Origin of the sequence: Vibrio antiquarius, from assembly GCF_000024825.1 — a bacterium.
Lineage (GTDB): Bacteria > Pseudomonadota > Gammaproteobacteria > Enterobacterales > Vibrionaceae > Vibrio > Vibrio diabolicus.
The window spans coordinates 57,672-115,342 of the sequence record NC_013456.1 but is presented as its reverse complement, the minus strand read 5'-3'; the positions used below and the strand labels follow the sequence as shown (position 1 = coordinate 115,342).

Genomic DNA, 57,671 nt, shown 5'->3' with positions numbered 1-57,671 from the left:
AGGTTTAGAGGTGAGAAAGTCTATTCAGTTTAGACAAAAAAACGGCGCTAATGCGCCGTTTTATTAAATCATAATTGAAAATGGTTTCAATTAAAGAATATCTAGTAGTTCTACTTCGAAAACTAGTGCTGCGAATGGAGGGATAGCTGCACCAGCGCCACGCTCACCGTACGCAAGGTCTTGTGGTACGTATAGTTTCCACTTAGAACCAACAGGCATTAGTTGTAGTGCTTCTACCCAGCCTTTGATTACGCCTGTAACAGGGAATTCAGCTGGTTGACCGCGAGATACTGAGCTATCGAATACAGTACCGTCAGTTAGCTCACCGTGGTAGTGAACGCGAACTGAGCTTTCTGCTGTTGGAACTGCACCAGTACCTTCAGAAATGATTTCGTACTGAAGGCCAGAGTCTAGAACGTTAACTTCAGGGCGTAGTGCGTTGTCTTTTAGGAACGCTTCGCCTTCTGCTGCTGCAATTTTCGCTGCTTCTTGGCGAGCGGTTTCTGCACGAGTGTGAAGTTCTTGTAGTGCTTTGTTGATTTCATCAATTTCGATTGATGGCATGTCACCAGTTAGTGCTGTTGCAATACCCGCTGCGATAGCATCAACGCTAAGACCTTCAAGACCAGAACCTGCAAGTTGCTGACCCATTTGCAGACCAATGCCGTAGCTTGCTTTTTGTTCTGCAGTTTCAAATTTAATTTCAGACATGAATGTCGCTCTTGTTAGGAGTGATAAAGGCAACAGGATATCAGTTTCGAGCTTAGGTTTAAATGATTGCGACTGAATGCTTAATTGAGGCGGCCAGGGTGTGACTTATCTCTTACTCCAAGTGAAATTTCTGCTAATTTAATCCAAATTCCATTTTAGTTTAGTGAAAAACATATACTCTCCGCGTCGGTATTTTTATACTGGCAGTAGAAGTATTAAGGGACTCATTAAAATGAATCGTCGCAGAAAGAAAAAGCAGCAAGTCGACTATGTCGAATTGGTTAAACAAAAATTCGCTGCTATCGACTGGAAGCAGCCGTTCAACAAAGAGCAATGGTTGGAGCGTATACAGCCAGTTAAGCAGTTTTGGCTGCGCCTACCGAAATTCCATCAGCGAGCTTTGATGGTTTTAGTACCATTGATTCTGGTACTCCTTGTTATTCCTTTGCCGAATAAAACTGAACAATCAGTTGAGCAAGCTGAGGTCGATCATCAGCGCGTAGCGATTCAGCTGAACGCACAGAGTTTAAGCCAGCAAAGAACCTCTAAGAATTCCGGGCCGAAATCCGAAGACTGGAAAGAGTACACGGTTAAAAATGGCGACACGTTAGCGCAGGTTTTCAGAAGTAATCAGCTCTCGATGGCGGATCTTAGCGCTCTAGTAAAAATCGAAGGCAGTGATAAGCCGCTGAGCCAAATTAAACAAGGACAATTGATTCGCTTTAAGCTTAGCGATGAAGGCGAGTTGGATATGCTGCAACTAGAAAAAAGCGGCCGGTCCGTCATGTTTTTCCGCTTATCGGATGGGACCTTTGGGCGCAACAAGTAGATGCTTCAAATGAACTAAAGACGCGAAGGTATCGCGTCTTTTTAGTTTATCTATCTTTGAATTAGTTGACCTAGCAATGAAGGCGTCATACCGCTACGGCTTCTTTTCGCATATCCACATGAGGAATACCATCCTCTAGATAGCTATCAGAAATAACTTTGAATCCATGACTCGCATAAAACTGGATGAGATGCTCTTGAGCTCCTATATCAATCGTCTGTCCTGGCCACAATATTTCACACTGTGTTAATGCCTCTTCCAGCAACTTATGTCCCAGACCATTACCACGCGCAGTTTGTTTGGTGACGACTCGACCGATGCTCACATTGTCATACGTCGTGCCAGCGGGTAGCAATCGTGCGCAAGCAACAAGTTCATCACCGTGGTAACCTATTAGATGATAAACACCTTCCAGTGTGTCTTTGCCATCCAGTTCAGGATAAGGGCAGGTTTGTTCAACGACGAATACATCCACACGTAATTTCATCATTGTATACAATTGTGTGGTTGTCAGTTGAGCAAAGGGCAAAGTAATCCAAGTGAGCATGTTGTCATCCGTCATGAGAGTAGAGTGACTGACTTTACTTTGTTTTGTACTCATACTCATTAACAAAGGTTAATTATCACTGGTTTTCCCACCAAATCTGGTGATAATGTGCCCTCTTTTCATCTCACCTGAGGATATTCCCGTGAGCAAACAAACTTTTGATCAAGTCGGGCTAAACCCAGCGTTACTCGCCACACTTGATTCCCTGAACTACACCCACATGACGCCAATTCAAGCTTTGAGTTTGCCTGCAATCCTAAAACATCGTGATGTCATCGGGCAGGGTAAAACGGGCTCAGGTAAAACCGCTGCATTTGGTTTGGGTGTTTTATCGAACCTTAACGTCAAACGCTTTCGTGTCCAGTCATTAGTATTGTGTCCAACTCGTGAGCTTGCGGATCAAGTCGCGAAGGAAATTCGTACTTTAGGTCGTGGCATTCATAATATTAAAGTGCTTACTCTCTGCGGTGGGATGCCAATGGGGCCACAAATTGGTTCTCTGGAGCATGGCGCGCATATCTTAGTCGGCACACCTGGCCGTATTTTGGATCACCTTGAGAAAGGCCGAATTAACCTGAGCGAGCTGAATACCTTGGTGCTGGACGAAGCTGATCGCATGTTGGACATGGGTTTCCAAGACGCATTAGATGCGATTATTGATGCAGCGCCAAAGCAGCGTCAAACTCTACTTTTCAGTGCTACTTTCCCAGAGAAAATTGAGCAAATTGCGCAGCGTATTATGCAGACGCCTGAAGTCATTAAGGTGGAATCGACTCATGATACCTCAAGCATTGCTCAGCATTTCTACAAAGTTGAAGGTTCGGAAGCGCGTGATGAAGCGTTGGCGAACTTGCTACTGACTCACCAACCAGAGTCCGCTGTGGTTTTTTGCAATACCAAAAAAGAAGTGCAAAGTGTCGCAGATGAGTTGCATCGCAAAGGGTTCAGCGTTATCGATATCCATGGGGACTTAGAACAGCGTGAACGCGATCAAGCATTGGTGCAGTTTGCTAACAAGAGTGTTTCTATCCTTGTCGCAACAGACGTCGCGGCGCGTGGTTTGGACGTAGATAACCTTGATGCAGTCTTTAACTTTGAGCTATCGCGCGATCCTGAGGTTCATGTACACCGTATTGGTCGTACAGGTCGTGCGGGTAGTAAAGGTTTAGCGTTCAGCTTTTTTGGTGAGAAAGACGGTTTACGTGTAGCTCGTATTGAAGAATACCTAGAGATGGACGTGGTACCAGCAACATTGCCTGCCAAATCAAATCAGCAGCCATACCAAGCGAAGATGGTGACGATTAACATTGATGGCGGTAAGAAACAGAAAGTACGACCGGGTGATATCTTAGGGTGTCTGACGGGGAAAAATGGTATCCCAGGCTCTCAAGTTGGCAAGATTCACCTGTTCCCGATGCGCGCCTACGTTGCGGTCGAGAAGTCAGCTGCCAAAAAGGCTCTACAAACCATTAGTAATGGCAAGATGAAAGGGCGTCAGTTCCGGGCGCGGCTTCTTAAATAGCTTAAATAACACAGAAAGGCTCTTCGTTTGAAGGGCCTTTTCTTTTTCGAGTTTACTTGGATGTGTGATCTTTAGTTAAGCGCGCTTTAATTCGGCTCAAACTGATAGGCGTGATCCCAAGATAAGCAGCTATTTGGCTATCGGTAATACGTAGCTTTAAGTCTGGGTAGTGGGCGCAAAATAGTTGATATCGTTCCTCTGGTGAGTAGAGCAGCATAAAGCGTTCTTTGTTCTCTTTATTAACCAGTTGGTTTTCGAGTAGCTTTAAGTAAATGGCGTGTTTTTCTGCTCGCCATTGATGCAACGTTTCAATTGGTAAGCAAAATAGCTGACAAGCGCTCAGCGTTTCCAATAAGTAAGGCGAAGGTTGGTTCTTAATTATGCTCTCAAAGCCGATAACCCAGTCTTTTTCCCAATAAAATTCTTTACTGAACTCTTTGCCCTGCTCAGTGAGATAGCTTGCATGGCATAACCCTTCAATAATGAAGTAAAGGTGCGAGCTAAACTCTCCTTGGTGGTTAAGAATGTGGCGCGTAGGCAGTTCGAGTAACTCACCATTTTCGATAAGTTGGTTTGCTTCTGTGTCTAAGAAGCCATGATTGACTAAGTCTGAAAAAAGATCGCTGTGCATGTGATAACTCAGAAACGGTTTTCTTTATTCTAACGGGTTTTATTGATAACAAAAAAGCGGCTCATGAGAGCCGCTTAGCGTTGTTGTCAAATCAGCCTTACTTATTCAGATCGATTTGGTAAATCGCGAAACCAATATCGTCAGTCGCGACACGTTTCATTGGGTATTGACCTTTATCTTTAATGAATTGCGCCGCTTTATCGCTAGGAGATGTTTCGAAGCGAATATCTAGCTTTTTATCGGATTTAATCGGTGCGAAAGACCAGTTGTTGTCAGCGCTTGGTGTCACTTCACCTTTTTCTTCACTCACGCGAGAAATATAAGCGGCGACGACAGAGCGGTTTTCATCTGGTGCGTCAAACGCAATAAAGTCTGGGCCCGTACCAGGGAAGGTATTGCTATAAGCACGGTAGTTATTGGTTGCGATGATGAAGTCTTGTTTTGGTTCAACTGGCTTACCGTTGTAAGTCAGGTTCACGATACGCTGTGAATCTGGATTAATCACTTTGCAACTCGCGTCGTATTTGGGCGGTTGGGTGATATCGATCTGGTAGTTCACCCCATCAATGACATCGAAGTTGTACGTACGGAAATTATCCCAATCAATCAAAGATTGCGGTTCAGGATTGTTGATGTCGATGTGGTTGAATTGACCCGCGCTGCACTCTAGCCATTCGCGAACCTCTTTACCTTTCACTTTCATCGCGACCAAGGTGTTGGGATATAAATAAAGATCGGCAGCATTACGGAAGGTGAGCTGACCGGACTCTACTTCCGTGAAGTTATTCGGATCGTTCTTACGCCCCCCGACTTTAAATGGTGCTGCGGCACTCAATACTGGAATGTCAGCGAGATCTGGGTCGCCTTGAATAAAGCGTTCCACGTAATCTTTCTGAGCAAGGTTAACGATCTGAATGGTTGGGTCGTCCTGCACTAATGCCAAGAAGCTGTACATGACATCATTTGCTTTGCCGATTGGTTGGTTTACAAATTCACGAGTGCCTTTGTGATCTTCTTCTAACGCTTTCACAATATCTTCATCGGCTTTAGCTAATGACTTCTTATTTACTTTATCGAAGATAGGGCGTGCTTCTGCTTGGCCTTCGACGACTTGCCATCTGCCGTCTTCCTCTTTCAGCATCAAATCCATCACACCTACATGACTTCCCCAGCGACCAGGCATCACTGACGTCACACCATTGATGGTCCCTTTCTCGGTATCAACACCAGGTAGGTTTGCAAAGTCTTTCCCTGGGAAGACCGCGTGAGAGTGGCCAAAAGCAATCGCATCAATACCTTCAACTTCTGTGAGGTAGTAAACTGAGTTTTCAGCGCCAAGCTTGTATGGGTCAGTAGAAATGCCCGAGTGTGGAATCGCCACAATCACGTCTGCGCCTTCTTTCTTCATTTGAGGAATCAGTTTTTCTGCCGTTTCCTTAATGTCTTTAGCAAAGACTTTGCCTTCTAAGTTCTTCTTGTCCCACACCATAATTTGTGGTGGTACAAAGCCGATATAACCCACTTTTATTTGATGCGCTTCGCCGTTTGTGTCTTTAAAGGTGTGGGTTTTGATCAGGTAAGGCTTGAAGTAATGCTCACCGGTTTTTTTATCAAATACGTTTGCGTTGATGTAAGGGAAGTTAGCGCCCGCCAACGTCTTTTGTAGAAAGTCTAGGCCATAGTTGAACTCATGATTGCCAATGTTGCCCACATCGTAGTCTAGTTGGTTCATCGCCTTGTAGACTGGGTGCACATCGCCAGCGTTAATCCCTTTCGCCGCCATGTAATCACCCATTGGGCTGCCCTGAATTAAGTCGCCGTTATCAACTAATACACTGTTTTCAGCCTCTGACTTTGCCTGCTTCACTATGGTCGCGGCGCGACTTAAACCGATTTGCTGTGATGGTTGGTCTTTGTAGTAATCGTAATCCATCACGTTGGTGTGAATGTCGGTGGTTTCGATGATACGAAGCTTGATGGTATCGGCCATCGCAGGGCCAGCAAGCGTTAGCATGCCACTTAACACTGCGAGGGAAATAGGGTGAACTGCCACTTTCATTTGGTGCTCCAATTCAATGGGAAGGGGGAATCGTACCGCGTAATGTATCAAACGCTGGTGCAACTTAATGATAAAGATACAGAAAACTGTGAACAGAAATCAGTTTACTGAACCTTATTCATATTAACCGCCGACTTTTTCACTCTTTTGAATGAGACCAAACAAAAACTTCTTAGCAGATTTTTGAATAAAAAATGAAATTTTAGAATTTCAGGTAATATAAACGCCCCGCCATAATGCTTGCATAACGATATCAATGGACGATGAGCAAGCACATGGCAACGAACGATTCAGTCACTTCTTTTCCTAAACCAAAGCCCCGGTTAGTTTCTGACAACCCAGTAGCTGGTGTTACTCGTTTTGCAAAGCAATCGCTACAGCCTGGTGAAGTCGCCTTAGTAGGTGCAGGACCTGGTGATCCTGAACTTCTTACGGTGAAAGCATTGAACTGCTTGCAGCAAGCTGATGTGGTTTTGTACGACTACTTGGTGTCAGAAGAAATCATGGCATTGATTCCAAGCGATACGATTTTGGTGTGCGTTGGGAAGCGAGCTGGGCATCACAGTGTGCCGCAGGAGAAGACGAACCAGCTATTGGTGGACTTTGCCAAACAGGGCTACAAAGTCGTGCGCATTAAAGGTGGTGATCCATTTGTATTCGGTCGTGGCGGTGAAGAGCTGGAAGTGCTTGCTGATGCAGGCGTCCGTTTTCAGGTCGTCCCTGGCATTACCGCGGCAGCTGGCGCAACGGCCTATGCTGGGATTCCACTGACTCATCGCGATTACGCGCAATCGGCCATCTTTGTGACTGGCCACTTGAAAGAAGAAAGCGATGAGATGGATTGGTCCACGTTGGCTCGTGGGAATCAGACTTTAGTGATCTACATGGGGCTGATGAAATCACACTATATTCAGAATCAACTCATTAAGCATGGTCGTTCTGCGTCGACTCCGATTGCCATTATTGAGCGTGGTACGCAGATTCAACAAAAAGTATTTACGGGAGAGCTCTCCCAACTCTCTGATTTATCGAAGGAAGCACAATCGCCATCTTTGATTGTTGTCGGAGAGGTAGTGCGACTGTCTCAAAAGTTAGACTGGTTTTTGTCTAGTACTGAATTCAACAAAAGTGCTATTGCTAACTCCATATAATTTCAGACCAAAGATTAGAGACGTAATGCGCCTTCAAGCTTAAAAAGGAAATACAAAACATGGACCAACAACGTTTAACTCACCTTAAACAACTCGAAGCGGAGAGTATCCATATTATCCGCGAAGTTGCGGCTGAGTTTGATAACCCAGTCATGATGTATTCGATTGGTAAAGACTCATCAGTGATGCTGCATCTAGCGCGTAAAGCGTTTTACCCGGGCAAAATTCCATTTCCACTTTTGCATGTCGATACCGACTGGAAATTCCGCGAGATGATTGAGTTTCGCGATCGCACCGCTGCCAAATACGGCTTTGAGCTTTTGGTACATAAGAACCCAGAAGGTCTAGCAATGGGCTGCAGTCCGTTTGTTCATGGCTCGTCAAAGCATACGGACATCATGAAAACGCAAGGTCTTAAGCAGGCGCTAAACAAATATGGCTTCGATGCTGCTTTTGGTGGCGCTCGTCGTGATGAAGAAAAATCACGCGCAAAAGAGCGCGTGTATTCATTCCGCGATAAGAACCATACATGGGATCCTAAAAACCAACGTCCTGAGCTATGGAAGACGTACAACGGTCAGGTCAATAAAGGGGAGAGCATTCGTGTATTCCCACTTTCGAACTGGACGGAGCTTGATATCTGGCAATACATCTATTTAGAAAACATCGAGATCGTACCGCTTTATCTCGCTGACAAACGCCCAGTTGTTGAACGCGATGGCATGCTGATCATGGTTGATGATGATCGTATGGAGCTTCAACCGGGTGAAGTGATTGAAGAGAAGAGTGTGCGCTTCCGTACTCTTGGTTGTTATCCATTGACTGGGGCTATCGAGTCTGAAGCAAACACTTTAACTGGCATTATCGAAGAGATGCTGGTGGCAACGTCGAGTGAGCGCCAAGGTCGAGCGATCGACCACGATCAGTCAGGATCGATGGAGCTTAAGAAACGTCAAGGTTACTTCTAAAGGATCTAAGGAAAGATAATGAACAGTGCAGTTGAAGCTCAATTAGCCGAGCTTGGTATCGAAGGCTATTTAACACAACACCAGTACAAGTCGTTACTTAGATTCTTGACTTGTGGCTCGGTAGATGACGGTAAAAGTACACTAATCGGTCGCTTACTCCATGACTCAAAACAAATTTATGAAGATCAGCTAGCGGCAGTACACTCAGACAGCCAACGTGTGGGCACCACGGGTGAAAAGCCTGACCTTGCGTTGTTGGTCGATGGCTTACAAGCTGAGCGCGAGCAGGGGATCACGATTGATGTGGCTTACCGCTATTTCTCGACGCAGAAACGTAAGTTCATCATCGCCGATACACCTGGGCACGAGCAGTACACGCGTAATATGGCAACAGGCGCATCGACGTGTGACTTAGCGGTGATCTTAGTTGATGCACGTAAAGGCATTCTTGATCAAACTCGTCGTCACTCTTTTATTTCCAACCTACTGGGTTTGAAACACTTTGTTGTGGCGATCAACAAGATGGATTTAGTGGATTACTCGCAAGAGCGCTTTGAAGAAATCCGCGATGAGTATCTTAAGTTTTCTGAGAACCTGACCGGGGATATTGATATTCAAATCATCCCGATTTCGGCGCTTGAAGGTGACAATGTGGTGGATAAAGGGCAAAACCTAAGCTGGTTTAAAGGCCCGTCATTGCTTGAACTTCTTGAAACGGTCGATGTGGATCAAGAAAAAGGTGCGGGTGAGTTCCGCTTCCCTGTGCAATACGTTAACCGTCCTAACCTCGATTTCCGTGGTTTTGCGGGGACGATTTCTTCAGGTTCGATCAAAGTCGGTGATGCCATCAAAGCATTGCCATCGGGGAAAACGTCAACCGTGGCACGCATTGTTACGTTTGATGGTGATATTGAGGAAGCTCGTGCTGGGTTGGCGGTCACTCTGACGCTAAGCGATGAGATCGATATTAGCCGTGGCGATTTGATTGTCCTAGACAATGCTCAAGTGGAAACCACAAACCACTTGCTTGCCGATGTGGTATGGATGACAGAGCAACCTCTGCAACCGGGTCGTGACTACGACATCAAAATCGCGGGTAAGAAAACTGTGGGCCATGTTGAAGCTATTCGTTACCAATATGATATCAACAACCTATCGACTCATAGTGCGGCAGAGCTGCCATTGAATGGTATTGGCTTGTGTGAATGGTCTCTCAATGAGTCAGTTGCGCTGGACAATTACCAAGATTGTGCTGATACCGGCGGCTTCATCATTATCGATCGTCTGACGAATGTGACGGTTGGTGCAGGCATGGTCAAAGAAAGCCTCGCGGTGGTTGAGCGCGACTTGACGGACATCTCTGCGTTTGAAGTTGAGCTGAATGCACTTGTGCGTAAACACTTCCCACACTGGGAAGCAAAAGACGTCAGCCAATTGCTGAAAAAGTAATTGGCGCGCCCGAGCACGATAAGCTCTGATTCTATCTGTTGTTGTGCTTGGGGCGTCGCTGCCTAACTGAGTTGCGAAATGCAGTTAGGTTATTCTCCTAATACCAGAATGCTTCGGTGAAGCCCAAGAAAACCGAGCATTCTGATGTTCTTTTCGCTTGCGCTGATTTTGGTCTGTTTACTCGTTTGTCTGGTGTCTCACGGATAAATGAGTCGTTGTTGTGCCCTTTGGGCGATTTGGTAAGGAAAGGCTATGTGGGAACAAGGGTTTGTATTAGCGATTTTGCTTGGCATTATCACTTGTTTGCTTGTCACAAAAATTAAGCCTAGTTATGTCTTTGCGGGTGCCGCTTTTATTGCATTTATGGCGGGAATGATGGATTCAGCCACGATCGCATCCAACTTTACCAACTCTTCGTTATTGACTCTGGTTCTGTTGATTCTTGCATCGTGTGCTTTAGAAAAAACGTTACTGATCAGTTGGGTGAGCCGTAGTATTTCTGAAGGCCAGTTAGGTAGTGTGATCGCTAAGCTCGGTGTATCAACGGCCTTGCTCTCTTCATTCACGAATAATACCGCCGTGGTTGTCTCATTGATTGGGGCGATTAAGCGTAATCAGCAGCATGCGCCTTCGAAATTACTCATCCCGCTGTCTTACGCCGCCATTTTTGGTGGCACATTAACTTTGATAGGTACGTCGACTAACTTAATCATCAACAGCTTTGTTGAAGATGCCGGTTTGCCGAGCCTGAGCTTTTTTACACCCACGATGATTGGCTTGGCGGTGTTGGTGGGAGGAATGCTGATTCTTATCCCGCTCAGTTACTTACTGCCGAACTACGATGATCAAAGCCAAGAAGATTTACCGTACTTTCTTGAGTCTCGCGTAGAGCCTGGTTCACCGTTAGTTGGGCGCACGGTCAGCGAGAATAATTTACGTGCGCTGCGCAAACTGTTTCTTGCGGAGGTTGTACGAGATGGCGTGACGGTTTCCTCTGTAGGACCGGATTTCGTACTCAATGCGAAAGACCGATTGTTGTTTTGTGGTGATGTTGAGAGCGTCGCGACCCTGCAAGAAATTCCGGGCCTCAAGCTTTTTGGTCAGCAGCATTTGAATGGGCAAAATTTTATTGAAGTTGTGGTGAGCTCATCCGCGACGTTTTGCTATAAAACACTTAAAGAGAGCCGATTCCGTGACCGCTTTGATGCCGTTGTTGTCGCTATTCGTCGTGGCCATGAGCGCCTAGAGGGCGGTTTGGGTAGCATTACCTTAGCGCCAGGTGACACGTTAGTTCTGGTTCCGGGGAAGCGTTTTGAATCGGAGCGCCGAGCTCATCGTAAAGAGTTTGTTTTAGTGCATGATTTGGACTCTAGCGCTCGGCTTGATACGAATAAATCCTCCATCGTGCTACTGGGTTTTGCTGCCGTAATTGGGTGTGCGCTATTAGAACTAGTACCGATTATTAAAGGCCTTGCCGCGTATCTTATTGCACTTATCGCGTTTGGTATCGTACAGATATCAGAACTGCGCCGCCGTTTTCCGATCGATATCGTCGTGATTGTCGGCTCTGCTTTGTCCATCGCTCAATTGATGATCTCTTCCGGCTTGTCAGAGAGAATGGGAGCGATGTTTATTGAAGCGTTCAATGGCTGGGGCGTGTTTGGAGCCTTGGTCGCAACTTACATCATGACATTAGTTCTTACTGAACTGGTGACGAATAATGCCGCGGCTGCGCTTTCTTTTCCTATTGGCTATAGCATGGCGGTCGGTTATGGCGTTGATCCGATGCCATTCATTATGGCGGTCTTGTTTGGCGCCAGTGCGAGCTTTATTTCTCCCTACGGTTATCAAACCAACTTGCTGGTGTACAGCGTAGGAAATTACAAATTGACCGACTATGTGAGAATTGGTGTGCCGATTTCGATTGTGTACTCTGTATTAGTACTTACTTTGATTCCGGTCTTCTTCCCATTTTAATTCCGATATTTACAAGGATACGTTATGACTGCCGAAACGACGGTAAAAGATGAAAACATTGTTTGGCACCAGCATTCGGTCGATAAACAGTTTCGTGCTGAATTAAAGAAGCAAAAACCTGCTGTATTGTGGTTTACCGGCTTATCTGGAGCGGGTAAATCAACCGTAGCGGGGGCGTTGGAAAATCGCCTTGCAGCATTGGGTTACCACACCTATTTATTGGATGGTGACAATGTGCGACATGGCTTGTGTAGCGATTTGGGCTTTTCTGAACAGGATCGCCGCGAGAATATTCGTCGTATTGGTGAACTGGCTAAACTGATGGCGGATGCAGGCTTAATTGTGTTGTCGGCGTTCATTTCACCGCATCGCGCAGAGCGACAGCTAGTGCGCGACTTATTGCCAGAAGGTGAGTTTATCGAAGTGTTCGTCAATGCATCTCTAGAAGTCTGCGAAGGTCGCGATCCTAAAGGTTTGTACCGCAAAGCACGTGCGGGAGAGATTCCTAATTTCACTGGTATTGATTCGGAATATCAAGCGCCAGAGAACCCTGAAATCGATTTGCCCGCGGGAGAAAAGAGTGTCGATGAGCTGGTGGACTTGTGCTTGGAAGCGCTTAAGTCGCGTGCAGTGATCCGATAAATAAGCATTTGGATCATTGGTGACCTCAAGCTCTTTGAACGGCTTAAGAAGCATTTAGATCATGGGTGGTCAAATGCTTCTCGAACTGCCTACACGGTATGATGAACCGTACTTTTAGCATCACTATGGACACTAAATCTATGATTTAAAAGCGCAAGCATTTGGTCGTAGTAGTCGGCATGTGGTTTGTTACCGAGCAAGGTACAGAGCTCATTGCCTGTTGGCGTGAAGCGGTAATATAAAAGGCGGACGCCTTTGCTGTTCACGTTCAGCGACAAGTTTTTACCTTGGTAGGTGAGGATCAATGGCGTCTCGATACCAATTTCGCCAGATTCAAGCTCGGTACTATGCAGTAACCCTAGTTCAATCAACAGCAACAAACTTGAATAGGGCAGCTGAAAACTTCCCATGTTTAAGCTGTTGGCGATGTCTCGTTTGCCGAAGCTAAATATTCCTCCTTGCGCTTTATAACCAATTAACAGCTTGCGACTGTGATCCCCTCCAAAACTGCACGCCAGAGAGGCGGCTCTTTGCAGAGTTTGCGCTTCTTTTGGTGACATATCTTTGAGGACTTTGAGCGCTTTCATAGACGTCGAGCCTGGGTTTGTCACTTCACGCTTCATCACTTGAGCCCATAACTTTTGCATCGCGCTGTTATGGATGTCTTGAGCCATTTCAAAAAAACGATACAACCAGTCTTGGTCGGGCTCTCCGGCAGTTTCATCTCGGCATGAACTGTGTGCTAGCTTTAAAATCTGCTCTAGGTTTTTTTGTCGCTGTTCTTGGCGTCTCTGTTCACGCAGTTGGGCTCTTTCAAGCGCGGATTTGGCCGGTGGATCGGTTTGCAGTAAGGCATCAAGACCGTGTATTTGGGCAATGGTTTTTACCTTGCTGGCACTGTCTTTGATGTAGCCCTGCTTCTTTTCTTGTTGCGTATTTTTTTGTGCGTTTGACTGATGTTCGATGACAACAGGTTGCTTTGTCGGTTCTGCCATTAATTTTCCTACCAAGAACTGCGCTGTTCGCTTGTTTAAATTTACACCTTATCTAACCAGGCGACCAGATAGGAGTTCTCAGTTTTTGAACGAATAGGGCTATCCAAAATGATAATGAGTTGTTAAAATTGTTATCGTTATTTTGGAGGGACAATGAAGTTCTCAGAAGCAGGTAAATTAAAAAAGCACCTGTCGATAGCGTTTCTTTTGGTTATTTATGTTGGCGTATTAGCGTATTTGTCTCGTTATATCGTGTAACACAGAACTAAAAAAGGCGCCGATGTGACGCCTTAGGTGTACCGATGCATGTCAACGACTTAAACTACATATCGTCGTAGGCTTCTATTTTCGATCCCTCAATAACGTAAGCCGTTTCAGCCAGCTCGTGGCTTATCGTCTCGGTTTTCAACTCCCCAACCACATATATAACATCCCACAGTTCTTGAACGGGTGCGCCTTTGGGAAACTTCACGTAAATGATTTGGTTTGGTGGCGGTGGTGGTACGTGGATACAAGCTCCAAAGTATGGCACCAACAAAAACTCGGTGACGGTATTCGCGTCACCTTCAAGCGGGATGACAAAGCCCGGGATTTTAACTTGGCTTCCATTTAGCTCTGGTCGAACGTTACCAATTTTAGACTGTTGCGCTGCGCCGCCACTGTGATCAGAAGCTGGCATGCCCACACTGTCGAACAGTTTGCGTTCTTTCTCAGGTACAAGATCAATCCAGTCGAGCGTTAATGGCTCCTCGCTTGCGAGTACTGGTGCTATAAATGAGACGATCAGCAAGCAACTTGCGAGTATTTTTCTCCACATTTTATTAAATCCTTATTGTCATTCCGTCACTTAGTGACTGTCGGTAGGCGCGAAAAGCCGGGATGAAACCAATTACAATTCCAGCGCATTGTACGAAACCTAATAACATCCATTCATAGGGCGATAAGAGGCTTAAAGTCAGATGTATTCCATAATGCTGTTGAATGATGGGTTGCACGATGGCGAGAATGGCATACAGCCCTGCCACTCCGGTCACGATTCCGGCAGCAGTAAGTAGACTGGCTTCGCTGATTAACAATGAGAAAACATGACGAGGTCTTGCTCCCATAGCGCGCAAAATCGCCATTTCACGGCGGCGCTCCTGCAAGCTGGTTAATAAGCTGCTTAGCATGCCGAGTAATCCTGCAATCACCACAAAGCCAGACACTGCCATTAAGGCTTGCTCGGCAACAGACATCATTCCCCACAGTTCATGCAACGCAACCCCGGGCATAATCGCGCTAAGCGGTTCTTTGGGATAAGTGTTGATTTGCCTTTGTAGGGCGAAAGTCTGAATACGAGATTTCAAACCGACCAGCATCGCGGTAATTTGCTTGGGCTGAAAGTCTCTGTTTTTGAGGTCTTGTGCTTTGGGTGTTGGGCCTAAACGTGCACCGCTTTCCCATCCGACGTGGATGGCTTCGATGGCTTCTAGCGATACATGAACGGTTTTGTCGACTGGCGTGCCAGTGGGCGCAAGAATCCCGACAACTTTGAATGGCAGGTTGTCATGTCGGCTAAAGCCTACATCACTAATGCCGTGGGCAATGATGATTTCACTACCGACGTGATACCCCAGTTGTTTTGCGACATCAGAACCGAGCACGGTTTCAAATAAACCATTGAATTTTCGGCCTTCTGAAAAGGTTAGTGATTGCTTACTTCCGAATTTATAGTGTTCAAAATAGCTGTGGTTGGTTCCCATGACTCGGAACCCTTTGTGCGAGTCGCCAAGTGAGATTGGAATCGCCCAATCTACTGCTCGATGATTGGCAAACTCTTGGTAGCTCTTCCAGTCAATGTTGTTGGTGGCATTGCCAATGCGAAACACAGAGTAGAGCAGCAAGTTCACTTGTCCAGAACGGCCACCAATGATGAGGTCGGTGCCTGAAATTGTATTGGCGAAGCTATCTTTTGCCTGAGTACGAATGCGTTCTACTCCTAAAAGGAGTATGACAGAAATCGCGACTGTCATGATGGTTAATATTGCCGTCGCCTTACGATTGATTAAGCTCTTCCACGCGAGCTTTGCAACAGCGCTCATGATGCGGCTCCTAGGTTAGATGCTTGGTTAATATCTGGTAGGTTAAGTGTGCGGTCAAATAAGGGCTCAAGCGTTGGATCGTGACTGACGAAGATCAGCGTAGCGTTGGCTTGATTAGTTTGCTCCATCAGGAGTTCAATAAACGCTTTACGGTTATCGTGGTCTAGAGCGGAGGTTGGCTCGTCAGCAATCACTAACCCCGGATACCCAATGAGTGCTCGTGCAGCCGCAACACGTTGTTGTTGGCCAATGCTCAGTTCCGATACCGGACGAGCATGAAGCTCGCTGGGTAGGTGGAGCCTTTCAAGCAGAGCTTGAGCTTGCTCTTCTAACGTTTGAGATGACGTTCTTGAAAGCGCGCGGCCACGTCGTGTTTGACTGAATTGGCAAGGCAGTAGTACGTTTTCAAGTACGTTTAAATAAGGCAATAAATTGAACTGCTGAAAGATATAGCCAATGTGATCGGCGCGAAATTTGTCTCTTTGACTTGCACTTAAACTAACAAGGTCAGTATTCAGTACGGATAGAGAGCCTGATGTTAACGTGTTGATGCCAGTTAGTAGGGCAAGCAGCGTAGATTTACCGCAGCCACTGGGACCTTTGATAAATACGTGCTCACCTTGGGCAATATGTAACTGTGGAATATGAATGGTTGCGTGTGTTGAACCGGGCCAGACAAACTGGGCATTATTTAGCTCAACAACGTTTGACATGATTTCAGTCATACTAAATCACCAAAGCATTGGCGTGTAAGTGTGTACTTACACGCCACTCGTGTTATTTGATTACGATTTGGGAGTTATCTTTGCTCAGTTTGATGGCTGATTGCATGGTGTCAGTGAATATATTGACGTTGATTGACTCAGTCGTTGGAAATTGATTAAACCAGTCGGTTTGAATGTTACTGAGTTGGTTAACTTGGTCACAGCTGAAGCGATATTGCACCGAAAACTCACCATGTCCGCCATTTTCATGCTCCTCATGGTGAGCATCGTGACCGTCATGGTGCTCATGTTCATCATGATGTTCATTGTGGTGATCATGGTGTTCGTGCCCTTCATGATCGTGATTTGCATGGTCATCATGGTCGTGCTCGCTATGATCATGGTCTTCATTAGGGGTGCTGAGGTTATGGTTTACGTAAGCTTCTTCAATATCACAATTGGCTTGCGCGTTAATAGCAAACAGTGTGTTGCTGTCTTCTAGGGTAGCAATTGCTTGTTTAAGTGCTTGCTCTTGCTGTTCATTTTCTGGAGCATGCTCGAAACCGACCACATCGGCTCCGGGAGCAGTAATCTCCACTAACAGATCCTTTCCATCTTGGGCGATATTAAATTCGACATGACCATGCACATGAGCACCGTGCTGGCGGTATTCGTCCGCATTTGCTGCTGTCGATAAAGAGAGACCAATGACAAGCGCTAAAACATGTTTCGATGACATTTTGTGTTTCCTAATTTTGCTGGCACTAACCCGAGCAATACCGGATCAGATTTGTATTTACTAAGGTGCGATTCGTTGACACGTGAGGTGTAGGAATGCGCACAAATTATGTTGAGTGTGGAATAGTTTGGAAATTAAGCAAAATAAGGCGGGGCACGAGCTGCACCACGAATGTCTTCACTATTAACAAGGCGCTGAAAGACATCATGGTATTGGATGCGCGTAAATGTTGGCAACGATAGGGTCGGTTGAGCTTTGGCTATGCCGTGCTGAACCCCAGAAAATAGCTGGCAATGATGGTGTGTGTGGTGTTCGGGAGTCAGATCAACTTGATGAAGGATTACCGCAAAGTTCCAAGCGATCAGCAACGCGACACTGAAAAATAAAACAGTGCGATGCCAATGCTTCCGTATCTTTTGCTGGTGGTGGTACATCTGAGCTCCTCTTACCGACTGTTATAATATAACACCCATAATGAGTAAAAGTTCACTCTTTTGTTGGCTAGTGGGAAAATTTACGTCAACACATGTGATGTCGCCGAATCTGAGACTGTCTCCTTGGTGGAATCACTGAGCGTTAAACTAGGGGCAACAGAAATCTCAAGCTTTAAGTTTGGTCGCAAGGCTCCTTATACTGCGTACTGCGGATATTAAGGAGCCAAGCAACGAGACTAGATATTCTGTTTAATTAGCTCGATCACCTTTGCAATTTCATCTTGCTCAAGTGCGCCTTCTTTTACAAACAGCACTTTGCCTGTTTTGTCTTGAACAATAATGGCAGAGCTTTCTTCTTTAAGATCCCAAGTGTTGGCGACTACGCCATTTTCATCCAGAACCATAGATGACCAAGGAAACTCTTTTTTGCTGTCTTGGGCTGAAGATTTCACGAACGAACCTGTCCCCCAGATTGCATCATCTTGGTTAATGATCGTTGTTGTTTGGTAGCTTTCTTGCGGGAATTGCGCGGCGGTTATTGCTGACATCAAAGGGGCGTTCATTTCTTTTGAACTGCTACGACCTGCGATTGCTTGAATAACACGAACCTTACCCTGCATATGCTGGGTTGCCCATGGTTGGTATGCCACGCCCTCACCCTGCAAAACAATCTCGCCATAAGCCGCGACCTTGGCAGAAGGAACGGTCTCACCGACAGATAGGTTGTGTGCAAACGCAAAGCTTGGCGTTATAGCCAATAGTAGAGGTAGGAGAGTCTTAGTTTTCATATTGTTATATTCCGTACGAGTTGGAAGTTTTCCAGTATATATCCAGATCTAGGAAATTTGTAGAACTGTTGATAACATTTATTTAACGTATGGGGTGGTGTAATATTGCGTTATATTTAGAATTTGCTAAAATGAACCTCGTCGCAGATTGCGCATCAAGATTGCAGAGGATAAATAAGCAATCCGTGTTTTCTCAAAGGAATTGAGGTGAGTTATGCTACGTGAGTTTGCTGTATACCGACCATTACAAGTGGCACGTTTCGTTAAAACGTTGTTCAAAGGTCAATTCTTTATTGCTGGGGTTGGATGTTTTCAGTTCGACAATGGCAAAGTTTTGCTCCCTGACGTCAACGATCAGAAAAGACTCACCATCTTTAAAGAAGTCAACCAAGTGATTGCTTCGTTGTCTGTTTAAGAGCCCGTTGGCTTGAATTTAGTTTTCGATTTCAAAAAAGAGCGACCTATTCGGTCGCTCTTTTTGGTTTCAGTTAGTCCTAGGAACTAACTTTGTAAGCTGGGTGGAAAGCAAACACCTGTGCCACCGATACCGCAGTAACCGTCAGGGTTTTTAGCCAGATATTGCTGGTGGTAAGTTTCGGCAAAATAATACGGGCCCGCTGGCTGTATCTCAGTGGTGATGTTCGCGCGTAGTTCCTCTTGCAGTGCTTGTTGATACAAGAGCTTCGATTTTTCTGCGCTCTCTTGCTGCTTCGCGGAATAAGTGTAAATAGCCGAACGGTATTGTGTGCCCAAATCGTTACCTTGACGCATCCCCTGGGTTGGGTCATGTTTCTCCCAAAAAACGGCCAGTAGTTTTTCTAAGGAAATCACGCGTTCATCGAAGACGACTCGTACTACCTCTGTATGGCCTGTTTTACCCGTACACACCTCTTCATAAGTAGGATTGGGTGTATATCCACCGGCGTAGCCAACCGAAGTGGAGATAACCCCATCCAGTTGCCAAAATACGCGCTCAGCACCCCAAAAGCAGCCCATTCCCAGCAGAATTTGTTGTTGATGCGGCTCCAATGGTGCCTTTAAGTTAGATTTATTTACAAAATGATGATCTTCAACCTGCATCGGTTGATCTCTACCTGGCAAGGCATCTTCTATACTGATCAATGTTTGTTTGTTGAGCATGGTATTTGTCCTTCAATACGTGTCTTAAATTTGCGAACTTTTTCATTTCGTCTGTATCTGATGCTGTGATGACATAGACCGCGTTAAACCTATTAATATTACAGACTTAGACTTTAATTGGCGTTATCATTATTTACGTTTACTTAACCTCATTCAGCCAAAAAAGCATGATAAAAAAAGCTCTCCTCACCATTGTTGGCCTGTTTGCCTTTTCTCATGGTGCCTATGCCGATGTTTCTTTGACTTTAAAAGGCATCGATGGCGCTTTAGAAGAGAATGTCAGTGCGTACCTGTCGTCCATTCCAGCGAAGGACTACTCCACTTCTCTGCGCTTTCAAGCGAGATTAGATCAAAGTATCACTGAAGCTCTTAATGCGCTTGGGTATTATCATGCAAAAATTTCATACTCTATTCCGGAAGGGAATGATGAGTTGATCGTCAGCATCAAGCCGGGTTTACCTGTGAAAGTGAAAGTCATGGATGTGGTGATCACAGGTGAAGCAAAAGACGATGAAGAGTTCGCCAAACTTATTGAACGTTCACCGCTTAAAGTCGGTAAAGTATTGAATCAAGGTGAATACGATAGCCTGAAATCGGGTATTCGTAACTTGGCGTTGCAGCGTGGTTATTTCAATGGTGATTACAAGCTCAGCAAACTTGAAGTGATTCCTGACTTCAATGAAGCGAATGTGCGTTTGCATTATGACAGTGGTATTCGTTATCACTTTGGTCCGATTAACATTACCGGCAGTCAGATTTGGGAAAACCGTGTTGAATCAATGCGACCTTTTGAAATTGGTGAACCTTACTTGGTTTCGCAAGTGGGGGAGTACAACCAAAACCTGTCTAATACCGATTGGTTTTCATCGGTTTTTGTGGAGCCTGATTTAAGTAAATTGGATGAGGGACGCGAATTGCCAATTAAGGTCTCGCTCGCGCCAGCGTCAAAAAACCAAATAGAAACCGGTCTTGGTTACTCGACCGATACTGGTGTGCGTGGCACGTTAAAATGGAAAAAACCATGGGTTAGTTCACGTGGCCACAGCTTTAATACGGCGTTATCACTATCAAAGCCAGAACAGACGATCACGGCAGGCTACAAAATCCCGCTTGATGATGTATTGCGTGAATACTACCAATTGCAATTTGGTTTAAAGCACCTTGATAACCGAGATACGGAGAGTTTGGAATCCAACTTGGCAGTTGAGCGACATTGGCTAACTGATGGCGGTTGGCATAAAACCATTTATGTTCGTCACTTGTATGAAAACTTCTCTCAAGGTCTGCAAGATGATGGGGTGCAATTTGTGTTACCCGGAGCCACTTTTTCACGAACTCGTGTCCGTGGTGGCAACATGCCAATGTGGGGGGATAAGCAAAGTGTAACGATCGAATATGGTGATCCTGCTTTGCTGTCAGAAACGCGAGTATTGCGCCTATTAGGGCGATCATCTTGGATCCGCGGGATCGGTGATAATCATCGTGGTTTGTTCCGTTTAGAAGGTGGTGCGAACATCACTGACGAATTTGAAAAGCTTTCACCTTCTCTGCGTTTCTTCGCTGGTGGTGACAACAACATTCGTGGTTATGGATACGAGTCTATTTCACCTGTGGATGAAAGTGGCGCCTTGACGGGTGGTAAATACATCGTTAGCAGCACATTAGAATATCAATATCGCGTATATGGAAACTGGTGGGCAGCCACCTTCTACGATATTGGTGATGCATTTAACGAAACACCTAAATGGAAATCGGGTGCTGGTGTGGGTATCCGTTGGGCGTCTCCGGTTGGACCGGTTAGCTTTGATTTTGCGTGGGGACTGGATGAAAAACCAGAAAGAGAGTTCCGCATCCACTTCTCATTGGGGCCTGAGTTATGATCAAAATGATGTTTAAGTGGACCAAATGGCTGTCGCTAAGTTTGATTGGTCTATTGCTGTTGCTCATCATTTTTGTTGCGACAGTGCTATTTACTCACCCTGGTCTTAAGCTCGCGTTGTGGGGAGCAGAAAAGGCTTTACCGCAACTACAGATAGAGAAAGTTCAGGGTTCATTATTTCCTCGTTTTGAGCTACAGAACGTCAGTTTTGTCGACGAATCTTTGAACATCGACGCAAAAGTCGATCGTTTAGCGTTAGCGGTTAACTTCCGTTGTTTCTTTGATCCTAAAGTCTGTGTCGATGAGCTAACCCTGCAAGGTGTTAACTTTCAGATGCCAGAGCTCCCTCCGGCAGGCGAAGAGCCAGAGGAGACTCCGCCATTACGTACAGTCAGTACACCAGTCCCTATTTTTGTTAATAAGGTCAGTTTTGATGACATTAACTTAAACATTTTAGGCAACCAAATTGACTGGCAAGATTTCTCTACCGGGCTTTCTATGCAAGGCGACCGTTTAGTGATTGCGCCGACGGCATTAAAAGACATCAATGTTGCATTGGCTCCAAGTGAAGCTGAACCTGAAGCGGCCACAGACGAGCCGAAAGACGCTGACGCTCCGCCGCAAGATATTGTGTTACCCGAGGTGTGGATTCCACTCACTGTGGAAGCACGACGCCTCGATATTCATAACTTCAAGCTTGCAGGTGAGAAGCCGGTGATCGTTCACCACCTTGGTGTTGTAGCGAAAGCGGGGGGCGACCGTGTTGATGTGAAAACATTAGAGCTCGATATGCCTGAAGTGGAAGGTAAGTTAAGCACGCAAGTAACGCTTTCTGCTGACTATCCTCTCAAAGCACAGCTCGATGCGCTGGTGAAGCAAGCGGATGCGAAGGGACAAAAGCTGTCGCTGTCAGCTGCTGGTTCGGTGGGAGACCTTTCTCTCACTGCGACCTTATCTGAACTAGTCGAAGCGGAGATCAAAGGTGAACTTCAGCCCCTGAAAGCGCAGTTCCCCTTTGATGTTGCAATCAAAAATGTGCAAGCGCAATGGCCGTTAATCGGTCAAAGTGATTATCAAGTATCGGTACCAAGTTTATCTGCAAAAGGTTCCCTGGACGGATACACTGTGGCACTAGAAACACAAGCTTCGGGTAAAGATATTCCTGCTGTAGATGTTGCACTAAACGGCAAAGGCACATTAGAGCAAATCGATCTTGAAAGCCTGGTAGTCAAAACATTGGGCGGTGAGCTATCCGGTCAGGTGATGGCGAATTGGGCTGCGCCAATCAACTGGCAAGCTGACCTTAATTTGCAACATATTCAACCAGGGCTTCAATGGGAAGAAGCGGAAGGCGATATCAGTGGTAGCCTCTCGACTTCAGGTTCTTTAACAGAACAAGGCGGTTGGCAAGTCAGTTTACCTAAGTTAGATATCGATGGCATTTTGCGCGGTTATCCGCTGAATGTGGAAGGCCAACTGGAAGCGTCTGATAAGAATGGCAAAGGTGAAGACATTCAGCTTACCACACAAGGTTTAGCGCTTTCTCATGGCCCTAACCAATTGAGTGCCAAGGGTAAGATTGATAAGCAGATATTAATGGATGTTGAGGTTAACTTCCCCGATTTTGCGAAAAGTGTTCCAGATCTAGCGGGTAAGATGCAAGGCAACGTGGCGCTGCGTGGTAGCTTGAAAGAGCCTGACATCAAATTAGACCTAGCGCTAAATCAAGTGAACTGGCAGCAGCAAGCGAACGTCGAAAACATAACTTTGAAGGGGGATGTGACGCCTCTGCCAGCACCGAAAGCGAACTTAAGCCTCATTGCGAACAACATTACCTACGACGACATTAAAGTTGATAGTGCAGACCTTGAAGTTTCTGGGGATGAAAAACTGCACCAACTGACGCTAGATGTGGTGTCTGACATTGTATCAACCAGCTTAGAAATTGAAGGCTCATTCATACAGAAGCCGCAAATGATCTGGGATGGTGCATTGCGTCGTCTTACTTTGAGCACGCCGCAGGGACCTTGGGCGTTGCAGAAATCGACGGCGGTTAAAGTCAACATTGATAAACAAATCGCTGATGTTCAAGCACATTGTTGGCTGCAAGCCAATTCGAGTGTTTGTTTGACCGAAGATATTAGTGTTGGTCAAAGTGGCGAAGCCAAGTTAGCTGTGAACGACTTTGACTTTGAACAAATCAAGCAGTTCCTGCCGCCAGAGACGAAATTACAAGGGTCGGTCAACGCGCAAGCAACAGCAAAATGGGCACCAGAGATGAAGCCGGAAGTCACGGTGAACGTTGATATGCCTAAAGGTCAAGTAGAGCAAGCACTAGAGCAGCCGATAACTCTTGGTTGGGAAAGCTTTAGCTTTAAAGCGGCGCTGGCAAAAGACAAGTTAGATGCTGAGTGGTTATTTGATGTGAGAGACAACGGTGACTTATCAGGTCAGGTTTCTTTGGTCGATGTAACGTCTGAGCAGCCTGAGATTGACGGTAAGGTCTCGCTATCGACATTCCATCTGGATTTCTTAGCGCCGTTGATAGGTGAGTACAGCCTATTCAAAGCGAACATGAATACTGATTTGGCGATATCTGGTGATGTTATGCACCCTAAGGTCAACGGTCAGTTCTTGATTGAGCAAATGAAGCTACAAGGTGAAGTCACGCCGATAGACATTAACTCCGGTCAGGTCGCGATCAACTTTAAAGGTCACCAAGCGGATCTTGATGCGGGTATCATGACGCCAGATGGTGAGTTGGAAGTGACTGGTGAGGCCGATTGGCAGGATCTACAAAATTGGCATACCAAAGCGCGCGTATTTGCGAAAGAGCTTCAGGTGGATCTTCCACCAATGGTAAAAATCAAAGTTGAGCCGGACATGACCATTGATGTCACACCACAGCTTGCTAAGGTCGAAGGTAATATTAATCTGCCTTGGGGACGAGTTGTGGTTGAAGAGCTGCCACCAAGTGCGGTTGGTGTTTCAAGCGACACCGTGATTTTGGACCAGAACTTACAGCCTGTGAGTGATATCGAGCCAATGCCATTTGATGTTGAAACGGATATCAACATTAAGATCGGTGATGACTTTCAACTGGCCGCCTTTGGTTTGAAAGGTGGTCTGAAAGGTAACCTCAATGTGACACAGAAAGATAAAGGTCCGTTCATCGTTGGTGAGGTTAATATCGTCGACGGTTCTTACCGCTCTTTTGGTCAGGATTTGGTGATTGAAGAAGGTAAGATCTTAATGAATGGTCCGGCAGATCAGCCGTACGTTTCTATTAAGGCGATTCGAAATCCAGATAATACCCAAGATGACGTGATTGCTGGTGTGCGTGTAACAGGACCAGCATCGGATCCAAATGTGGAGATATTCTCTGAGCCAGCGATGCCTCAAGCGAATGCGCTCTCTTACCTACTTCGCGGTCAAGACATTGATGGCGAAGCGGGAGGCAATGCTATGACGACCACGTTGATCGGCCTAAGTTTGGCAAAGAGTGGACGCGTGGTTGGTGAAATCGGCGAAGCCTTTGGGGTTCAAGATTTACAATTGGATACGGCGGGGTCGGGCGATGATTCTCAAGTGACCGTCAGTGGTTATATTCTGCCGGGATTACAGGTGAAATACGGCGTCGGCATCTTTAACTCACTAGGCGAGTTCACCGTGCGTTATCGATTGATGCAAGATCTGTATTTAGAGGCGGTTTCTGGTGTAGATAGTGCGGTTGACCTACTCTATCAATTTGAGTTCGATTAGAGCTTGTTCGTCTGCGTACATAAAGTTCATGACTAAGGAGTGGTTATGCAGCATTTAGTTTTTGTATATGGGACCTTGCGTAAAGGAGAGTGTAATCATCACTTTCTGAGCTCGGCCCAGTTTCTTGGTCAGCATGAAACGGATGCTCAGTTCGCACTGTATGACTTAGGTCCTTATCCTGCGTTGTCTGTTGGGCAGCGCTCGATACAAGGTGAAGTGTATCTGATTGATGATGAAACCTTATCCGAGCTAGATAAGTTGGAAGATGTGCCAGTAGAGTATCGTCGAGAGAGTATCGTCACGCCGTTTGGCCAAGCTTGGATCTACTTGTATCAAGATACTGAACAACTGACCGAAGAAATCGCTTCCGGAGATTGGTGTCAAAAGGTGTGAGCTATACTGACATTATCAATAGCGACGAGCTGGTCACTAAGGAGTCATGATGAAGGTATTCGTAATTGGATCAATGGCGTTGATTCTTGCCGCATGCGCGCAAACAACCCTGCCGACCTCGAGTAATGTTACCGACTGGCAAGCGTTTGGTAAGCAGTCTGCCTTAGATGGATTAAGAGTTTTATCTGAAGGTCGCATCGCTGCACTGGATGGTACTAATCATGCTACGCCTGAACTGATCATGGCCTATCAAACGGGTTATCAGCAAGGGAAGCAAGAGTATTGTGAACAAAGCGCGTATATGCTTGGTGTTATCGGGCGTCCGTATTTTGGTATTTGTGATGACCTAGACCCCTTCTTTCAGCATGACTATGACGCCGGCCGAATGTCTTCTGCAGGCGCGCCTATCTATTGACTTACACAAGATGAAAAGCAAAAGAGCTGCCCTAAAGCAGCTCTTTTTAATTTTGTATCAGCCGTGATGCTTATTTTTTCTGAGCGCGCTCGTAAGATTCTAGGATCTCAGCTTTAGCGGCAGCAACATCTGCCCAACCATCCACTTTCACCCATTTACCTGCTTCAAGCTCTTTGTAACGCTCAAAGAATTGCGTGATCTGCGCTTTCAGTAGTTCTGGGATATCGTCCACATCTTGGATGTGATCGTACTCTTTCGAGATTTTGGTGTGTGGAACCGCAAACACTTTTGCGTCTTCACCTGACTCATCCGTCATCTTCAAAACGCCAACAGGACGGCAGCGAATCACTGAACCTGGCATTAGTGGGTATGGTGTTGGTACCAGTACGTCGACTGGGTCGCCATCAAGAGACAGCGTATTGTTCACGTAGCCATAGTTACATGGGTAGAACATTGGTGCAGACATGAAACGGTCGACAAATACCGCACCAGAGTCTTTATCTACTTCGTACTTGATTGGATCTGCATTTGCAGGAATTTCGATCACGACATAGATATCTTCAGGCAGCGACTTGCCTGCTGGCACATGGTTTAAGCTCATTAGAATATTCCTTTTCATTAACGATGAGTCACACAGAAGCGGCTTCATCTGATGATAAATTCGCGTTTCACTTTAGCGACAAAAACGCGGCAGGTAAACACCTGCCGCGTTGGACAAAGGTCTGAAATTATTCTTCGTCGCGGTGCAGTTCAAGGAACTCTTCAACTTTGCGAACCATGTTCTTAGAACCAACAAAGAAAGGCACACGTTGGTGCAATTCGGTTGGTTTGATATCCATGATGCGATTGACGCCGTCTGATGCAATACCGCCCGCTTGCTCAATTAAGAACGCCATTGGGTTACATTCATAAAGTAGACGCAGTTTGCCCTGAGGATGGCTTTGCGTACTAGGGTAAAGGTAGATACCACCTTTCAGTAAGTTGCGGTGGAAATCAGCAACCAATGAGCCAATGTAGCGAGAAGTGTATGGACGACCGTCTTCTGGCACATTCTCTTGGCAGTACTTGATGTACTTCTTCACCCCTTGAGGGAAGCGAATGTAGTTACCTTCGTTGATCGAATAAATCTTGCCTTCTTCTGGGATCATCATGTTTTCATGAGAAAGGCAGAAGCTGCCGATAGATGGGTCGTAAGTAAAGCCGTTTACGCCGTTACCCGTGGTGTAAACCAACATGGTTGATGAACCGTAAATCACGTAACCAGCGGCAACTTGCTTATGACCAGGCTGAAGGAAATCTTCTTCTGTCGCTGGTGTGCCAATAGGTGAAACACGGCGATAAATAGAGAAGATAGTACCGACAGAGACGTTCACATCGATGTTAGAAGAACCATCAAGTGGGTCCATCAGTACCACATATTTGGCGTTTTGGTTGAGCTCTTTGTTGAAAGCAACCGCTTCGTCTTCTTCCTCACTGGCAACGCCACACACTTGGTCACGAGCTTCAAGCGCGGCTTTGAACTTATCGTTCGCGTAAACATCGAGCTTTTGCTGGTCTTCACCTTGGACATTTTCCGTGCCTACAGCACCAGTGATATCACCGAGACCCGCTGCGTTGATTTCGCGGTTAACGATTTTTGCAGCTAAACGAATGGAGGCTAAAAGGGATGATAGATCACCGCTAGCGTGGGGGAAATCCGCTTGTTTTTCGACAATGAACTCGCCTAGGGTGCGCAGTCCTGACATGGTTAATCCTTACATTTTCATTTCATTGGGGGTAGTGCGCAAGTGAGCATCTCTTTATGGATGTTAAACGATTGCGCTGGATGTAAGTTTAAGTCGCAGATCTTTTTAATGGTAATGAAGTAACTGTTTGAGATCTCAATTTATTTGTAGACTTGTTTGAGGGATTCATCAGTAAGCAAGAGGTTGTACAGTCTGTGTTCAACCTTGTCATATTTGTGAAAGGGACTGCAAGAAGAAGGCTAAAGTCTCTCGCTTTTCTGGTTGTGATCGCGATAATGAAAGCATTAAAGAACGCATTACAAGGTTTAGTTTATGCACATTCATATCTTGGGTATCTGTGGCACATTTATGGGCGGCGCTGCGATTTTAGCGCGCCAATTAGGGCATAAAGTCACTGGTTCTGATGCCAACGTTTACCCACCGATGAGCACGTTGCTTGAGTCTCAAGGTATTGAAATTATTGAAGGCTTCGACCCGTCTCAACTCGACCCTCAACCAGACCTTGTGGTGATCGGTAATGCCATGAGCCGTGGTAACCCATGTGTTGAACATGTGCTCAATACCAACATGCGCTACACCTCTGGTCCGCAGTGGCTCAACGAGTTTTTGCTGCACGATCGCTGGGTATTGGCGGTATCGGGTACACACGGTAAAACGACCACGTCGAGCATGCTGGCTTGGATACTCGAAGACTGCGGTTATCAACCTGGTTTCCTAGTTGGTGGAGTACTTGGTAACTTTGGAGTCTCTGCTCGTTTGGGTGAAAGCATGTTTTTTGTCGTTGAAGCGGACGAATATGACAGTGCTTTTTTCGATAAGCGTTCTAAGTTTGTGCACTACCATCCTCGAACCTTAATCATGAACAACCTTGAGTTTGATCATGCTGACATCTTCGATGATCTAGAGGCGATCAAGCGCCAATTCCATCATTTAGTGCGAACGGTTCCCGGCAATGGCTTAATCTTAGCTCCGAAGCAAGACCAAGCTTTGGCGGATGTATTAGAGCGTGGTTGCTGGACAGAAAAGCAGTTTTCAGGTGTTGAGGGCGACTGGCAAGCGCACAAATTAGTGGTCGATGGCTCAAAATTTGAAGTTGCTCTACAAGGCGAGAAGGTCGGTACCGTCGAATGGGATTTGGTGGGTGATCATAACGTTGATAATGCGTTAATGGCGATTGCCGCGGCGCGACACGTTGGCGTAACGCCGGAGCTTGCGTGTCAGGCTCTGGGCCGTTTCATTAACACCAAGCGCCGTCTTGAGTTAAAAGGTGAAGTGCAAGGTGTGACGGTTTACGATGATTTTGCGCATCATCCGACGGCAATTGAACTCACCGTCGGTGGTTTGCGTAACAAGGTAGGCGAAAAACGCATTCTTGCCGTGTTGGAACCTCGTTCTGCCACTATGAAGCGCGGCGTGCACAAAAACACACTCGCGGATTCGCTACACAGCGCAGATGAAGTGTTCTTATTCCAACCAGACAACATCGAATGGTCGGTGCAAGATATCACGGAACAATGTCAGCAACCTGCTTTTGTTGACGCTGACATCGATAACTTTGTAGCGAAAATCGTTGAACGTGCGCAGCCAGGTGACCAAATCCTCGTGATGAGTAATGGTGGCTTTGGCGGTATTCACGGCAAGATCCTCGAGCAACTTAAACAAAAAGCCTGATTTTATGCAAAACAAACAGCAGCAAGCAGAAAAAGCCATCACTTTAGCGTTAACTGGAGCATCTGGTGCGCCTTATGGTCTGCGCCTTTTAGAATGTTTGGTCGCGGCGGATTATCATGTCTACGTTTTGATCTCTTCGGCGGCTCGTGTCGTGATGGCAACCGAACACAACCTTAAGTTGCCAAGTGGGCCTGAAGCCGCAAAGCAAGCGTTGGTGGAACATCTCAACTGTGATCCAAATAACATCACCGTTTGCGGTAAAGATGACTGGTTCTCACCGGTAGCGTCTGGCTCTGCGGCACCCAAGCAAATGGTGGTTTGCCCATGTTCTGCGGGAAGCGTTGCGGCGATTGCGCATGGTATGTCGGATAACTTGATTGAGCGCGCCGCTGACGTGGTGATGAAAGAGCGTGGGCAGTTGTTGCTCGTCGTTCGCGAAACGCCATTTTCAACGCTGCATCTGGAGAACATGCACAAGCTATCGCAAATGGGCGTGACCATCATGCCAGCGGCTCCGGGCTTCTATCATCAGCCAAAGAGCATTGAAGACTTAGTGGATTTTATGGTGGCGAGAATTCTCGACCACTTAGGTATTGAGCAAGGTTTAGTGCCTCGTTGGGGTTATGACCAGCGTTCGTGAGCTGATTGTGTAACCACTCAAATACCTTTACAATCCATCCAACTCATCGGGGAGCAAACCCATTTAGCATTGAGTCAATCAATGCATTTGGGCGCTGAGACCTAAGTGCTTTACTAGGGACCCGTATTACCTGAACCAGATAATGCTGGCGTAGGAATTGAGTCTGGATATTGGAAGTCCTTAATAGCCGCCTCAACCCTGTGCCGCTCAACTTATTTCTCTGAAATACTCATGGAGAGCGAGCAGTGAAAACCACTTCAAGTCTGATTGCCTTAGCTGCAATTACTTCAACTTCAGCGTTTGCTGCTGAAAACCCATTAACTATTTATACCTACGATTCTTTTGCCGCAGATTGGGGACCAGGTCCTAAAATCGAGCAAGCTTTTGAAGCAAAATGTGGCTGTGACGTTAACTTCGTGGCGTTGGACGATGGTGTGTCGATCCTGAATCGTCTTCGTCTTGAAGGCGGTAATAGCAAAGCCGACATCGTGTTAGGTTTGGATAACAATCTGATGGCAGAAGCGAAGAAAACCGGTCTGCTTACCGAGCACAATGTGGATACGGCTAACACAGTGTTACCAAATGGTTGGAGCGACACGACGTTTGTACCGTACGATTACGGCTACTTCGCGTTTGTGTACAACACAGAGAAACTGGCTAATCCGCCGAAAAGCATGAAAGAGCTGGTGGAAACGCGCGACGATTTGAAAGTGATTTATCAAGATCCGCGTACGTCAACGCCGGGCCAAGGCTTGATGCTGTGGATGAAATCCATCTATGGCGACGATGTGACGCAAGCGTGGCAGAAGCTAGCGAGCAAAACCGTAACGGTCACGAAAGGTTGGTCAGAAGCGTATTCCATGTTCCTTAACGGCGAGTCGGACTTAGTGCTTTCTTACACTACGTCACCTGCGTACCACTTAATTGCGGAAAACGATTCAAAGTTTGCGACGGCGAATTTTGCTGAAGGTCACTACATGCAAGTTGAAGTCGCCGCTAAAGTGAAAGGGGCAAAAAATTCAGAACTTGCTGATCAATTTATGAATTTCATTTTAAGTGATGAGTTCCAGTCAGCGATGCCAACGGGTAACTGGATGTACCCTGTTACTGACGTTGAGTTACCTAAAGGTTTTGAAACCTTGAGCGTTCCAAACAAGTCGTTGAGCTTTAGTGCTGATGAAGTGGCAAAAATGCGTAAGTCTTGGATTCGTGAATGGCAAAGCGCACTGACGTTTTAGCTGACGTTCCACCCCTCATCTGAATGAGATAGGTTTTACCTTTGAATTCTGTTCCAAAAATAGGTTTAGGGGTCGCGATGATCATCGCGACCTTTGTTGTTTCTGCCCTAGGTGCTTTGATTGTTCAAGCCCCTTCACTTGATGTGTCTGTGGTATGGGACGATCCGTATTATCAACATGTCACCAAGTTCAGCTTTTACCAAGCTTTTCTTTCCACATTGCTCAGTGTTGGCTTGGCCATTCCAGTTGCGCACGCGCTTTCGCGTCGCCAATTTATTGGTAAATCATTACTGCTTAAGCTGTTTGCATCGACGCTAGTTTTGCCTGTTTTGGTTGGTGTTTTCGGGCTATTAGCGATTTATGGCAACAGCGGTTTGTTAGCGCAGTGGCTACAGAGTTTCGATAGCAAACTGCCATTTTCTATTTACGGTTTGAACGGCATTTTACTCGCCCATGTGTTCTTTAATTTACCTTATGCTGCGCGCTTGCTGTTGCAAGCATTAGAATCTATTCCTGCCGAGCAACATAAGCTGTGTGCGCATTTAGGTATGAACCATTGGAATAAGTTTCGTTGGGTGGAATGGCCGCGTTTAAGGCAGCAACTTCCCCACGTTTGTGGCTTGGTATTTATGTTGTGCTTCACCAGTTTTGCCACTGTAATGGCGTTGGGGGGCGGGCCAAAATCCACCACCATTGAATTGGCAATTTACCAAGCGATTAAGTTTGATTTTGATTTACAAGCTGGGGCGTTATTGGCGCTGTGGCAGATGCTGTTATGTGGACTGCTTGCCATTGGAGTGCAGAAGTTAACAAAGCCTGTTTCTATCAGTGCTGGCAGCACATCGGTACAGCAATATTTAACGAAGGATCATGGGTGGTCAAAAGCTTGGGATAGCTTTTGGATCATAGGTGCCTTTTTACTGGTGATACCACCGTTATTGATGGTGTTACTGAGTGGCATCAACCAACAAGTTTGGACGGTGTTAACCGATGAACGTTTTTGGTCTGCGTTATCTAACTCACTCAAAGTGGCAGGGTTAGCCAGTGCGCTTGCGGTCGCTGCGGGCGTGTCTATATTGTTGACCAGTCGCCGTTGGCGATTGCAGTACAAAAATACGCGAGCCGATCAGATTGAGCTAATCGGCACCATTATTTTGGTGACGCCGGGTTTGGTGATTAGCACCGGATTATTCTTGCTGTTGCGATCATTTACCGATGTTTTTAGCTTGGCGTTTTTTGTTGTGATTTTGGTAAATGGTTTGATGGCTTTGCCTTACGTGATCAAAACGCTGGCACAGCCAATACTGCACATCGAGCAGCAATACCAGTATCTGTGTGCCAGCTTAGGCATGCGTGGCTGGCAACGCTTTAAAGTGGTGGAGTGGCAGGCGCTGCGCAAGCCATTCGCACATGCGTTTGCGATCAGCTTTATGTTTGCGATTGGCGATTTAAGTGCTATCGCGTTGTTTGGCGGGCAAGAGTTCCGCACTTTGCCTCTGTATTTGTTCCAGTTACTTGGCAGCTATCAGATGGACGCGGCTGCGGTGGTATCGGTGACCTTGTTGTTGTTGAGTGTGGGCTGTTTTGCCTTGATTGAGAAAGTATTGAAAACGAAGGAGAGAGCGTAATGTTAGTGTTGGATGATGTGCAGTACACCTACCAACGTGAGCTGTTTCGTTTTGACTTAACGATTGAGCAAGGTCAGATTGTGTCGCTGATGGGACCAAGTGGGGCTGGAAAATCGACGTTGCTGGCGTTGGTGGCTGGGTTTATCCATCCTGACCAAGGTGACATTCGGGTTGATCGTGAGTCGATTGTGCACAAAGAGCCCTATCAGCGTCCTTTCTCCATGCTGTTCCAAGAGCATAACTTGTTTTCTCACTTGTCGGTGCGTGACAACATTGGCTTAGGTTTACACCCAGGGCTAAAGCTCACGGTAGACCAAAAACGTCAGGTTGAACAAGCTGCGCAGCAAGTTGGCGTTGCAGAGTACCTCGACCGTTTGCCTGAGCACCTTTCTGGTGGGCAGCGTCAACGTGTTGCCTTAGCACGTTGTTTTGTTCAGCCTCATCCCATGTGGCTGTTGGATGAGCCTTTCTCGGCGCTTGATCCGGTTTTACGTGAAGAGATGCTGAGCTTGGTAAAAAAACTGGCGGCAGAGCGGGGAATAACCGTATTGATGGTCACGCACCATTTAAGCGATGCCAAAGCCATTGCCAGCCACTTTGTGTTTGTGGCTGATGGCAAAGTGGAAGCGGCGGATAGTATGTCTGCATTGAGTGAACAGCATGCTAGTGAGAAGCTTGCGGCATTTATCCGAGCCGCACGCTAATGCTCAATGGTGGCGGGATTATGCTTCTCCGCAACACAAACCATGTCGAGGACCAAATTCAAATTGAGATCTTAGGCTCATGATATGGTCAATCATCGCTTGTACTCGTCGCGTTCGGTTTGCGCCAGGACGATAGACTAAATAAATGGGCATTGGTACCGTGTGCCATTGAGGTAAGACTCTGACTAAGGAGCCATTTTCCAGCTCTTGCGTCATATTTTGCATAGGTAAGTTAGCGATTCCCAATCCTTTGAGCGCGCCTTTTAATACCGCTTCTACGGTGGTGCTAGAGAAGTTACTGCTTACTGAGACGTTGACCGTGTTGTCCTGCGAAATCAACGTCCAAGGGCCTATCTCTGAAACATACTGATATCTCAAACAGTTGTGTGTTGTCAGATCTTCTGGCGTTTTAGGTACGCCACACTCAGCTAAATACTCAGGACTGGCGGCCAATACTCGGGTGGTGTAACCCAATTTTTTAGCAATCAGTCGATCATCGACGATCTGGCCGACTCGAATTGCCATATCAAAACCGTGTGAAAACAGATCAACAAAATCGTTCGATGCTTCTAACGCAATTTGTACTTTTGGCCATTGTTTTAAAAATGGTAAAAAGATGTGCTCAGCCATATACGCATCCAAGGCTGGCGGCGCAGCAATGCGAAGCCGACCTTGGATCTGCTGTTCCATTTCTTGAACGTCTTGACCAATCGAGTGAAATTCCTCAACTAAGCTCGCAGCACGCTCTAAAACCATTTGGCCAGCTTCGGTAATCACCAACTTTCGGGTCGTGCGCTCTAGGAGCTTGGCTTCAAAGTGCTGTTCGAGTTTGGTTATGGCTTTACTAACAGTAGATTTTGGTAGGTTTAACTCCAGCGCGCACTTGGTTAAGCTCAGTAGTCGACAGCTTGTGACAAAGATAGAGAGCGTCCTAAAGTCAATTGTTTCTAAATTTCGAACAATCACTTTCAATTATCCATATTGTTTCAATATTGATCTGATTATAGTCTGGCTCTTCATCCTTAGCCATCAAGTTATTGTCATTTGAGGTAAACAACATGTCCAACTCTGTAGACTTATTTTCTCCTATCGAACTGGGTCAATTAGCATTAGATAACCGTGCTATTATGGCCCCTTTAACGCGCGCTCGTGCCAGCGCAGATCATATCCCGAATGACCTTATGGTTGAGTATTATGCTCAACGCGCGAGTGCTGGACTTATCATTGCAGAATGCACCATGGTGATGGAAGGAACGTCTGCTTTTATGGCTGAACCGGGCATTTATAACGAAGAACAAATTGCAGCTTGGAAAAAGGTAACGGATGCGGTTCATGAAAGAGGCGGTAAGATCGTATTGCAAATTTGGCATGCGGGACGAGCTTGTCATCCTGAACTGAATGATGGGAAAACGCCTGTTGCAGCGAGCGCACTAGCCATTCGTGATGAGTTAGTTCATACCCCTTCAGGTAAGCAAGCATATACGGTACCACGAGCACTCGAAGTGGATGAGATAGCTTCCATTGTGGCAGCGTTTAAGCAAGGTGCGAAAAACGCCAAGAGAGCAGGCTTTGATGGTGTGGAGATACATGGCGCCAATGGTTATCTTATCGATAACTTTCTTCGTGATGGTTCGAATTTACGTACTGATGAGTACGGTGGCTCGGTCGAAAATCGTGCCCGTTTTTTACTTGAGATAGTTAAAGAAGTGGTCGAGGTATGGGGACCTGGAAGAGTAGGGCTGCGCACATCACCATTAAATGGATTTAATGACATGAAAGACAGCGATCCGGTTGGCTTGGTTCGTTACTTAGCTAAGCAACTTAATGCTTTCGATCTTGCTTATTGGCACGTGATGCGTGCGGATCTAAAGGGCGTACAAAAAGCAGATGTTCTCAAGCCAGCACGCGAAAACTATCAAGGTTACCTAATGGCCAACGTGGGCTACAGTGCACAAGAAGCGACAACGGCAATTGCAGAAAATCAAGTTGATGTGGTCGCATTTGGCGTTCCATTTATCGCCAACCCTGATTTAGTTGAGCGATTTAAGAAAAATGCACCTCTTAATGAGGCAAAACCTGAGCACTTTTATTTAGGTGGAGCAGAAGGTTATACCGATTACCCAGTAATGGCATAATCCTTACTTGTTCAATATAAAAAGGACGCTAATGTTAGCGTCCTTTTTCGTTTCTTTAGTTGTTTAACCTTGCGGTTTCACGACCATCACATTGATTGGAGAATATTCCACGACCTTACTTGCGACAGAGCCAAGCATTACTTTATTGATTTTAGAACGCTTGTGACTTGGCATAATGATGAGATCAGCGCCCAAGCGCTCTGCATAATCAAGAATCGTCGCGTAGGCTTTGCCCTCAGCAACATGTACTTGGTACACCACATCTTCAGCAATATGCTTATTGGCAAAAGCTTTTAATTGCTGCTTCACGTCTTGCTTCATTTTGGCTGCTGCATCTTTTGGGAAGTATGTAGCAACCATCGACATGTGAATACCAGGTAGTACTGTTAGAAGGTGGATTTGCGCATTCGCTTGCTTTGCCTGCCAAACCGCTAGTTCAACCGCTCGGTCTGAAAAGCCTTGGTCATTTAGATCAACCGGAACAAGAATTTGTTTGTACATTCAATGTCTCTCACTAAGGCCCCTTGTCCTCGGGGCCAAATCGGTTATGCGCTCAATTGTTCCTTACGAGCACGACGTTTTTGGTTCATGGCAAGCACCAGCAAAATCATTAAGCATGGCACAAATACCCATTCTTTCATCGGACGTTCTGCATCTTGGATAACCCACTTGATCTCCCAATCAAAGTCGATACCTGCAGACTCTGCCGGGCTACCAAACTCGACCATATCGACAATCATTTTGTTGTCGCTTTCGGTCAGCATCAGACCCATAGACGAAATACGTGCTTCCGCTGTTGTTGCACTGTCTTCGAATGGAAGACGAACCGTTTTCTCGATGTAGTCGCCCTCAAGGTTTTCGCCGGCAACACGTAGCTCCAATGATTCTCCTACATTTAGCGTTTCCGTGATTTGAGCTACCTCAACGCCAGGAGAAAGAACTTTCGCTGGATACAGCATGTCCCACCAAAAACCAGGACGGAAAAACGAAAATGTCAGTACTAATAATAGAACGGTTTCCCACCACTTGTTACGCGTGAACCACCATCCTTGTGTTGCGGCGGAGAAGATCAGCATCGCAATGATCGATGAGATGACAGTGAGTGCTAAATGCCACCAAGAGTCTATCCCCATCAACAGTAGCTGGGTATTGAACACAAACATGAATGGCAAAATGGCGGTTCGAATATCGTAAGTAAAGCCTTGGATACCTGTACGAATTGGGTCTGATTTAGCAATCGCAGCCGCCGCAAATGCCGCAAGACCTACGGGTGGGGTGTCGTCGGCCAAAATACCAAAGTAGAAAACGAACAAGTGCACCGCAATGAGTGGGATGATCAAGCCATGTGCTGCACCTAGTGTGACAATAACCGGTGCCATCAACGTAGAGACGACGATGTAGTTCGCCGTTGTCGGGAGACCCATCCCAAGAACCAAGCTGATTATTGCAGTAAACAGCAGCATAAGAATGATGCTACCGCCAGAGATAAACTCAACGAAGTCCGTCATGACCAGGCCGATACCCGTTAGGGTGACGACCCCAACTACGGTACCTGCCGCTGCCGTTGCAACGCCGATACCAATCATATTGCGAGCGCCAGCAACCAAGCTCTCAGCCAGATCGACGAAGCCATCTTTGGTTTGCTGCATCATGTCACCTTGCTTTGATAACAGAGCAATCAATGGACGCTGAGTCAGCAAAATGAAAATCATGAACACCGTTGCCCAGAATGCTGAAAGACCTGGCGAGAAGCGCTCTACAGTCAGACACCAAACCAATACAACGATAGGCAGTAGATAGTGCAAACCAGATTTAACCGTTGGGCCAGGATCTGGTACTTCTGTTAACTCTGCATCAATCTCAATTGCGCCATCTTGCACGTGATTTGCTGAGATCTTCACCAAGCCAACATACGCAATTAACAGGGCAACCGTAACAATTGGCGTCGCGGCATCACCAAAGACATCTTTCGTCCAACCCACTCCGTAGTAAACCAATGCGCTGATCACACACAGTCCTAAGATTGTGCCAGTAAAGGAAAGCAAACTTTGTACTAACGTTGGGTTGTGGCGACGAGGAAGACCTGTCATACCCGCTTTACACGCCTCAAGGTGAACGATGTAAATCAAAGCGATGTAAGAGATAAGTGCCGGAAGTAGAGCAGCCTTAATCACCTCAACGTATGAGATACCGACATATTCCACCATCAAGAATGCCGCCGCGCCCATGATTGGTGGCGTTAACTGACCATTGGTTGAGGCGGCAACTTCAACGGCTCCCGCTTTGGTGCCCGGAAAACCGACACGTTTCATCAATGGAATGGTAAAGGTACCAGTGGTTACCACGTTTGCGATTGAAGAGCCAGAAACAAGCCCGGATAAACCAGATGCAACAACGGCCGCTTTTGCAGGACCACCTTTCATATGACCCAGCAAAGAAAAGGCGACTTTAATGAAGTAAGCACCTGCGCCAGCGCGTTCCAGCATGGCACCAAACAATACAAACAAGAACACAAAAGAGGTTGAAACGCCTAATGCGACACCGAATACACCTTCCGTTGTTAGCCATAAGTGAGACATGGCCTTGTTTAAGCTCGCTCCTTTATGCGCGATGACATCGGGCATATAAGGGCCAGCAAAGGTGTAAATAAGGAAGACAGCAGCAACCACCATCAGTGGTGGACCGAGCGCTCGGCGTGTTGCCTCTAAAAGGAGAACCATACCGATGACAGCAACGACGATATCTGCCGTTGTTGGTGCACCGGAACGTCCAGCTAGCTCGGTATAAAAAAGGTAAATATATGCCGCAGAAAAACTACCTGCTAGCGCCAATATCCAATCGACAAGAGGGATATGATCGCGAGGGGAATTTTTCATAGCTGGATAAGCAGTGAAAGCCAAGAAGATCGCGAAAGTGAGGTGGATTGATCGCGCTTCCGTGTCGTTCAGTACGCCGAAATTAAAAATAAATGGTAGCGGAGATGCGTACCATAATTGAAATAGTGACCAACACAGAGGAACAAACCAAAGGATTCGTCCTTGCATTCCCGAGGGGCTACGTGCACCTGTGTCTGCCTGAGCCACCATTTCTTGCACATCTTGTGACGGAGCTTGATTCGTCGCCATGTACTTTTTCCTTATTATTGATGGTCCTGTCGGATTTTTATCGAGAACCACACTTCGCCTTTATCAGTGTAGCGAATGGAGCGAAGTTTGCTTTCGAGTATTTTGCTGCCTGAACTCAAAGTGTTGAATTTTGGAGACTCTGCTAGGCGGCGTTTAAGTTTTTCTTGGGTATGAACTCGCAATTTTCGGAAGAAAACTGGCGAATGAAGCATGCAGTTAGCACGTGCTACAACCTGCATGCTCAAACAGGCAGAAAACCATCTTTTCCTGCCTGTGAGTTTGGAGTCTGAGGAAGTTACTTAAGTAGACCCACTTCTTTGTAGTATTTTTCTGCACCTGGGTGAAGAGGGATAGATAGACCCGCTTTCACCATGTCTTCTTTTTTCAGGTTTGCAAACGCAGGGTGTAGACGTTTGAACGTATCGAAGTTTTCAAACACGGCTTTTGCAACGTTGTAAGCGACATCGTCTGAAACGTCTGCTGTTGTAACCATCGTTGCCGCAACACCAAAGCTGTTTACGTCTTTGTCTGTGCCACGATACATGCCAGCCGGCACTGAGCTAAAGGCGTAGTATGGGTTATCAGCAACAATCTTATCGATTTTCGGGCCTGTTGCAGAAACTAGCTTAGCATCACATGATGTTGTTGCTTCTTTGATTGAACCGTTCGGGTGACCCACCATGTAAATGAATGCGTCAATTTTGTTGTCACAAAGTGCTTGAGAACGCTCAGAGCCCTTTAGCTCAGAAGCCAATTTGAAGCTGTCGTTTGTCCAGCCCATCGCTTCCATAACAACGCCCATGGTTGCACGGTCACCAGAGCCTGGGTTACCGATGTTTACGCGCTTACCTTTTAGGTCTTCAACGTTTTCGATACCTGAATCTGCACGAGCAATGATGTTGAAAGGTTCTGTATGAAGAGAGAACATTGCACGTAGCTTTTTGTACGGGCCTTGTTCCGCAAACTTACTCGTACCATTGTAGCCGTGGTACTGCCAATCCGATTGCACGATACCAAAATCTAACTCGCCAGCACGGATAGTGTTAACGTTGTAAATAGAGCCGCCAGTCGATTCTACTGAACAACGAATGTTGTGTTCTTTACGACCTTTATTGACCAATTTACAGATAGCACCACCAGTAGGGTAGTAAACACCTGTAACAGAGCCAGTACCGATAGTAATAAACTCTTGAGCGTTAACTGCGCCTGCACCCATTACTGCTGCAGCGATAGCGCCTACTTTGAGAAGTTTGTTAAATGCCATGAATTTCCCTTCCTTATATTCATTATTTACCCGGAAATAACCATAAATCACTTCTGGAGTTTCCTATTTGGAAACGGCATCTTTTCCAATCCAATCGTTTGAAAAAGCGAGCGAATCATAACAAAAAATTGGCAGAAAATTATCCAATTGTTAAATGTTATAGTTGATAAGTCTGAATCTTGTGCAGGAGGATAGTATTAGATTTGTGATTTAATTCTTTTTATAACAAACACTTAATAAGTATTAAGTGAACGAAGTGAAAAAGATCAATTGCGTGATGTTAATCACAAAATAGGTGGTTAAATAATGGTCTGGATAAGCAAAAAATTTACATAAATCATGGGCTACAAAATGAGATTTCTTTTATAGCCCACAAAGAGTTAGCTGATCTAAATGTGAAAGAACTTAGCCAGTGTATTCGAACAGTTCACACACTGATTTGAACAACTGTTCAGTCGTAATCGCCATCGTTGGAGTGATAAAGATAGTGTCATCACCTGCAACAACACCAAGAATACCTTCGGATTTACCCAGTGAGTCAAGCAAGCGAGCAATCAACTGCGCAGCACCAGGGCCAGTATGGATAACAACTAATGCCGCGTTATGGTCAATGTCTAGCACCAGTTCACGCAAAGAGCTGCTTACAGTCGGTACTCCTAGCTCAGCGGGAAGGCAGTAAACCATTTCCATTTTTGCATTGCGTGTGCGGACGGCGCCAAATTTAGTCAGCATGCGTGATACTTTCGATTGGTTAATGCTTTCAAATCCTTGTTGTTTGAGTGCATCAACAATCTCACCCTGTGAGCCAAAGCTCTCTTCTTTTAATAGGGCTTTAAAGGCGCGGACTAAGTTGTCTTGTTTTTCTGAATTGCGCATAGTCATTACGAATCTCTTATTACGGGTCAGCAATTTTGCATATTCTCGCATATATATTCATGCGGTGCCAAAGAGTCCCAGTATTATGTTAGTTACGTCACTGTAAACTATATACCACATGGAATTCTTTAACTATATGAAGTAGGGCTGTTTTTGTTTTCTTGAATTCCTTGTCATTTCAACAGAATAAAAGAATAATCCAAGCTCCATTTGTAGCACGGTAACAGCGAGTTGCGCGAGGTCGCAAAGCTAGCGTTAATTGATTGTAATCAAGTTGTGATTCCGATAGCTTTATTTAAGTTGGTTACAAACTACCCTACGAATACGTTTATAAGAGAAATACTCTCAAGGAGAACTACATGAAAGTAGCCGTTATTGGTGCCGCTGGTGGCATCGGTCAAGCCCTGGCCCTTCTACTTAAGAACCGTCTTCCTGCTGGTTCTGATTTAGCCCTATACGATATTGCTCCAGTAACTCCTGGTGTGGCTGCTGATCTTAGCCACATCCCGACGCCAGTTTCTATCAAAGGTTACGCGGGTGAAGATCCTACTCCAGCACTAGAAGGTGCGGATGTTGTGCTGATTTCTGCAGGTGTTGCTCGTAAACCTGGTATGGATCGCGCGGATCTATTCAATGTAAACGCTGGTATCGTTAAGTCGCTAGCGGAGAAGATTGCGGTTGTTTGTCCGAAAGCTTGTGTTGGTATCATCACAAACCCGGTAAATACAACAGTGCCAATTGCCGCTGAAGTACTTAAGAAAGCGGGTGTTTACGATAAGCGTCGCTTGTTCGGTGTAACAACACTTGACGTTATCCGTTCAGAAACATTCGTTGCAGAGCTAAAAGACAAAGATCCAGGTGACATTCGCGTACCTGTTATCGGTGGTCACTCTGGCGTAACGATCTTACCTCTACTGTCTCAAGTGGAAGGCGTTGAGTTTACAGCTGAAGAAGTAGAAGCATTAACGAAACGTATTCAAAACGCAGGTACTGAAGTTGTAGAAGCGAAAGCGGGTGGTGGTAGTGCAACACTATCAATGGGCCAAGCTGCATGTCGCTTTGGTCTGTCTCTAGTTCGTGCTCTTCAAGGTGAAGAAGGCGTAGTTGAATGTGCATACGTTGAAGGCGACGGTGAGCACGCGACTTACTTCGCACAGCCTGTGAAACTAGGTAAAGAAGGCGTAGAAGAAGTACTAAGCTACGGCAAACTCAGCGACTACGAAAAGTCTGCACTAGACGGTATGCTAGAAACACTAAATGGCGACATCAACATTGGTGTTGAATTCGCAAAGTAATCTAGAAAGCTCGAATAAGAAGAAAGCCGATCAAAATGATCGGCTTTTTTGATCTTTGGCTTCTCTGCTTCGTAAAACTACTTGATCAAAACAACGTGGTGAAGGAGAAGATGATGGAAGCAAGTCGAATCCGTAAAGGCATGGTTGTTGAGTGCCAGCAGGGCGTAGGTACGATATTGGTGGTCGACCGTGAAGCAGAGACGGTACTGTTGTCGAAACAAGGCTCTGATCAGCAGATTGCGGTTAGCTTTGATGAAATAGAAGATGACCCACAACTGCATGGCGGTAGTGACAGATATTACTAGCGCCTATCACGGCATTAGGTATCAGATACAAAAAAGGAAGAGCTTGCTCTTCCTTTTTGTTTTAAGTCTTGCTATGGGTTATGATTACTTCGTGCGTTGTACCGCGACATGAGCCAGAGTAATAAGCGCTTGCTTGTATTCAGATTCCGGCAATACTGATAGTTCTTCGATCGCTTTGTCTGCTTCTTCTAGTGCTTTTTGCGTCGTGTATTCCAGAGATCCGGCCTCTTTCATCACCGCGAGAATATCTTCTAAGCGATCCATGCCATTGGCCTTCTCAATTGCTTCGCGAATCATGAGGGCATTGTCTGGCGTGGTATTACGCATAGCGTGAAGTAGAGGTAAAGTTGGCTTGCCTTCAGCCAAATCATCCCCCACATTTTTACCCATGTCTTCGCCATCAGAGGTGTAATCCATGACGTCATCAATAAGCTGAAACGCAGTGCCCAAATACTTACCGTAATTTTGCATTGCGATTTCAACATGCTCAGGAGCATCGTTTAAGATTGCGCCAATTTGAGTTGCAGACTCAAATAAGCGTGCCGTCTTAGAGTAGATGACTTGCATGTAGCTTTCTTCTGTCGTGTCAGGATCGTTACAGTTCATCAACTGCTGAACTTCACCTTCGGCGATCACGTTTACGGCGTTGCTCATTAGCTTAAGGATCTTCATGGATCCTAGCTCCGTCATCATTTGGAATGAGCGAGTATAGATAAAGTCCCCAACTAACACGCTAGCAGCATTGCCAAATGCAGCATTCGCAGTTGCTTTACCGCGGCGCATGTCTGATTCGTCGACCACGTCATCATGCAGCAAAGTCGCTGTATGGATGAACTCAATAAACGCAGCTGCCATTGTATGACCGTTGCCTTGGTAACCAAGTGCGCGGGCTGACAGTATCGCTAAAAGCGGTCTCAGACGTTTGCCTCCACCACTCACGATATAAAAACCGAGCTGGTTGATTAAAGAGACATCAGAATTAAGTTGGGCTTGAATTGTTTCATTCACTTTTGCCATGTCATCGGCAGTAAGCGCTTGGATAGTTTTAAAATCCATCGTATATCCGGCTGAAGTTAGACCCTGCAAGGCTTATTCGATTTATATAATTGTCGAATAATACACTAAAAAACGTTGATTAATACATTACTAAAGGGCATGATTGCCGCACTTTTCTTTGGCGATTAGCTTTTCGCCAATTTTTTCAAAATATGGCTTGTCATAGGAGCATCTATTCTGTAGAATCTGCGCCCTATTGATGATTAGTTTAGCGCACACCCTCAAGAAAGGCTGTGCGGAAAAAGCGGAGTAAAATATGTACGCTGTTTTCCAATCTGGTGGTAAACAACACCGTGTAAGCGAAGGTCAAACTCTTCGTTTAGAGAAATTAGACGTTGAAACTGGTGCAACTGTAGAATTTGATAAAGTTCTTCTTGTTGCTAACGGCGAAGACATCAAAGTTGGTGCTCCTCTTGTAGAGGGCGGCAAAATTGTTGCTGAAGTTGTACAACACGGTCGTGGCGATAAAGTTAAAATCGTTAAGTTCCGTCGTCGTAAGCACTCTCGTAAGCAACAGGGTCACCGTCAGTGGTTCACTGAAGTGAAGATCACTGGTATCAACGCTTAATCTATTAGGAGAGTTTAACAATGGCACACAAAAAAGCTGGTGGTTCTACTCGTAACGGCCGCGATTCAGAAAGCAAACGTCTAGGTGTTAAGCGTTTCGGTGGTGAATCTGTACTTGCAGGTAACATCATCGTTCGTCAACGTGGTACTAAGTTCCACGCTGGTAACAACGTAGGTATCGGTAAAGACCACACTCTATTCGCTCTTACTGAAGGTAAAGTGAAGTTCGAAGTGAAAGGTCCTAAGAACCGTAAGTTTGTAAGCATCGAAGCTGAGTAATTAGGTTTTTACCAAGTTACTTAATAGCTTTAAGCTGAATTCAAAAGCCCTGCCGAATCGGCGGGGTTTTTTATTTATGGCAGTCGACATATCGAAGTTTCTCGTTTCCACGTTATTTGTGGGCTGGGAGCTTAGATCTGTCATCTGCTAAAATTGTCAGATGACAAAGTAGATTTAATCCACGCACGAAGTAGTCGGAGTAAAAGATGAAGTTCGTAGATGAAGCGGTAGTAAAAGTTCAGGCTGGCGACGGCGGTAGCGGCGTTGTGAGTTTCTGGCGTGAAAAATTCATCACTAAAGGTGGTCCTGATGGCGGTGATGGTGGTGACGGTGGTGATGTTTATATCCAAGCCGATGAAAACCTTAACACTCTGATTGATTATCGTTTCCAGCGCTTCTACGAAGCGGAGCGTGGTGAGAATGGCCGCGGCGGTAACTGTACTGGTAAACGTGGTAAAGACATCGTTCTTCGTGTACCTGTAGGTACGCGCGCAGTGGATATCCATACAAATGAAATCGTGGCAGAAGTTGCTGAACACGGTAAGAAAGTGATGATCGCAAAAGGCGGTTGGCACGGTCTAGGTAACACGCGTTTCAAATCTTCAGTAAACCGCGCGCCTCGTCAAAGAACATTAGGCACAAAAGGTGAAGTACGTGAAATTCGCCTTGAACTATTGCTTCTTGCTGACGTTGGTATGCTTGGTCTACCTAATGCAGGTAAATCAACCTTTATCCGCGCAGTATCAGCAGCAAAACCAAAAGTCGCTGATTACCCATTCACGACGTTGATCCCAAGCTTGGGCGTAGTGAGTGTCGTACCAGAGAAAAGCTTTGTTGTTGCAGACATTCCAGGTCTTATCGAAGGTGCAGCAGATGGCGCTGGTCTTGGTATTCGATTCTTGAAGCACTTAGAGCGTTGCCGAGTGTTGCTGCACATGATCGATATTATGCCAATTGATCAGTCTGATCCGGTGCAAAATGCACTGACGATCATTGATGAGCTAGAGCAATACAGTGAAAAACTGGCAAGCAAGCCACGCTGGTTAGTATTCAACAAAGTTGATTTAATGCCTGAAGAAGAAGCGAATGAGAAGATCCAAGAAATCTTAGACGCACTAGGCTGGGAAGACGAGTACTTTAAGATCTCGGCGATTAACCGTAACGGTACTAAAGAGCTTTGTTACAAATTGGCTGACTTTATGGATAACCTACCTCGCGAAGAGGAAGAAGTGGCTGAAGAAGATAAAGTTAACTTCATGTGGGATGACTACCATAAAGATGCGATGGCGGGTAAAGACGTTATCACTGAAGATGATGACGACGATTGGGATGACTGGGACGATGAAGAAGATGACGGTCACGTTGTCTACGTTCGTGACTAATCAGAACCGTCAAACAATGCCTGTTTGCCTATAATTCATTAAGCCGCAATTATTTATTGCGGCTTTTTTTGTATCTAAATCATATTTAGATGGTGTGATTTACGGCACAATAGCCGATACGTCGTGATTTTTGAGGGCTAGTTTGGACCTCTCACGTATGAATGAGCAACACCCTAAAAGGAATTAGACTTATTTATGACTCTAGAAACCATACCGTCTGGAGAGTTCGCGGTATCCACTCAACGATCTATTTCTCGCCTTGTTGCCCAAGCCGGGCAAATGCTACTCGCTCATGGTGCTGAAAGTACTCTGGTGAGCGATATTATGCGCCGTATTGGCCTTGCTTGTGGGGTTAATGAAGTTGCGGTTGCCCTATCTGCCAATGCACTGGTTGTAACGACGGTAATGGATGGACACTGCATCACCACCACCCGAAGTTGTGCCGATCGTGGCATTAATATGCGCGTTATTACGCAAATTCAACGTATCTGCATCATGATGGAGCGTGGGCTGCTCGATGCAGCCATGGCGCAGAAAAAGCTGAACGCCATCAGTCCAGAGCGTTATAACCGCTGGCTGGTGGTGTTTATGATTGGCTTGTCATGTGCGGCATTCAGTCATCTGGCTGGTGGCGATTGGGGGGTATTTGTTATGACCTTTTTAGCATCAGCTGGTGGCATGATCGTTCGCCAAGAAATTGGTCATCGTCACTTTAATCCTTTACTGAACTTTGCAGCGACCGCCTTTGTCACGACCTTAATTTCTGCGCAAGCTGAAATCTACCAAATCGGCAATCTGCCCACTGTTGCAATGGCATCGTCGGTATTAATGCTCGTACCGGGTTTCCCGTTGATTAACTCGGTGGCAGACATGCTGAAAGGGCACATTAACATGGGTATTGCCCGGTTTGTGATGGCCAGCTTACTGACGTTGGCGACGTGTTTGGGCATCGTTGCTGCGATGAGCGTTACTGGAATTTGGGGGTGGGCAATCTAATGAGTTTGTTTGATTTGATGCTTGGACTGCTGAATGACATGTTTTTCGCTGCGATTCCCGCAGTTGGATTTGCACTGGTTTTTAACGTGCCACAAAGAGCTTTAGTGTATTGCGCTGTTGGCGGCGCGATTGGACACGGCAGCCGTTATTTGATGATGCAGTTTGGTATTCCCATTGAATGGGCGACCTTTTTTGCCGCGACGCTAGTTGGGATGATCGGGGTATACTGGTCTCGCCGCTTTCTCGCGCACCCAAAAGTGTTCACTGTGGCAGCTTTGATCCCGATGGTACCTGGCGTGTTTGCTTACAAAGCAATGATAGCCATGGTTGAGATCAACCATATTGGTTATTCACCTGAGCTCGTTGCAACTTGTATGGAGAACTTTCTTAAGGCCATGTTTATTATTGCAGGCTTAGCTGTTGGTCTTGCTGTTCCAGGGCTGTTATTCTATCGCCGCAGACCAATTGTATAAGGACCTAACATGATCATTAGTATGATTGCCGCGATGGCCGACAATCGCATCATTGGCAAAGACAATCAAATGCCTTGGCATCTTCCCGCCGATTTCGCTTGGTTTAAGCGCTGCACTATGGGCAAGCCTGTTGTGATGGGACGCAAAACCTATGAGTCTATTGGTCGCCCTTTACCTGGTCGCTTGAATATTGTTATCAGCCGTGATGAGACACTAAAGATCGAAGGCGTCACTACCGTAACATCGATTGAGCAAGCTTTGGACGTGGCTGGTGACGTGGAAGAAGTGATGATCATTGGTGGTGGTGCGATTTACGCAGCTTGTCTGCCGATGGCCAATAAACTGTATGTAACACACATTGAAGCCGCGATTGATGGTGATACTCAGTTCCCAGACTGGGGAGATCAATTTAAGGAAACCTACTCAGAAACGTATCAAGCGGATGAGAAGAACGCCTACAACATGCGCTTTACTGTGTTAGAAAAGTAATTCGAGATTAAAACAGCGTAGTTAATACGGTAATGCCGTTCGTATAACAGCGAGCGGCCATCCCGGCCTGCCATCATCCTGAAAGCGACGGAGGAGCGTGATTCAGGATCTTCTATACGAGTACTTTGTTGTCAAAGGTATCTCTATCTACCCGCAGCGTACGGATATTAGATTCCTAGTCTCGCTAAGACTCGCTGGAATGGCTCTACAGGAGATGTTAGGTGACAGGCATTCTCCCTACGATGGACTATCGACTATTATTCAGTGTTTAACTTAACGCATCCTGAGTAAAGATTTTCTTATCGTCCCAACGGATCATGGTTAGGCTTCCGCCCCAAACACAGCCAGTATCCAGACCGATGATCTCTTCGTCTACATGGCCTTGTAGTGCAGCCCAGTGACCAAATAACACCGTTTTATTGAGGTGAACGCGCTGAGGTACATCAAACCATGGAATAAGTTCGTTACCGGAAACTTGTTGTGGTGGTAGTTTACAATCCATATCCAAACGACCATCGGGGAAACAAAAGCGCATCCGCGTAAAAGCATTGATAATATAACGGTATCGGTCCAAACCCTGTAGAGAGTCATCCCAGGAATCAGGTTGATTACTGTACATGTTTTTTAAGAGCCAAGGCAGCTCTTCACTTTGGATGATGCGTTCAACTTCGCGGGCACATTTTCTTGCGGTTTTTAGATTCCACTGCGGTGATATCCCAGCGTGACACATCACGAACTCGTCATGCTCGGCCATAAGAGGTTGCTGAGCTATCCATGCCAATAGATCTTCTTTATCGGGTGCAGTGAAAATAGGCGCGGTTTTATCTTTGTCTTTGACCTTTTTTATCCCGTGAGCAACGGCGAGCAGGTGAAGGTCGTGATTACCAAGCACCACGGTTGCGCTTGTGCCAAGCGACTTCACAAAGCGTAAAGTTTCTAGTGATTTAGGCCCTCTGGCGACCAAATCACCAGCGAGCCAAAGTTGGTCTTTTTTCGCAGAGAAAGAGACTTGTTCTAGTAGTCGCTGCAATTCATCAAAACAGCCTTGAATATCACCAACAATATAGGTAGCCACTGAATCTCCAATTTACTAATTTAAAACATTTGGAACAGCAAGACGAAATGGTTCAATTTCGGTGATGAACTCCTGTCCTTTTTCATCCAGCATTTTGTAGTGCCCTTGCATAACGCCGACAGGGGTTTCTAACGCGGTTCCGCTACTGTACGTGTATTCATCATTGCTTGGAATAAAAGGTTGTTGACCCACCACACCATCACCTTCAACCGTCATTTGCTTGCCATTCGAGTCTGTGATTAACCAGCGACGGCTCACTAACTGCACGGTTTGTTGGCTAAGGTTTTTGATGGTGATGGTATAGGCGAAAACGTAGCGTTGTAGCTCAGGATTGGACTGTTCTTCGATGTATTTGGTGTGAACTTGAATTTTGATGCAAGGTTGAATGACGTCCATGTGCACTCCTCAGAAACGTAATATCCCAATAATAATAAGCCAAACCGGCAAGGGTTTGGCTTATCGTTTGAGTTCTTAGTGCTGCGGGTTATCCGCAAGCCAGTTCGCCATCGCGACGAATTGTTCTAGCGTCAGGTTCTCTGGACGCATGCTTGGATTAACACCTAGCTCTTCTAGTACTTCTGTGCTTAACAACGATTTGTAGCAGTTACGAACTGTTTTACGACGTTGGTTAAAGCCTTCACGACAAACGCGATCCAGCAAACGCAGATCTTTCGCAGGGCATGGTAGCTCTTCGTATGGCACTAGACGAACGACAGCAGAGTCCACTTTCGGTGGTGGAACGAATGCCGTTGGCGGCACTTCCAGTACTGGTACCACTTTACAGTAGTACTGAGCCATTACCGTTAAACGGCCGTAAGCTTTGCTGCCAGGACCGGCAGCTAAGCGGTTTACCACTTCTTTTTGCAGCATAAAGTGCATGTCTTGAATGTCTTTATGGAATTCAAAAAGGTGGAACATCAATGGTGTAGAGATGTTGTACGGCAAGTTACCGAAAATGCGTAGCTTGTTGTTTGGCTTCACTAATTGAGTGAAGTCAAAACGCATAGCGTCACCCTCATGGATGGTCAACTTATCCGCCAGTTCAGGGTGAGTACGTAGGCGTTCTGCCAGATCGCGGTCTAATTCGATAACTGTGAACTTATCCACTTCACGACCTACCGGCTCAGTGATTGCACCGAGACCAGGACCGATTTCAACCAGGTTTTGACCTGGTTTTGGGTTAATCGCTGATACGATTCCATCAATAATGTATGGATCGTTCAGGAAGTTTTGACCAAAACGTTTACGCGCTTTGTGTCCTAAATGGACATCATTTCTCATTATTTCTTCTCTACCAAATCTATCGCATGCGTGAGCGCTGTTCGGAAACTCCCTGTATCCGCTTGACCTGTCCCTGCCAGGTCTAATGCAGTACCGTGATCCACCGATGTTCTAATAAAAGGTAGACCAAGAGTAATGTTTACTGAACGACCAAAGCCTTTGTATTTTAATACTGGCAACACTTGATCATGGTACATGCCTAAAACAGCATCAGCATCATTTAAATATTTTTCATTGAAAATGGTATCAGCCGGCAGAGGGCCGATCAGGTTGATACCTTTTTCTTGTCGAATTTTTTCCAGTGTCGGAGTGATGGTTTCGATCTCTTCACGACCTAAGCAGCCATCTTCGCCAGCATGAGGGTTAAGCCCGCAAACGTAGATGTTTGGTTGTGCGATAGCAAACTTTTCTACAAGGTCTTTATGAAGAATATCGATGATTTTTTCTAATCGCTCTTCGGTGACCGCTTTGGACACATACGCTAAAGGAATATGTGTTGTGACTAGCGCCACGCGTAGTCCTTCCGTTGCTAGCATCATGACGACTAGCGGCGTTTTTGACTTCTCGGCGAAAAACTCAGTATGACCACTGAATGCAACACCTGCGCGATTAATCACCCCCTTATGAACAGGGCCGGTGACAATAGCATCAAATTCATCATTCATACAGCCTAAAGCGGCTCTTTCTAGCGTTTTTAGTACATAGTGACCATTCACTTCGTTGAGCTCGCCTGCGACCGCAGGTTCCGATATTTGGATATGATCAACGATAAGCGTGCCTGCTTTTTGTGCTTTAGGCGCTTCTTCTGGATTGTAATCAGACAGTTGGACTTCAATGCCAAGCTGCTTGGCTCTGTCCATCAGCATATTTTTATCGGCGCAGACGACAATTTGGTGTGCCCAATCTTCCTTCGATAAGGCAAGCACTAAGTCTGGGCCGATACCCGCAGGTTCCCCTGCGGTTACGACAATTCTACGAATTGTATTAGTTGTCATTGTTGTCATCCACGATTTCAACAAACGCACTTGCGCGTAGCTCTTGCATCCATGCGCCCGCTTCTTCATTAAATTTACGGTTAAATAGAATACGGTAAGCCTTATTCTTCATCGCTGAGTCAGTGCGGTCAACTTGGCGACGATCCAACACTTCAACGATATGCCAGCCGTGAACGGTTTTGAACGGTTCGCTGATTGAGCCAACAGGCAGAGTTTCTACTTGGTGTTTAAATTCTGGCACGTACAGATCTGGCGTTTGATAACCTAGCTCGCCGTCTTGCGCTGCCGAGCCAGGGTCTTGGCTGTACTGCGTTGCCAATTGAGCGAAAGTGGCTTCGCCGGCTTTGATGCGGCGTACAAACTCATTCAGTTGCTTCTTCGCCCCTTCATCACTCAGAATCACGGTTGGTTTAATCAAAATATGACGCGCATTTACTTCCGTTACCGCAACCGTTTCTAGGCCTTTTACATCTTCAATTTTTAGGATGTGGAAACCGACGCCACTGCGGAATGGGCCAATGATGCTGCCTTTGTTTTGCATTTTGATCTGATCGGCAAAGATGGTTGGCATTTCTTCTTTACGCATCCAGCCCCAGTCGCCACCTTGTAAAGCTTTAGGACCTTTTGAGTAGGTGTAGGCCATCTCCGTAAAGTCTGCACCTTCGTTTAGCTTTTTCGCCAGCGCTTTTGCTTCTGCTTCTACAGCAGACTTTTCTTTGTCATCAGAGAAGCGCAGTTGAATGTGTCCAATTTTGTATTGAACGGTCGCATTGGTTTCTTGTGATAGTTGCTCAGCAAGGCTGTCGACTTCTGCTGGAAGGATATTAATACGGCGACGAACCAGTGCATTACGGGCTTCTGAAGCGGCGATTTCCTTACGGATTTGTTCGCGGAATTCTGGGTAACTCAAGCCTTCACTTTCTACAGAAGCGGCGAGTTGTTCTACAGATTGTTCATTATTACGTGCGATCTCCGCAATCGCTTGGTTTAAGCGGTTATCGTCAATACGCACACCGATACGGTCTGCTTCTTGGCCTTGCAACGTGTCAATAATCAGCTTTTCAACAACTTGTTCTTTTAACACGCTAGCAGAAGGTAAGCTCTTTCCGCTTTGACGTGCGTTGGCTTGCAGCGTTTTCATCGCTGTTTCGATGTCGCTTTGTAGAATTACACCGTCGTTCACGATGACCGCAACCTTATCGATCTCTACTGGTGCTGCAACCGCTCCGCAAGAGAGTAGGGTCGTGAATAAGATTGATTTCCAAATTTTCATTTAAAATTCCGTCAGTATTTTTTGAATAGGCGTCTTATTCATTTAAGACGCCTATTTCGATTAATTGTTCAGATAGAATGGGCGGCCGTACTTAATCGCGTTGTCAGAACCATCCAGTTCTTTGACTGCAGTGTCTTCACGCTGATTGGTCGCAAAGCCTTGAATACCGAAGTTAACGCTAAAGTTATTTTCGTATTCAGGTGATGCGCCAGTGCTGCCGATAGTTTGGTTTTCCCAACCAAGCAATTGGTTGGCGTAAGTCACACCAATGTACCAACAGTCAGACTGGTAACGCAGGCTCGCTAGCCATTCTAGGTCCGCATTTTCATTTAGGTCGTAGTAGTATTGACCACTTGCAGACCAGTTCGGGTTGAACTCGTAGGCCGCAACAATACCTGCTTGTGAAATGCCTTTACGAGTAATTGTGTCTAGGTTTTCGAGAATGATCGTATCTTCGATGTATTCACGCGTGACGTAACGATAGTTACCCTGAATAAAGCCACCGTTAAATTGGTACTCTAAGGTACTGTTCGCCAACTGCATGGAGCTCAAATCGATATCGTATTGAATTCCACCGTGATAGAACAAGTAATCGTTGTAGTTGAAATCAGCTTCAATCGCCCATGATGAATAGTTGGTGGTCTCATCCGGAAGATTTGGGCTGTTGCTCAGTTTGGTCTTTTTATCGAAGTAGTAAATCTGACCAAATGAAACGTTAAGACGCTCTTTATAGTCATCATCAAAGAAGCGAGTACTCGCACCGTAGCTTAACTGGTTCGCAGAGGCGATTTTATCAATGCCACTGTACTTACGACTGCGGAATAGCCCGTAGTAGTCGGTTTGTAGCAAGGTGGTATCGTAGTTGTAGATATTGGTTTGATCTTCTTCAGGTACGTACAAGTACTGCAGCTGAGGTTCCAGTGTTTGTGTGTAGCCCTTGATCCAACTCGTGTCTCGCTCTAAGTAAAGTTGCGCATGCGTACGGAACTCGGGGATAACACGAGACACTTCGTCATCTAACTGGTTTTGCAAATTTACATCTGTCAGACCCGTTAAGTCTTGAGAGTAGTACGTGGAAAGCACGCGAGCTTCCGTTGTCCACGTTGCCCATGAATTTGAAAGCGGCAATGTAAGCCCTGGTTCAATATGAACACGGGTCGCATTTGGTCGCGCAGCATCGCTCGTATCGAAGCGGCTCACTTGGCTCTTCACGTCAAAGTTGAGGTAATCTCCCCACAATGGCGTGTAGTAGTTCAAGTCTAACTGAGGAAGCAGGCGATAAGGGCGGTTCTCTTCTTTCAATAAGATTTGGAAGTCGCGAACGGTTAACGAGGCATCCCAGAAATCAGAACGATATTGTACTTGTCCTTCTTGAACCAGTTGACCATCTTCACGGTTACCAATATCGGAGTCGAGATCGAGGAAGTAATCAATATCACTCACTTTTGAGTAATCGACTTTGACTATCCACTGTTTATTGATAATACCGTCGTGTTTAACTTGGTAGCCCCAACGAGACTCGTCTTGATATTTGCGATCGCTATTGAGGTATTCGCCTTTGATTTCACCATTCCCCCAACCATCCGTTAGGTAGCGGAAATCAGTATCGAGTTTTGTTCCGCGCTGCTGCATGTAGAGCGTGGTGAGCGTCATGTCATATTGAGGTGCGATGTTCCAATAGAATGGCACCTCGACTTCCATACCATCGCTAGAACCATAAGATAAAGAAGGGAAGAGGAAACCCGTTTTACGCGTATCTCCAATTGGCATGGTTAGATACGGCACATAGAAAACAGGAACGTCTAACACTTCAAATCGAGGATGGTGCAGCGTCGCCGTCTCTTCATCTTGGTCAACGTCAATACCTGATGCCACTAAACGCCATGAATTGTCGCCTTGAGGACATGATGTAATAGAACCATCTTCGAGTTCATAAACCGACTGACCTGTACGCGCGATGTATGCTGCTGTGCCTCGACCTTGTTGGCAAAGGAACTGATAATCGGTGTTCTCCAGTGAAAACGTGTCTTGGTTGATGTCATTAGTAACACGATCAGATCGAGCTTTGACTTGGCCGTCATTGAAAGTCACGTTGCCTTCGGCAACCACGACGTTATCTTGTTGGTGCAGCGTTACGCTATCTGCGGTGATTTTCTTCTGGCCTTGGGTGACTTGTACATTACCTGAGTACTGAGCTTTGTCACCATTGATGGCTTGCAGGGTGTCAGCTTCTACCACTACTGGGGTATTAAGAGCGTCCTCCTCGCCACTGGTATCGACCAAACATTGATCTGTGGCGGGCATTTCCTGCACACTATCATGGATATTCGCTTCAGCTTGAGTGGTGGGTACAAACAAGGCGGTGCTGATAGAGGCCGCTAAACATGTGCGGGAGAAATGTTGCATTGAATTGAACTTTCCTGTGTCACTACTACTCGATGGCTATAGGGCTTGTTGTACCCTAGCGTAATAGCCAAATGAATCAACTATAGTCGCATTTATCCCAGCGTATTGATTCACTGTGGCATAATGACGACAAAATAGCTGCAAAGATAAGCAGGCGAAATGGCCTAGCCGAAATAAAACTAATTCCATTATCATAAAGGAAATCGTTGCATCCGGCACTATAAGACCGCCGTCGTCGATAAAAATTCATTGATAGAGAACACATAATGCATATTTTTGGCAAAATTCTGGGTGCCTTTTTTGGCTTGTTACTTGGCGGGCCGCTAGGTTTACTCTTTGGCTTATTTATTGGCCATCAATTCGATAAAGCACGTCGCTTGAGTCAAGCCGGGTTCTCTACTGGCGGCTTTGGAAAAGGGCCGAGCCAAGCTCAGCGCCAAGAAGAATTTTTTAAAGCGGCGTTTGCGGTAATGGGACATGTGGCAAAAGCGAAAGGCCAAGTCACCAAAGAGGAAATCCAACTTGCTTCTGCCATGATGGATCGCATGAATTTGCATGGCGAACAGCGCCGCGCTGCGCAAGATGCGTTTCGTGAAGGTAAAGACAGTGACTTTCCGTTAGAAGACGTTCTTGTTCGTGTGAAAATTTCGACAGCAGGCCGCTTTGACTTGTTGCAATTTTTCCTTGAACTACAAATCTCGGCGGCCTTTGCAGATGGATCGATTCATCCTAGTGAACGAAATGTGTTACACAAAATAGCACGTGGTTTGGGTTTCTCTTCTGAGCAGCTAGAGCGTCGCTTGCAAATGCAAGAAGCCGCATTCCGTTTCCAAAGCCAAGGTGGTTTTCATGGTCAGCATCAAGGCCAATCTTCTGGTGGTAGCTGGCAACAAGCTTCACAAGCGGATCAACTGGCTGACGCGTACAAAATTCTGGATGTGTCTTCAGATGCAGACAGTAAAACCGTCAAGCGTGCTTATCGTAAACTGATGAACGAGCACCACCCAGACAAATTGATGGCTAAAGGTCTACCACCAGAGATGATGAACGTAGCGAAAGAAAAATCTCAAGAGATTCAAAACGCTTATGATCTGATTAAAAAGGTCAAAGGCTTTAAGTGATTTTGTTAAAATCTAGAAAATGAAAAGGGCACTTGGTGCCCTTTTTAGCTTTTGGGTTACGGGTGACCAAAAGCGTTGCAAGCTGAACGGTGACGATAAATTAGTCAGCTTGATTCAAACTCCAATCGTATTCGTATTTCACTTTGCCAGAGAAATTTTTGTATTGCGGTGCGTACTTTGCGATGTGTTTGAAGACTTGTTTTTCTCCACCAAAGTCCGCTGCAAACCAATCATAAATAGAAGACAGCTGCGCCGTGTTTCCTTGGATAGATACGCCTTTGCTGCTGTTGATAAATGTTTTGGCGGCACTATCCAGTAGAGCTTGCGTGTTGTCAGCAGTGAATGCTTGAGCTTGTAGGTTAGGGCATCCCAAACTTGCACAATTTACGGCGTAATGCGTTCTTGGGTCATTCCAAATTGGACGCAAAATTCGATGTTCAATATCGTTTAAAGTTAGATCCTTCCCGTTGACCACGACCACATCGTCTCCCCAAGGACCAAAGCTAAATAAACCACCTAGCTTGGTGATTGATTCGACTGGATAGTTATCCAAAATAAGATCTACCGTGATGGCGTTGTAAAGGTTTACCCAATAGGCATATTGCTCTGCTTGGCTGTATTGTAGAGGGTCTAGTTTTGCCAAACGCTGGATGTATTGTTTCAGCTTAGTTTTATCGACAGAGGTAACTTGGCTATAACGAAACAAGGTATTCTCGCCTTGTTCAACTAAATAAGTATCGAGCAGTTGTTGCCATTCCTGGTGGGAAATTTGTGTTTGGTTGGCCTGATTCGACTGTTGCCAATACGGCCATAAATCAGATTTAGGAGCAGCGAACGCCGAGAAAGAAACTAGAGCACACAATAGCAATAACAGACGCTTCATAGAGATACCTTTGAATGAGATATTGTTGATAGTGTAGACCTGTTTAGTGCTTGTTTTCTTTCAGTAATCAGTTATCTGTTGCCTTTATTCTCCGTCATTCCGAGGAGCATAAGCGACAGTAGGAATCTAATCCCCACAAACGCTTGAGTAAAGAAAGTATGAATCTGCACAGTACATTCTGGCAGTCGATCCTGAATCACGCTCCTTCGCCGCTGTTCAGGATGACGAATTTCAACAGAGGCGTTCGGTATTCCGCAAGCAAAGCGCTATAAAATCAGTTACCTAAAACATTAAAAGGGCCGACAATTGCCAGCCCTTGATTTGTGTATTTACTAATGCGTTTTAACGCAAGAAGCTTGGGATATTCGCTTCGTACTCAGCAATCTTATCTTCGTGCTGAAGGGTTAGGCCAATGTTGTCCAAACCGTTTAGTAAGCAGTGACGACGGAACGAATCGATTTCAAAACCATATTCTTTGCCGTTGGCGCGAACCACATTCGCTTCTAAATCGACCTCGACTTCTGCGCCTTCATTTGCCTCAACAAACTGGAAGATCTCATCCACTTCTTGCTCAGTCAAACGAACTGGCACCATTTGGTTGTTGATCGAGTTGCCGTAAAAAATATCGGCAAAGCTAGGTGCGATCATCGCTTTTATGCCGTAATCCGCCAGTGCCCACGGTGCGTGTTCGCGGGATGAGCCACAACCGAAGTTTTCACGAGCCAGCAAGATGGAAGCGCCTTGGTAGCGTGGGGCGTTCATCACGAACTCTGGATTTGGCTGTTCGCCAGCATCATCTAGGAAGCGCCAGTCATGGAACAAGTGTTTACCAAAGCCTAGGCGAGACACCTTTTGTAGGAACTGTTTTGGAATGATGGCATCAGTATCAACGTTCGCTGCATCTAGAGGAACAACTAAGCCTGTATGTTGTTTAAAGCCTGACATTTGTTTGC

The 57,671-nt window shown here is 46.0% G+C and carries 55 protein-coding genes and 1 riboswitch; of the genes, 27 read left to right on the top strand and 28 right to left on the bottom strand.

The features are described from left to right. Positions 1-90: 90 nt before the first annotated feature. Positions 91-711, bottom strand: coding sequence for a BamJ family beta-barrel-assembly machinery protein (bamJ, locus tag VEA_RS00520; RefSeq protein ID WP_005392370.1), 621 nt, complete (start codon positions 709-711; stop codon positions 91-93). Positions 712-943: 232 nt separating this feature from the next. Here bamJ and VEA_RS00515 point away from each other — a divergent pair, with 232 nt between their 5' ends. Further along, positions 944-1,540 carry a LysM-like peptidoglycan-binding domain-containing protein gene (locus VEA_RS00515; RefSeq protein ID WP_012841171.1) on the top strand — a complete coding sequence of 199 codons (597 nt, stop codon included), beginning with the start codon at positions 944-946 and terminating at the stop codon, positions 1,538-1,540. 85 nt (positions 1,541-1,625) lie between these two features. Here VEA_RS00515 and VEA_RS00510 read toward each other — a convergent pair whose 3' ends face one another. Continuing rightward, positions 1,626-2,087 (bottom strand): GNAT family N-acetyltransferase, encoded by a 462-nt coding sequence (locus VEA_RS00510; RefSeq protein WP_041853000.1) that lies wholly within the window; start codon positions 2,085-2,087, stop codon positions 1,626-1,628. Between the two features lie 142 nt (positions 2,088-2,229). On the opposite strand from VEA_RS00510, the gene dbpA reads away from it, so the two are divergent. Next, positions 2,230-3,609, top strand: a complete 1,380-nt coding sequence (gene dbpA, locus VEA_RS00505) for an ATP-dependent RNA helicase DbpA (RefSeq protein ID WP_012841169.1) — start codon at positions 2,230-2,232, stop codon at positions 3,607-3,609. 52 nt (positions 3,610-3,661) lie between these two features. Here dbpA and VEA_RS00500 read toward each other — a convergent pair whose 3' ends face one another. Beyond that, positions 3,662-4,240: a Crp/Fnr family transcriptional regulator gene (locus VEA_RS00500; protein ID WP_012841168.1), complete on the bottom strand. Its 579-nt coding sequence runs from the start codon at positions 4,238-4,240 to the stop codon at positions 3,662-3,664. A 97-nt stretch (positions 4,241-4,337) separates the two neighbouring features. Further along, positions 4,338-6,299 (bottom strand): 2',3'-cyclic-nucleotide 2'-phosphodiesterase, encoded by a 1,962-nt coding sequence (gene cpdB, locus VEA_RS00495; RefSeq protein ID WP_012841167.1) that lies wholly within the window; start codon positions 6,297-6,299, stop codon positions 4,338-4,340. A 275-nt stretch (positions 6,300-6,574) separates the two neighbouring features. On the opposite strand from cpdB, the gene cobA reads away from it, so the two are divergent. From cobA to cysC, 5 genes are all read left to right on the top strand, one after another. Then, positions 6,575-7,450, top strand: coding sequence for a uroporphyrinogen-III C-methyltransferase (gene cobA, locus VEA_RS00490; RefSeq protein ID WP_031780800.1), 876 nt, complete (start codon positions 6,575-6,577; stop codon positions 7,448-7,450). A 59-nt stretch (positions 7,451-7,509) separates the two neighbouring features. Beyond that, positions 7,510-8,418, top strand: a complete 909-nt coding sequence (gene cysD, locus VEA_RS00485; RefSeq protein ID WP_005379592.1) for a sulfate adenylyltransferase subunit CysD — start codon at positions 7,510-7,512, stop codon at positions 8,416-8,418. Positions 8,419-8,436: 18 nt separating this feature from the next. Next, positions 8,437-9,867: a sulfate adenylyltransferase subunit CysN gene (gene cysN, locus VEA_RS00480; RefSeq protein ID WP_006742973.1), complete on the top strand. Its 1,431-nt coding sequence runs from the start codon at positions 8,437-8,439 to the stop codon at positions 9,865-9,867. Between the two features lie 252 nt (positions 9,868-10,119). Continuing rightward, on the top strand, positions 10,120-11,844 hold the full coding sequence (locus tag VEA_RS00475; protein ID WP_005392351.1) for an SLC13 family permease: 1,725 nt from the start codon (positions 10,120-10,122) through the stop codon (positions 11,842-11,844). Positions 11,845-11,868: 24 nt separating this feature from the next. Beyond that, the gene (gene cysC, locus VEA_RS00470) at positions 11,869-12,486 is read left to right on the top strand and encodes an adenylyl-sulfate kinase (RefSeq protein WP_006742972.1); all 618 of its coding nucleotides are present in this window, start codon (positions 11,869-11,871) and stop codon (positions 12,484-12,486) included. Positions 12,487-12,575: 89 nt separating this feature from the next. On the opposite strand, the gene VEA_RS00465 is transcribed toward cysC, so the two are convergent. The 7 genes from VEA_RS00465 to VEA_RS00435 form a co-directional block, all read right to left on the bottom strand. Further along, positions 12,576-13,481, bottom strand: a complete 906-nt coding sequence (locus tag VEA_RS00465; protein ID WP_006742971.1) for a TIGR03899 family protein — start codon at positions 13,479-13,481, stop codon at positions 12,576-12,578. 322 nt (positions 13,482-13,803) lie between these two features. Further along, positions 13,804-14,298: a DUF3299 domain-containing protein gene (locus VEA_RS00460; protein ID WP_012841166.1), complete on the bottom strand. Its 495-nt coding sequence runs from the start codon at positions 14,296-14,298 to the stop codon at positions 13,804-13,806. Positions 14,299-14,302: 4 nt separating this feature from the next. Continuing rightward, complete coding sequence (locus VEA_RS00455; RefSeq protein ID WP_006742970.1) at positions 14,303-15,562, bottom strand: ABC transporter permease; 1,260 nt, start codon at positions 15,560-15,562, stop codon at positions 14,303-14,305. Beyond that, positions 15,559-16,287 (bottom strand): ABC transporter ATP-binding protein, encoded by a 729-nt coding sequence (locus VEA_RS00450; RefSeq protein WP_006742969.1) that lies wholly within the window; start codon positions 16,285-16,287, stop codon positions 15,559-15,561. The genes VEA_RS00455 and VEA_RS00450 overlap by 4 nt, the downstream gene beginning before the upstream one ends. Before the next feature lie 52 nt (positions 16,288-16,339). Beyond that, the gene (gene zrgA / locus VEA_RS00445) at positions 16,340-17,005 is read right to left on the bottom strand and encodes a zinc uptake protein ZrgA (protein ID WP_006742968.1); all 666 of its coding nucleotides are present in this window, start codon (positions 17,003-17,005) and stop codon (positions 16,340-16,342) included. Between the two features lie 134 nt (positions 17,006-17,139). After that, complete coding sequence (locus tag VEA_RS00440) at positions 17,140-17,439, bottom strand: DUF2607 family protein (protein ID WP_012841165.1); 300 nt, start codon at positions 17,437-17,439, stop codon at positions 17,140-17,142. 236 nt (positions 17,440-17,675) lie between these two features. Next, on the bottom strand, positions 17,676-18,227 hold the full coding sequence (locus VEA_RS00435) for a YtfJ family protein (RefSeq protein WP_005392336.1): 552 nt from the start codon (positions 18,225-18,227) through the stop codon (positions 17,676-17,678). Between the two features lie 214 nt (positions 18,228-18,441). Here VEA_RS00435 and VEA_RS00430 point away from each other — a divergent pair, with 214 nt between their 5' ends. Continuing rightward, the gene (locus tag VEA_RS00430; RefSeq protein ID WP_012841164.1) at positions 18,442-18,642 is read left to right on the top strand and encodes a DUF1107 domain-containing protein; all 201 of its coding nucleotides are present in this window, start codon (positions 18,442-18,444) and stop codon (positions 18,640-18,642) included. Positions 18,643-18,728: 86 nt separating this feature from the next. Here the strand turns inward: VEA_RS00430 and msrA are convergent, their stop codons facing one another. Continuing rightward, on the bottom strand, positions 18,729-19,367 hold the full coding sequence (gene msrA, locus VEA_RS00425; protein WP_005392333.1) for a peptide-methionine (S)-S-oxide reductase MsrA: 639 nt from the start codon (positions 19,365-19,367) through the stop codon (positions 18,729-18,731). 167 nt (positions 19,368-19,534) lie between these two features. On the opposite strand from msrA, the gene tamA reads away from it, so the two are divergent. The 4 genes from tamA to VEA_RS00405 are packed head-to-tail and all read left to right on the top strand — an operon-like array spanning position 19,535 to position 25,816. Continuing rightward, positions 19,535-21,247, top strand: coding sequence for an autotransporter assembly complex protein TamA (gene tamA, locus VEA_RS00420; RefSeq protein ID WP_006742967.1), 1,713 nt, complete (start codon positions 19,535-19,537; stop codon positions 21,245-21,247). After that, positions 21,244-25,008, top strand: a complete 3,765-nt coding sequence (gene tamB / locus VEA_RS00415) for an autotransporter assembly complex protein TamB (RefSeq protein WP_012841163.1) — start codon at positions 21,244-21,246, stop codon at positions 25,006-25,008. The genes tamA and tamB overlap by 4 nt, the downstream gene beginning before the upstream one ends. Positions 25,009-25,053: 45 nt before the next feature. Then, positions 25,054-25,401 carry a gamma-glutamylcyclotransferase family protein gene (locus VEA_RS00410; RefSeq protein ID WP_012841162.1) on the top strand — a complete coding sequence of 116 codons (348 nt, stop codon included), beginning with the start codon at positions 25,054-25,056 and terminating at the stop codon, positions 25,399-25,401. Positions 25,402-25,450: 49 nt separating this feature from the next. Continuing rightward, the gene (locus tag VEA_RS00405; RefSeq protein ID WP_012841161.1) at positions 25,451-25,816 is read left to right on the top strand and encodes a DUF2799 domain-containing protein; all 366 of its coding nucleotides are present in this window, start codon (positions 25,451-25,453) and stop codon (positions 25,814-25,816) included. A 70-nt stretch (positions 25,817-25,886) separates the two neighbouring features. Here the strand turns inward: VEA_RS00405 and ppa are convergent, their stop codons facing one another. Then, complete coding sequence (gene ppa, locus VEA_RS00400; protein WP_012841160.1) at positions 25,887-26,417, bottom strand: inorganic diphosphatase; 531 nt, start codon at positions 26,415-26,417, stop codon at positions 25,887-25,889. 127 nt (positions 26,418-26,544) lie between these two features. Beyond that, positions 26,545-27,561, bottom strand: a complete 1,017-nt coding sequence (fbp, locus tag VEA_RS00395; protein WP_005392321.1) for a class 1 fructose-bisphosphatase — start codon at positions 27,559-27,561, stop codon at positions 26,545-26,547. Between the two features lie 312 nt (positions 27,562-27,873). On the opposite strand from fbp, the gene mpl reads away from it, so the two are divergent. The 5 genes from mpl (at position 27,874) to thiQ (ending at position 33,442) form a co-directional block, all read left to right on the top strand. Continuing rightward, positions 27,874-29,232, top strand: coding sequence for a UDP-N-acetylmuramate:L-alanyl-gamma-D-glutamyl-meso-diaminopimelate ligase (gene mpl / locus VEA_RS00390; RefSeq protein WP_006742965.1), 1,359 nt, complete (start codon positions 27,874-27,876; stop codon positions 29,230-29,232). 4 nt (positions 29,233-29,236) lie between these two features. Then, complete coding sequence (locus VEA_RS00385; protein WP_006742964.1) at positions 29,237-29,872, top strand: flavin prenyltransferase UbiX; 636 nt, start codon at positions 29,237-29,239, stop codon at positions 29,870-29,872. A 37-nt stretch (positions 29,873-29,909) separates the two neighbouring features. Then, positions 29,910-30,046, top strand: a riboswitch (TPP riboswitch). Positions 30,047-30,117: 71 nt separating this feature from the next. After that, on the top strand, positions 30,118-31,110 hold the full coding sequence (gene thiB / locus VEA_RS00380) for a thiamine ABC transporter substrate binding subunit (protein WP_006742963.1): 993 nt from the start codon (positions 30,118-30,120) through the stop codon (positions 31,108-31,110). Between the two features lie 41 nt (positions 31,111-31,151). After that, on the top strand, positions 31,152-32,738 hold the full coding sequence (gene thiP, locus VEA_RS00375; RefSeq protein ID WP_081441197.1) for a thiamine/thiamine pyrophosphate ABC transporter permease ThiP: 1,587 nt from the start codon (positions 31,152-31,154) through the stop codon (positions 32,736-32,738). Next, positions 32,738-33,442, top strand: a complete 705-nt coding sequence (thiQ, locus tag VEA_RS00370; RefSeq protein ID WP_006742961.1) for a thiamine ABC transporter ATP-binding protein — start codon at positions 32,738-32,740, stop codon at positions 33,440-33,442. The genes thiP and thiQ overlap by 1 nt, the downstream gene beginning before the upstream one ends. 18 nt (positions 33,443-33,460) lie before the next feature. On the opposite strand, the gene VEA_RS00365 is transcribed toward thiQ, so the two are convergent. Next, entirely contained in the window at positions 33,461-34,408 is a 948-nt protein-coding gene (locus tag VEA_RS00365) for a LysR family transcriptional regulator (protein ID WP_006742960.1), read from the bottom strand. A 92-nt stretch (positions 34,409-34,500) separates the two neighbouring features. Here VEA_RS00365 and VEA_RS00360 point away from each other — a divergent pair, with 92 nt between their 5' ends. Beyond that, positions 34,501-35,577 carry an alkene reductase gene (locus tag VEA_RS00360; protein ID WP_006742959.1) on the top strand — a complete coding sequence of 359 codons (1,077 nt, stop codon included), beginning with the start codon at positions 34,501-34,503 and terminating at the stop codon, positions 35,575-35,577. Between the two features lie 63 nt (positions 35,578-35,640). On the opposite strand, the gene VEA_RS00355 is transcribed toward VEA_RS00360, so the two are convergent. The 4 genes from VEA_RS00355 to argR all read right to left on the bottom strand — a co-directional run bounded on the left by VEA_RS00355 (position 35,641) and on the right by argR (position 40,842). Beyond that, a complete protein-coding gene (locus tag VEA_RS00355; RefSeq protein ID WP_005392306.1) occupies positions 35,641-36,078 on the bottom strand; it encodes a universal stress protein in 438 nt (145 codons plus the stop codon). A 44-nt stretch (positions 36,079-36,122) separates the two neighbouring features. Beyond that, entirely contained in the window at positions 36,123-38,702 is a 2,580-nt protein-coding gene (locus VEA_RS00350; RefSeq protein ID WP_012841159.1) for a TRAP transporter permease, read from the bottom strand. 295 nt (positions 38,703-38,997) lie between these two features. Next, positions 38,998-39,966, bottom strand: a complete 969-nt coding sequence (locus VEA_RS00340) for a TAXI family TRAP transporter solute-binding subunit (protein WP_005392302.1) — start codon at positions 39,964-39,966, stop codon at positions 38,998-39,000. A 405-nt stretch (positions 39,967-40,371) separates the two neighbouring features. After that, positions 40,372-40,842, bottom strand: a complete 471-nt coding sequence (gene argR / locus VEA_RS00335) for a transcriptional regulator ArgR (protein ID WP_031780246.1) — start codon at positions 40,840-40,842, stop codon at positions 40,372-40,374. Between the two features lie 359 nt (positions 40,843-41,201). Here argR and mdh point away from each other — a divergent pair, with 359 nt between their 5' ends. Together mdh and VEA_RS00325 are read left to right on the top strand one after the other, a co-directional pair. Then, positions 41,202-42,137, top strand: a complete 936-nt coding sequence (mdh, locus tag VEA_RS00330; protein WP_005392300.1) for a malate dehydrogenase — start codon at positions 41,202-41,204, stop codon at positions 42,135-42,137. Between the two features lie 113 nt (positions 42,138-42,250). Then, the gene (locus VEA_RS00325; RefSeq protein ID WP_005392299.1) at positions 42,251-42,442 is read left to right on the top strand and encodes a hypothetical protein; all 192 of its coding nucleotides are present in this window, start codon (positions 42,251-42,253) and stop codon (positions 42,440-42,442) included. 84 nt (positions 42,443-42,526) lie between these two features. Here VEA_RS00325 and ispB read toward each other — a convergent pair whose 3' ends face one another. Then, the gene (ispB, locus tag VEA_RS00320; RefSeq protein WP_012841157.1) at positions 42,527-43,498 is read right to left on the bottom strand and encodes an octaprenyl diphosphate synthase; all 972 of its coding nucleotides are present in this window, start codon (positions 43,496-43,498) and stop codon (positions 42,527-42,529) included. Between the two features lie 256 nt (positions 43,499-43,754). On the opposite strand from ispB, the gene rplU reads away from it, so the two are divergent. From rplU to folA, 6 genes are all read left to right on the top strand, one after another. Next, entirely contained in the window at positions 43,755-44,066 is a 312-nt protein-coding gene (rplU, locus tag VEA_RS00315) for a 50S ribosomal protein L21 (protein ID WP_005383096.1), read from the top strand. Positions 44,067-44,086: 20 nt separating this feature from the next. Then, positions 44,087-44,344 (top strand): 50S ribosomal protein L27, encoded by a 258-nt coding sequence (rpmA, locus tag VEA_RS00310; RefSeq protein WP_005383095.1) that lies wholly within the window; start codon positions 44,087-44,089, stop codon positions 44,342-44,344. A gap of 206 nt (positions 44,345-44,550) precedes the next feature. After that, on the top strand, positions 44,551-45,726 hold the full coding sequence (cgtA, locus tag VEA_RS00305) for an Obg family GTPase CgtA (protein WP_005383091.1): 1,176 nt from the start codon (positions 44,551-44,553) through the stop codon (positions 45,724-45,726). Positions 45,727-45,921: 195 nt separating this feature from the next. Further along, positions 45,922-46,722 carry a threonine/serine exporter family protein gene (locus tag VEA_RS00300; protein ID WP_006742725.1) on the top strand — a complete coding sequence of 267 codons (801 nt, stop codon included), beginning with the start codon at positions 45,922-45,924 and terminating at the stop codon, positions 46,720-46,722. Beyond that, positions 46,722-47,195, top strand: coding sequence for a threonine/serine exporter family protein (locus tag VEA_RS00295; protein ID WP_005392295.1), 474 nt, complete (start codon positions 46,722-46,724; stop codon positions 47,193-47,195). Before VEA_RS00300 ends, VEA_RS00295 begins: the two co-directional genes overlap by 1 nt. Before the next feature lie 9 nt (positions 47,196-47,204). Continuing rightward, positions 47,205-47,684 (top strand): type 3 dihydrofolate reductase, encoded by a 480-nt coding sequence (gene folA / locus VEA_RS00290; protein ID WP_005392293.1) that lies wholly within the window; start codon positions 47,205-47,207, stop codon positions 47,682-47,684. A gap of 268 nt (positions 47,685-47,952) precedes the next feature. Here the strand turns inward: folA and VEA_RS00285 are convergent, their stop codons facing one another. The 6 genes from VEA_RS00285 to lptD all read right to left on the bottom strand — a co-directional run bounded on the left by VEA_RS00285 (position 47,953) and on the right by lptD (position 54,714). After that, the gene (locus tag VEA_RS00285; RefSeq protein ID WP_006742726.1) at positions 47,953-48,759 is read right to left on the bottom strand and encodes a symmetrical bis(5'-nucleosyl)-tetraphosphatase; all 807 of its coding nucleotides are present in this window, start codon (positions 48,757-48,759) and stop codon (positions 47,953-47,955) included. A gap of 15 nt (positions 48,760-48,774) precedes the next feature. After that, positions 48,775-49,155, bottom strand: coding sequence for a Co2+/Mg2+ efflux protein ApaG (gene apaG / locus VEA_RS00280; RefSeq protein WP_012841156.1), 381 nt, complete (start codon positions 49,153-49,155; stop codon positions 48,775-48,777). A 75-nt stretch (positions 49,156-49,230) separates the two neighbouring features. Further along, positions 49,231-50,040 (bottom strand): 16S rRNA (adenine(1518)-N(6)/adenine(1519)-N(6))-dimethyltransferase RsmA, encoded by an 810-nt coding sequence (gene rsmA / locus VEA_RS00275; protein WP_005379669.1) that lies wholly within the window; start codon positions 50,038-50,040, stop codon positions 49,231-49,233. Next, entirely contained in the window at positions 50,040-51,035 is a 996-nt protein-coding gene (pdxA, locus tag VEA_RS00270; RefSeq protein WP_012841155.1) for a 4-hydroxythreonine-4-phosphate dehydrogenase PdxA, read from the bottom strand. The genes rsmA and pdxA overlap by 1 nt, the downstream gene beginning before the upstream one ends. Continuing rightward, on the bottom strand, positions 51,025-52,308 hold the full coding sequence (surA, locus tag VEA_RS00265; RefSeq protein ID WP_006742728.1) for a peptidylprolyl isomerase SurA: 1,284 nt from the start codon (positions 52,306-52,308) through the stop codon (positions 51,025-51,027). Before surA ends, pdxA begins: the two co-directional genes overlap by 11 nt. A gap of 60 nt (positions 52,309-52,368) precedes the next feature. Beyond that, a complete protein-coding gene (lptD, locus tag VEA_RS00260; RefSeq protein ID WP_006742729.1) occupies positions 52,369-54,714 on the bottom strand; it encodes an LPS assembly protein LptD in 2,346 nt (781 codons plus the stop codon). Positions 54,715-54,980: 266 nt separating this feature from the next. On the opposite strand from lptD, the gene djlA reads away from it, so the two are divergent. Beyond that, on the top strand, positions 54,981-55,835 hold the full coding sequence (djlA, locus tag VEA_RS00255) for a co-chaperone DjlA (protein ID WP_005383076.1): 855 nt from the start codon (positions 54,981-54,983) through the stop codon (positions 55,833-55,835). A gap of 100 nt (positions 55,836-55,935) precedes the next feature. Here djlA and VEA_RS00250 read toward each other — a convergent pair whose 3' ends face one another. Then, positions 55,936-56,718: a DUF547 domain-containing protein gene (locus tag VEA_RS00250; RefSeq protein WP_006742730.1), complete on the bottom strand. Its 783-nt coding sequence runs from the start codon at positions 56,716-56,718 to the stop codon at positions 55,936-55,938. Between the two features lie 342 nt (positions 56,719-57,060). Continuing rightward, positions 57,061-57,663 (bottom strand): 3-isopropylmalate dehydratase small subunit, encoded by a 603-nt coding sequence (gene leuD / locus VEA_RS00245; RefSeq protein WP_005383071.1) that lies wholly within the window; start codon positions 57,661-57,663, stop codon positions 57,061-57,063. Positions 57,664-57,671: the final 8 nt, after the last annotated feature.

Excerpts from the sequence above, each read along its gene's own strand:
- cysD (WP_005379592.1), top strand. The coding sequence starts at position 7,510 with ATGGACCAACAACGTTTAACTCACCTTAAACAACTCGAAGCGGAGAGT.
- thiQ (WP_006742961.1), top strand. The coding sequence starts at position 32,738 with ATGTTAGTGTTGGATGATGTGCAGTACACCTACCAACGTGAGCTGTTT.
- tamB (WP_012841163.1), top strand. The coding sequence starts at position 21,244 with ATGATCAAAATGATGTTTAAGTGGACCAAATGGCTGTCGCTAAGTTTG.
- surA (WP_006742728.1), bottom strand. The coding sequence starts at position 52,308 with ATGAAAATTTGGAAATCAATCTTATTCACGACCCTACTCTCTTGCGGA.
- cobA (WP_031780800.1), top strand. The coding sequence starts at position 6,575 with ATGGCAACGAACGATTCAGTCACTTCTTTTCCTAAACCAAAGCCCCGG.
- VEA_RS00450 (WP_006742969.1), bottom strand. The coding sequence starts at position 16,287 with ATGACTGAAATCATGTCAAACGTTGTTGAGCTAAATAATGCCCAGTTT.
- VEA_RS00440 (WP_012841165.1), bottom strand. The coding sequence starts at position 17,439 with ATGTACCACCACCAGCAAAAGATACGGAAGCATTGGCATCGCACTGTT.
- VEA_RS00385 (WP_006742964.1), top strand. The coding sequence starts at position 29,237 with ATGCAAAACAAACAGCAGCAAGCAGAAAAAGCCATCACTTTAGCGTTA.
- pdxA (WP_012841155.1), bottom strand. The coding sequence starts at position 51,035 with ATGACAACTAATACAATTCGTAGAATTGTCGTAACCGCAGGGGAACCT.
- tamA (WP_006742967.1), top strand. The coding sequence starts at position 19,535 with ATGATAAAAAAAGCTCTCCTCACCATTGTTGGCCTGTTTGCCTTTTCT.
- VEA_RS00455 (WP_006742970.1), bottom strand. The coding sequence starts at position 15,562 with ATGAGCGCTGTTGCAAAGCTCGCGTGGAAGAGCTTAATCAATCGTAAG.
- bamJ (WP_005392370.1), bottom strand. The coding sequence starts at position 711 with ATGTCTGAAATTAAATTTGAAACTGCAGAACAAAAAGCAAGCTACGGC.
- zrgA (WP_006742968.1), bottom strand. The coding sequence starts at position 17,005 with ATGTCATCGAAACATGTTTTAGCGCTTGTCATTGGTCTCTCTTTATCG.
- VEA_RS00510 (WP_041853000.1), bottom strand. The coding sequence starts at position 2,087 with ATGCTCACTTGGATTACTTTGCCCTTTGCTCAACTGACAACCACACAA.
- mdh (WP_005392300.1), top strand. The coding sequence starts at position 41,202 with ATGAAAGTAGCCGTTATTGGTGCCGCTGGTGGCATCGGTCAAGCCCTG.
- leuD (WP_005383071.1), bottom strand. The coding sequence starts at position 57,663 with ATGTCAGGCTTTAAACAACATACAGGCTTAGTTGTTCCTCTAGATGCA.
- rpmA (WP_005383095.1), top strand. The coding sequence starts at position 44,087 with ATGGCACACAAAAAAGCTGGTGGTTCTACTCGTAACGGCCGCGATTCA.
- cysN (WP_006742973.1), top strand. The coding sequence starts at position 8,437 with ATGAACAGTGCAGTTGAAGCTCAATTAGCCGAGCTTGGTATCGAAGGC.
- VEA_RS00340 (WP_005392302.1), bottom strand. The coding sequence starts at position 39,966 with ATGGCATTTAACAAACTTCTCAAAGTAGGCGCTATCGCTGCAGCAGTA.
- VEA_RS00465 (WP_006742971.1), bottom strand. The coding sequence starts at position 13,481 with ATGGCAGAACCGACAAAGCAACCTGTTGTCATCGAACATCAGTCAAAC.
- fbp (WP_005392321.1), bottom strand. The coding sequence starts at position 27,561 with ATGTCAGGACTGCGCACCCTAGGCGAGTTCATTGTCGAAAAACAAGCG.
- djlA (WP_005383076.1), top strand. The coding sequence starts at position 54,981 with ATGCATATTTTTGGCAAAATTCTGGGTGCCTTTTTTGGCTTGTTACTT.
- apaG (WP_012841156.1), bottom strand. The coding sequence starts at position 49,155 with ATGGACGTCATTCAACCTTGCATCAAAATTCAAGTTCACACCAAATAC.
- argR (WP_031780246.1), bottom strand. The coding sequence starts at position 40,842 with ATGCGCAATTCAGAAAAACAAGACAACTTAGTCCGCGCCTTTAAAGCC.
- rsmA (WP_005379669.1), bottom strand. The coding sequence starts at position 50,040 with ATGAGAAATGATGTCCATTTAGGACACAAAGCGCGTAAACGTTTTGGT.
- VEA_RS00435 (WP_005392336.1), bottom strand. The coding sequence starts at position 18,227 with ATGAAAACTAAGACTCTCCTACCTCTACTATTGGCTATAACGCCAAGC.
- VEA_RS00410 (WP_012841162.1), top strand. The coding sequence starts at position 25,054 with ATGCAGCATTTAGTTTTTGTATATGGGACCTTGCGTAAAGGAGAGTGT.
- folA (WP_005392293.1), top strand. The coding sequence starts at position 47,205 with ATGATCATTAGTATGATTGCCGCGATGGCCGACAATCGCATCATTGGC.
- VEA_RS00355 (WP_005392306.1), bottom strand. The coding sequence starts at position 36,078 with ATGTACAAACAAATTCTTGTTCCGGTTGATCTAAATGACCAAGGCTTT.
- VEA_RS00405 (WP_012841161.1), top strand. The coding sequence starts at position 25,451 with ATGAAGGTATTCGTAATTGGATCAATGGCGTTGATTCTTGCCGCATGC.
- rplU (WP_005383096.1), top strand. The coding sequence starts at position 43,755 with ATGTACGCTGTTTTCCAATCTGGTGGTAAACAACACCGTGTAAGCGAA.
- ppa (WP_012841160.1), bottom strand. The coding sequence starts at position 26,417 with ATGAGCTTAAACCATGTGCCAGCAGGCAAGTCGCTGCCTGAAGATATC.
- VEA_RS00360 (WP_006742959.1), top strand. The coding sequence starts at position 34,501 with ATGTCCAACTCTGTAGACTTATTTTCTCCTATCGAACTGGGTCAATTA.
- cgtA (WP_005383091.1), top strand. The coding sequence starts at position 44,551 with ATGAAGTTCGTAGATGAAGCGGTAGTAAAAGTTCAGGCTGGCGACGGC.
- VEA_RS00300 (WP_006742725.1), top strand. The coding sequence starts at position 45,922 with ATGACTCTAGAAACCATACCGTCTGGAGAGTTCGCGGTATCCACTCAA.
- cpdB (WP_012841167.1), bottom strand. The coding sequence starts at position 6,299 with ATGAAAGTGGCAGTTCACCCTATTTCCCTCGCAGTGTTAAGTGGCATG.
- VEA_RS00460 (WP_012841166.1), bottom strand. The coding sequence starts at position 14,298 with ATGTGGAGAAAAATACTCGCAAGTTGCTTGCTGATCGTCTCATTTATA.
- ispB (WP_012841157.1), bottom strand. The coding sequence starts at position 43,498 with ATGGATTTTAAAACTATCCAAGCGCTTACTGCCGATGACATGGCAAAA.
- VEA_RS00295 (WP_005392295.1), top strand. The coding sequence starts at position 46,722 with ATGAGTTTGTTTGATTTGATGCTTGGACTGCTGAATGACATGTTTTTC.
- VEA_RS00500 (WP_012841168.1), bottom strand. The coding sequence starts at position 4,240 with ATGCACAGCGATCTTTTTTCAGACTTAGTCAATCATGGCTTCTTAGAC.
- VEA_RS00475 (WP_005392351.1), top strand. The coding sequence starts at position 10,120 with ATGTGGGAACAAGGGTTTGTATTAGCGATTTTGCTTGGCATTATCACT.
- VEA_RS00325 (WP_005392299.1), top strand. The coding sequence starts at position 42,251 with ATGGAAGCAAGTCGAATCCGTAAAGGCATGGTTGTTGAGTGCCAGCAG.
- VEA_RS00350 (WP_012841159.1), bottom strand. The coding sequence starts at position 38,702 with ATGGCGACGAATCAAGCTCCGTCACAAGATGTGCAAGAAATGGTGGCT.
- lptD (WP_006742729.1), bottom strand. The coding sequence starts at position 54,714 with ATGCAACATTTCTCCCGCACATGTTTAGCGGCCTCTATCAGCACCGCC.
- VEA_RS00515 (WP_012841171.1), top strand. The coding sequence starts at position 944 with ATGAATCGTCGCAGAAAGAAAAAGCAGCAAGTCGACTATGTCGAATTG.
- VEA_RS00430 (WP_012841164.1), top strand. The coding sequence starts at position 18,442 with ATGCTACGTGAGTTTGCTGTATACCGACCATTACAAGTGGCACGTTTC.
- msrA (WP_005392333.1), bottom strand. The coding sequence starts at position 19,367 with ATGCTCAACAAACAAACATTGATCAGTATAGAAGATGCCTTGCCAGGT.
- cysC (WP_006742972.1), top strand. The coding sequence starts at position 11,869 with ATGACTGCCGAAACGACGGTAAAAGATGAAAACATTGTTTGGCACCAG.
- mpl (WP_006742965.1), top strand. The coding sequence starts at position 27,874 with ATGCACATTCATATCTTGGGTATCTGTGGCACATTTATGGGCGGCGCT.
- VEA_RS00250 (WP_006742730.1), bottom strand. The coding sequence starts at position 56,718 with ATGAAGCGTCTGTTATTGCTATTGTGTGCTCTAGTTTCTTTCTCGGCG.